General features: G+C 65.5%; 53 protein-coding genes (2 of these 53 only partly in view). 15 read left to right on the forward strand and 38 right to left on the reverse strand.

Features of this window, described 5'->3' with window-relative positions:
- Positions 1-1843 carry the 3' portion of a methyl-accepting chemotaxis protein gene (locus M2320_RS00515; protein WP_264595621.1) on the forward strand. It extends 464 nt beyond the left edge of the window, so 1843 of the gene's 2307 nt are visible here — the last part of the coding sequence; its start codon lies beyond the left edge, outside the window; it ends in the stop codon at positions 1841-1843.
- A gap of 147 nt (positions 1844-1990) precedes the next feature.
- Here M2320_RS00515 and rpmE read toward each other — a convergent pair whose 3' ends face one another.
- Positions 1991-2221, reverse strand: a complete 231-nt coding sequence (gene rpmE, locus M2320_RS00520) for a 50S ribosomal protein L31 (protein ID WP_155444670.1) — start codon at positions 2219-2221, stop codon at positions 1991-1993.
- A 197-nt stretch (positions 2222-2418) separates the two neighbouring features.
- Between rpmE and M2320_RS00525 the strand changes: the two genes are divergently transcribed.
- The gene (locus tag M2320_RS00525; protein ID WP_264595622.1) at positions 2419-4212 is read left to right on the forward strand and encodes an ABC transporter transmembrane domain-containing protein; all 1794 of its coding nucleotides are present in this window, start codon (positions 2419-2421) and stop codon (positions 4210-4212) included.
- Here M2320_RS00525 and M2320_RS00530 read toward each other — a convergent pair.
- The 11 genes from M2320_RS00530 to gap form a co-directional block, all read right to left on the reverse strand.
- Entirely contained in the window at positions 4178-4639 is a 462-nt protein-coding gene (locus M2320_RS00530) for a GNAT family N-acetyltransferase (RefSeq protein WP_264595623.1), read from the reverse strand. The two genes, M2320_RS00525 and M2320_RS00530, sit on opposite strands and share 35 nt — an antisense overlap.
- Positions 4636-5625: a peptidoglycan -binding protein gene (locus M2320_RS00535; RefSeq protein WP_184426016.1), complete on the reverse strand. Its 990-nt coding sequence runs from the start codon at positions 5623-5625 to the stop codon at positions 4636-4638. Before M2320_RS00535 ends, M2320_RS00530 begins: the two co-directional genes overlap by 4 nt.
- Complete coding sequence (locus M2320_RS00540) at positions 5625-6503, reverse strand: flagellar motor protein MotA (protein ID WP_184426363.1); 879 nt, start codon at positions 6501-6503, stop codon at positions 5625-5627. Before M2320_RS00540 ends, M2320_RS00535 begins: the two co-directional genes overlap by 1 nt.
- Before the next feature lie 126 nt (positions 6504-6629).
- Complete coding sequence (locus M2320_RS00545; protein WP_184426018.1) at positions 6630-7421, reverse strand: inositol monophosphatase family protein; 792 nt, start codon at positions 7419-7421, stop codon at positions 6630-6632.
- Between the two features lie 72 nt (positions 7422-7493).
- Entirely contained in the window at positions 7494-8102 is a 609-nt protein-coding gene (locus tag M2320_RS00550) for a methyltransferase domain-containing protein (RefSeq protein ID WP_264595624.1), read from the reverse strand.
- A gap of 3 nt (positions 8103-8105) precedes the next feature.
- Entirely contained in the window at positions 8106-8999 is an 894-nt protein-coding gene (locus tag M2320_RS00555; protein ID WP_264595625.1) for a tetratricopeptide repeat protein, read from the reverse strand.
- The gene (locus tag M2320_RS00560; RefSeq protein ID WP_264595626.1) at positions 8996-9619 is read right to left on the reverse strand and encodes a thiamine phosphate synthase; all 624 of its coding nucleotides are present in this window, start codon (positions 9617-9619) and stop codon (positions 8996-8998) included. Before M2320_RS00560 ends, M2320_RS00555 begins: the two co-directional genes overlap by 4 nt.
- Positions 9620-9840: 221 nt before the next feature.
- Positions 9841-10908, reverse strand: coding sequence for a class II fructose-bisphosphate aldolase (fba, locus tag M2320_RS00565; protein WP_264595627.1), 1068 nt, complete (start codon positions 10906-10908; stop codon positions 9841-9843).
- A gap of 27 nt (positions 10909-10935) precedes the next feature.
- On the reverse strand, positions 10936-11442 hold the full coding sequence (locus tag M2320_RS00570) for a hypothetical protein (RefSeq protein ID WP_264595628.1): 507 nt from the start codon (positions 11440-11442) through the stop codon (positions 10936-10938).
- Between the two features lie 43 nt (positions 11443-11485).
- Positions 11486-12679 (reverse strand): phosphoglycerate kinase, encoded by a 1194-nt coding sequence (locus M2320_RS00575; protein WP_264595629.1) that lies wholly within the window; start codon positions 12677-12679, stop codon positions 11486-11488.
- A 73-nt stretch (positions 12680-12752) separates the two neighbouring features.
- Positions 12753-13760 carry a type I glyceraldehyde-3-phosphate dehydrogenase gene (gene gap, locus M2320_RS00580; RefSeq protein ID WP_264595630.1) on the reverse strand — a complete coding sequence of 336 codons (1008 nt, stop codon included), beginning with the start codon at positions 13758-13760 and terminating at the stop codon, positions 12753-12755.
- Positions 13761-14191: 431 nt separating this feature from the next.
- Between gap and M2320_RS00585 the strand changes: the two genes are divergently transcribed.
- Together M2320_RS00585 and M2320_RS00590 are read left to right on the forward strand one after the other, a co-directional pair.
- Entirely contained in the window at positions 14192-14569 is a 378-nt protein-coding gene (locus M2320_RS00585; protein ID WP_264595631.1) for a DUF4164 family protein, read from the forward strand.
- Positions 14569-14907, forward strand: coding sequence for a cell division protein ZapA (locus M2320_RS00590; RefSeq protein ID WP_264595632.1), 339 nt, complete (start codon positions 14569-14571; stop codon positions 14905-14907). The genes M2320_RS00585 and M2320_RS00590 overlap by 1 nt, the downstream gene beginning before the upstream one ends.
- A 78-nt stretch (positions 14908-14985) precedes the next feature.
- Here M2320_RS00590 and M2320_RS00595 read toward each other — a convergent pair whose 3' ends face one another.
- The 3 genes from M2320_RS00595 to M2320_RS00605 are packed head-to-tail and all read right to left on the reverse strand — an operon-like array spanning position 14986 to position 17245.
- Positions 14986-15810 (reverse strand): hypothetical protein, encoded by an 825-nt coding sequence (locus M2320_RS00595; protein ID WP_264595633.1) that lies wholly within the window; start codon positions 15808-15810, stop codon positions 14986-14988.
- Between the two features lie 44 nt (positions 15811-15854).
- On the reverse strand, positions 15855-16928 hold the full coding sequence (locus M2320_RS00600) for a quinone-dependent dihydroorotate dehydrogenase (protein WP_264595634.1): 1074 nt from the start codon (positions 16926-16928) through the stop codon (positions 15855-15857).
- Positions 16925-17245 (reverse strand): DUF952 domain-containing protein, encoded by a 321-nt coding sequence (locus tag M2320_RS00605; protein WP_184426366.1) that lies wholly within the window; start codon positions 17243-17245, stop codon positions 16925-16927. Before M2320_RS00605 ends, M2320_RS00600 begins: the two co-directional genes overlap by 4 nt.
- A gap of 150 nt (positions 17246-17395) precedes the next feature.
- Between M2320_RS00605 and M2320_RS00610 the strand changes: the two genes are divergently transcribed.
- Positions 17396-19069 (forward strand): lysine--tRNA ligase, encoded by a 1674-nt coding sequence (locus tag M2320_RS00610; RefSeq protein WP_264595635.1) that lies wholly within the window; start codon positions 17396-17398, stop codon positions 19067-19069.
- Here M2320_RS00610 and M2320_RS00615 read toward each other — a convergent pair whose 3' ends face one another.
- The 4 genes from M2320_RS00615 to M2320_RS00630 all read right to left on the reverse strand — a co-directional run bounded on the left by M2320_RS00615 (position 19070) and on the right by M2320_RS00630 (position 21724).
- Entirely contained in the window at positions 19070-19261 is a 192-nt protein-coding gene (locus M2320_RS00615; protein ID WP_184426044.1) for a hypothetical protein, read from the reverse strand.
- A 145-nt stretch (positions 19262-19406) separates the two neighbouring features.
- Positions 19407-19862 (reverse strand): DMT family transporter, encoded by a 456-nt coding sequence (locus M2320_RS00620; RefSeq protein ID WP_264595636.1) that lies wholly within the window; start codon positions 19860-19862, stop codon positions 19407-19409.
- Positions 19863-19879: 17 nt separating this feature from the next.
- The gene (locus tag M2320_RS00625) at positions 19880-21109 is read right to left on the reverse strand and encodes an arsenic transporter (protein ID WP_264595637.1); all 1230 of its coding nucleotides are present in this window, start codon (positions 21107-21109) and stop codon (positions 19880-19882) included.
- Between the two features lie 96 nt (positions 21110-21205).
- A complete protein-coding gene (locus M2320_RS00630; RefSeq protein ID WP_264595638.1) occupies positions 21206-21724 on the reverse strand; it encodes a methylated-DNA--[protein]-cysteine S-methyltransferase in 519 nt (172 codons plus the stop codon).
- 117 nt (positions 21725-21841) lie between these two features.
- Between M2320_RS00630 and M2320_RS23235 the strand changes: the two genes are divergently transcribed.
- On the forward strand, positions 21842-23314 hold the full coding sequence (locus tag M2320_RS23235) for an AlkA N-terminal domain-containing protein (RefSeq protein WP_319801399.1): 1473 nt from the start codon (positions 21842-21844) through the stop codon (positions 23312-23314).
- Here the strand turns inward: M2320_RS23235 and M2320_RS00645 are convergent.
- Together M2320_RS00645 and M2320_RS00650 are read right to left on the reverse strand one after the other, a co-directional pair.
- On the reverse strand, positions 23292-24914 hold the full coding sequence (locus M2320_RS00645) for a GMC family oxidoreductase (RefSeq protein ID WP_264595639.1): 1623 nt from the start codon (positions 24912-24914) through the stop codon (positions 23292-23294). The two genes, M2320_RS23235 and M2320_RS00645, sit on opposite strands and share 23 nt — an antisense overlap.
- Before the next feature lie 11 nt (positions 24915-24925).
- Positions 24926-25633 carry an FFLEELY motif protein gene (locus M2320_RS00650; RefSeq protein WP_264595640.1) on the reverse strand — a complete coding sequence of 236 codons (708 nt, stop codon included), beginning with the start codon at positions 25631-25633 and terminating at the stop codon, positions 24926-24928.
- Between the two features lie 101 nt (positions 25634-25734).
- On the opposite strand from M2320_RS00650, the gene M2320_RS00655 reads away from it, so the two are divergent.
- Both M2320_RS00655 and M2320_RS00660 read left to right on the forward strand, forming a co-directional pair.
- Complete coding sequence (locus tag M2320_RS00655; protein ID WP_264595641.1) at positions 25735-27303, forward strand: wax ester/triacylglycerol synthase family O-acyltransferase; 1569 nt, start codon at positions 25735-25737, stop codon at positions 27301-27303.
- A 287-nt stretch (positions 27304-27590) separates the two neighbouring features.
- On the forward strand, positions 27591-27893 hold the full coding sequence (locus M2320_RS00660; RefSeq protein WP_264595642.1) for a high potential iron sulfur protein: 303 nt from the start codon (positions 27591-27593) through the stop codon (positions 27891-27893).
- A gap of 31 nt (positions 27894-27924) precedes the next feature.
- Here M2320_RS00660 and M2320_RS00665 read toward each other — a convergent pair whose 3' ends face one another.
- The 4 genes from M2320_RS00665 to M2320_RS00680 form a co-directional block, all read right to left on the reverse strand.
- Complete coding sequence (locus tag M2320_RS00665; RefSeq protein WP_264595643.1) at positions 27925-28701, reverse strand: hypothetical protein; 777 nt, start codon at positions 28699-28701, stop codon at positions 27925-27927.
- Between the two features lie 8 nt (positions 28702-28709).
- Positions 28710-29372 (reverse strand): TetR/AcrR family transcriptional regulator, encoded by a 663-nt coding sequence (locus M2320_RS00670; RefSeq protein ID WP_184426062.1) that lies wholly within the window; start codon positions 29370-29372, stop codon positions 28710-28712.
- 32 nt (positions 29373-29404) lie between these two features.
- A complete protein-coding gene (locus M2320_RS00675) occupies positions 29405-30595 on the reverse strand; it encodes a patatin-like phospholipase family protein (RefSeq protein ID WP_264595644.1) in 1191 nt (396 codons plus the stop codon).
- A 65-nt stretch (positions 30596-30660) separates the two neighbouring features.
- Positions 30661-31086 carry a phasin family protein gene (locus tag M2320_RS00680; protein WP_184426066.1) on the reverse strand — a complete coding sequence of 142 codons (426 nt, stop codon included), beginning with the start codon at positions 31084-31086 and terminating at the stop codon, positions 30661-30663.
- Positions 31087-31322: 236 nt separating this feature from the next.
- Here M2320_RS00680 and M2320_RS00685 point away from each other — a divergent pair, with 236 nt between their 5' ends.
- Positions 31323-33299 (forward strand): SDR family oxidoreductase, encoded by a 1977-nt coding sequence (locus M2320_RS00685; protein WP_264595645.1) that lies wholly within the window; start codon positions 31323-31325, stop codon positions 33297-33299.
- Here the strand turns inward: M2320_RS00685 and M2320_RS00690 are convergent, their stop codons facing one another.
- Positions 33300-34445, reverse strand: a complete 1146-nt coding sequence (locus tag M2320_RS00690; protein ID WP_264595646.1) for an esterase/lipase family protein — start codon at positions 34443-34445, stop codon at positions 33300-33302.
- 116 nt (positions 34446-34561) lie between these two features.
- Between M2320_RS00690 and M2320_RS00695 the strand changes: the two genes are divergently transcribed.
- Complete coding sequence (locus M2320_RS00695) at positions 34562-36238, forward strand: AMP-binding protein (protein WP_319801402.1); 1677 nt, start codon at positions 34562-34564, stop codon at positions 36236-36238.
- A 21-nt stretch (positions 36239-36259) separates the two neighbouring features.
- On the opposite strand, the gene pdeM is transcribed toward M2320_RS00695, so the two are convergent.
- Together pdeM and M2320_RS00705 are read right to left on the reverse strand one after the other, a co-directional pair.
- On the reverse strand, positions 36260-36928 hold the full coding sequence (gene pdeM / locus M2320_RS00700; RefSeq protein WP_264595648.1) for a ligase-associated DNA damage response endonuclease PdeM: 669 nt from the start codon (positions 36926-36928) through the stop codon (positions 36260-36262).
- A complete protein-coding gene (locus M2320_RS00705; RefSeq protein WP_264595649.1) occupies positions 36925-39369 on the reverse strand; it encodes a ligase-associated DNA damage response DEXH box helicase in 2445 nt (814 codons plus the stop codon). Before M2320_RS00705 ends, pdeM begins: the two co-directional genes overlap by 4 nt.
- A gap of 39 nt (positions 39370-39408) precedes the next feature.
- Here M2320_RS00705 and M2320_RS00710 point away from each other — a divergent pair, with 39 nt between their 5' ends.
- Both M2320_RS00710 and M2320_RS00715 read left to right on the forward strand, forming a co-directional pair.
- The gene (locus M2320_RS00710) at positions 39409-40416 is read left to right on the forward strand and encodes a ligase-associated DNA damage response exonuclease (RefSeq protein ID WP_264595650.1); all 1008 of its coding nucleotides are present in this window, start codon (positions 39409-39411) and stop codon (positions 40414-40416) included.
- Positions 40413-42026 carry a cisplatin damage response ATP-dependent DNA ligase gene (locus M2320_RS00715; protein WP_264595651.1) on the forward strand — a complete coding sequence of 538 codons (1614 nt, stop codon included), beginning with the start codon at positions 40413-40415 and terminating at the stop codon, positions 42024-42026. Before M2320_RS00710 ends, M2320_RS00715 begins: the two co-directional genes overlap by 4 nt.
- On the opposite strand, the gene glmM is transcribed toward M2320_RS00715, so the two are convergent.
- The 10 genes from glmM to ybgC all read right to left on the reverse strand — a co-directional run bounded on the left by glmM (position 42027) and on the right by ybgC (position 52559).
- On the reverse strand, positions 42027-43370 hold the full coding sequence (gene glmM / locus M2320_RS00720; protein ID WP_264595652.1) for a phosphoglucosamine mutase: 1344 nt from the start codon (positions 43368-43370) through the stop codon (positions 42027-42029).
- 122 nt (positions 43371-43492) lie between these two features.
- Entirely contained in the window at positions 43493-45418 is a 1926-nt protein-coding gene (gene ftsH / locus M2320_RS00725) for an ATP-dependent zinc metalloprotease FtsH (RefSeq protein ID WP_184426082.1), read from the reverse strand.
- 107 nt (positions 45419-45525) lie between these two features.
- On the reverse strand, positions 45526-46515 hold the full coding sequence (tilS, locus tag M2320_RS00730; RefSeq protein ID WP_264595653.1) for a tRNA lysidine(34) synthetase TilS: 990 nt from the start codon (positions 46513-46515) through the stop codon (positions 45526-45528).
- Positions 46512-47309 (reverse strand): tol-pal system protein YbgF, encoded by a 798-nt coding sequence (gene ybgF, locus M2320_RS00735; RefSeq protein ID WP_342395046.1) that lies wholly within the window; start codon positions 47307-47309, stop codon positions 46512-46514. Before ybgF ends, tilS begins: the two co-directional genes overlap by 4 nt.
- Before the next feature lie 321 nt (positions 47310-47630).
- A complete protein-coding gene (gene pal / locus M2320_RS00740; RefSeq protein ID WP_264595655.1) occupies positions 47631-48155 on the reverse strand; it encodes a peptidoglycan-associated lipoprotein Pal in 525 nt (174 codons plus the stop codon).
- Between the two features lie 180 nt (positions 48156-48335).
- The gene (gene tolB / locus M2320_RS00745; RefSeq protein ID WP_264595656.1) at positions 48336-49631 is read right to left on the reverse strand and encodes a Tol-Pal system beta propeller repeat protein TolB; all 1296 of its coding nucleotides are present in this window, start codon (positions 49629-49631) and stop codon (positions 48336-48338) included.
- 40 nt (positions 49632-49671) lie between these two features.
- Positions 49672-50802: a cell envelope biogenesis protein TolA gene (locus M2320_RS00750; RefSeq protein ID WP_264595657.1), complete on the reverse strand. Its 1131-nt coding sequence runs from the start codon at positions 50800-50802 to the stop codon at positions 49672-49674.
- 20 nt (positions 50803-50822) lie between these two features.
- Positions 50823-51263, reverse strand: coding sequence for a protein TolR (gene tolR / locus M2320_RS00755; RefSeq protein ID WP_184426094.1), 441 nt, complete (start codon positions 51261-51263; stop codon positions 50823-50825).
- 15 nt (positions 51264-51278) lie between these two features.
- Positions 51279-51983, reverse strand: coding sequence for a protein TolQ (tolQ, locus tag M2320_RS00760; protein ID WP_184426096.1), 705 nt, complete (start codon positions 51981-51983; stop codon positions 51279-51281).
- A gap of 162 nt (positions 51984-52145) precedes the next feature.
- Positions 52146-52559, reverse strand: a complete 414-nt coding sequence (gene ybgC / locus M2320_RS00765; protein ID WP_264595658.1) for a tol-pal system-associated acyl-CoA thioesterase — start codon at positions 52557-52559, stop codon at positions 52146-52148.
- A gap of 162 nt (positions 52560-52721) precedes the next feature.
- Between ybgC and ahcY the strand changes: the two genes are divergently transcribed.
- The 3 genes from ahcY to tsaE all read left to right on the forward strand — a co-directional run.
- The gene (ahcY, locus tag M2320_RS00770) at positions 52722-54128 is read left to right on the forward strand and encodes an adenosylhomocysteinase (protein ID WP_184426100.1); all 1407 of its coding nucleotides are present in this window, start codon (positions 52722-52724) and stop codon (positions 54126-54128) included.
- Positions 54129-54271: 143 nt separating this feature from the next.
- A complete protein-coding gene (locus M2320_RS00775) occupies positions 54272-56761 on the forward strand; it encodes a sensor histidine kinase (protein ID WP_264595659.1) in 2490 nt (829 codons plus the stop codon).
- Positions 56758-56990, forward strand: partial view of a tRNA (adenosine(37)-N6)-threonylcarbamoyltransferase complex ATPase subunit type 1 TsaE gene (gene tsaE / locus M2320_RS00780; RefSeq protein ID WP_264595660.1) — the 5' end (the start) only. 1291 nt of this gene lie beyond the right edge of the window; 233 of the gene's 1524 nt are visible here — the first part of the coding sequence; its start codon is at positions 56758-56760; its stop codon lies beyond the right edge, outside the window. Before M2320_RS00775 ends, tsaE begins: the two co-directional genes overlap by 4 nt.

Here is a 56990-nt window from a genome sequence, read left to right on the forward strand (position 1 = left end):
CATGACCCAACAGGCCAATCTGAGTTCGACCACGCGCGCCATCATCACCTATGGCGCGCTGCTGCGCGCCAAGGAATATGCGGGTCAGGAGCGCGCCCAGGCCTCGCGCGCCTTCTCGCCCTCCGGTTTCGACCCCGACGTCTACCAGCGCTTCGCCGCGCTCGGCGCGGTGCAGGACCAGCAATTGCGCATGGTGCAGCGCTTCGGCGGCGAGACGGTCGCCGCGCCGCTAAAAACCTTCCTCGAGTCCGAGCAGAACCAGGCGGTCGCGGCGCTGCGCAAGACCGCGGAGGCCGCCGCGCTCCACGGCAAGCCCGGCGTCGCCAATCCCGTCTGGTTCGCCGCCGCCACGGCCCGCATCGAGGCGATGAAGGCTCTCGAGGACCGGCTGGCCGCCAACCTGACCCGCGATGTCGCCGCCCAGGCGGAGCGCGCGCGCAACGGCCTCATCATGGCGACGGCGCTGATCCTTGGCGTCGCCGTGACGGTCGCCCTGTTCAGCCGCGCCGTGGCGAAATCGATTTCCGCGCCGCTCGGCCGGATCACCGCGGCCATGTCGGCGCTGACGCTCGGCGACCTCAAGGCCAGCGAGACCGGCGTCGACCCCAACCGCCGCGACGAGATCGGCGTGCTCGCCCGCGCCATGCTGGTGTTCCGCGAAGCCGCCGGCGCGCGCGAACACCTGGAGGCGCAGGCCCGCGCCGAACGCCGCAAGGAGCTGGAGCGGCAGGGGGCGCTGAGCCGTTCGCTGGCGCAGTTCCAGGCCCGCATCGGCGAGGTCGTGGACACGCTCGGACGCGAAACCTCCGACATGAGCGGCGCCGCCGACCTGCTCAACCAGGCGGCGCAGAACGCCGAGCGCGCGGGCGCGCAGGCGCAGGGCGAAGCGACGGAGTCCTCGCAGAACGTCCAGACGGTTTCGGCGGCGGCCGAGGAATTGTCCGCCTCCCTCGTCGAGGTGAGCGGCCAGATCCGCGGCGCCAGCGCCCAGATCGGCCATGCCGCCGAGGCCGCGCGCGGCGCCGATGTCCGCGTCGGCGGCCTCGCCGAAATGGCGGAAAAAATCGGCGCCATCGTCGACGCCATCAGGGCGATCAGCGCGCAAACAAACCTGCTGGCGCTCAACGCCACCATCGAATCCGCACGCGCCGGCGAAGCCGGCCGGGGGTTCGCCGTGGTCGCCGCCGAGGTCAAGACCCTGGCGGGACAGGCGTCCCGCGCCACCGACGAAATCGCCGAGCAGATCGGCGGCATCCAGCGCGCGACGCAAGCCACCGTGGACGACATTCGCCGCATCGCCCGCTCGGTCGAGGAGGTCAATCAGCTCGCCAGCGCGGTGACCACTTCGGTGGAGCAGCAGACGGTGGCGACCGAGGAGATCGCGCATGCGATTTCCTCGGCCTCGGAGAGCACGATGCGCTCCAGCGCCTCGGTCGCGCAAATGTCCGGGATCGTCGCGGAAACCACCCGCGAGGCCTCGCGCGTGTCCAGCGCGACCGGACTGATCAACCAGTCCTCGCACAAGCTGAACGCGGCGCTCGACGAATTTTTGGCGGCCATGGCGCAGGACGTGAGGGACCGCCGGCTCGCGGTGCGCAAATCCTCCACCCAGGGCGTGCTCATCTCCGCCGCCGGGATCGCGGCGAAAACACGCCTGGTCGACATTTCCGACACGGGCGCCCGCGTGGTGGCTACGCCGGAGCTGCGCGACGGCGACCGGCTTGAACTTGAATTCGAGGACCGCGCCCGGATTGCGGCGCAGGTGGTGTGGCTGCGCGACGGTTTTGCCGGATTGCAGTTTGCGGCCCCGATCGCCGCCGCGATCGACCGCTACGCGGCGTAGAGGAAGGGGACTGGATCGAATTGCGTGGACGCGCTTTCTGCATGGGGCGATGCGTAGGGGCGCAATTCGTTCCTGTCCCCGTCACGCTCCACGAGCACAACAAAAAAGGCGGCCAACCGGCCGCCTTTCGCGTTCCTGAAGTCCGGCTTACTTCTTGCCGAAGGACAGGCCGCCGAAGCGCGAGTTGAAGCGCGACAGACGGCCGCCGCGGTCGAGCAGCTGCTGCGAGCCGCCGGTCCAGGCCGGATGGGTCGACGGATCGATGTCGAGGTTGAGGGTGTCGCCTTCCTTGCCGTAGGTCGAACGGGTGAGGAATTCGGTCCCATTGGTCATGACGACCTTGATCGTGTGGTAATCGGGATGAATGTCGGACTTCATGGCTAGACCCTGCGGCTTCGTCCCGTGACGGATCGCCGCCTTGGAACTTTGAGGGCGCGTCGCCGCGCCCAGAAATGAGAGCGCGTCTCCTATACCAGAACCGCCGCGGGAGCAAGCGCAAAGCGCGGTTTCTCGCGGATCGCGCGCCAAAACCTCGGGCGCTGTGTTTTGCCGCGGCCTCGCCTATATAGATTTTCATGACCGACGCACCCCGAAAAAGCTCGCCGCGCGATTCCCTCAAAAATCTTGCCCCCATCCTGCCCTATGCGCGACGGCGCTCCGGCCGCGCCATAGCCGCGCTCGCCGCGCTCATCGTCGCCTCCGCGGCGACGCTGGCGACGCCGCTGGCGGTGCGCGGCATGATCGACAAGGGCTTTGCCGTCGACCATCCCGAGACCATCAATTTCTACTTTCTCGCGCTGATCGCGGTGATCTCGGTGCTCGCGGTCGCCTCGGCCACCCGCTACTACCTTGTGATGACGCTCGGCGAGCGCGTGGTCGCCGACCTGCGCGCCGACGTGTTCGCCCATCTCACCAAGCTCGACCCGGCCTTCTACGACCAGGCGCAAACAGGGGAACTGGCCTCGCGGCTGTCCGCCGACACCACGCAGATCAAGTCCACGTTCGGCGCCACCGCCTCGATCGCCCTGCGCAGCGCGGTCATGCTGGTCGGCGCCATGGGGCTGATGATCTACACGAGCCCCAAATTGTCCATGCTGGTGCTGGTCGGCATTCCCGCCGTGATCCTGCCGCTGTTTGCCTCGGGCCGGGCGGTGCGCGCCCGCTCGCGCGCCGCGCAGGACACGCTCGCCGAAGCCAACGCGCTCGCCACCGAAAATCTTTCGGCGATCCGCATCATGCAGGCGTTCAACGCCGAGCCGACCACGCGCAGCCGTTTCGCCGCCGCCGCCGAGGGCGCGTATGAAGCCGCCCGCGACGCCACCAAAGCCCGCGCGCTGCTCACCGGCTTCGGCATTTTCCTGGCGACCGCGAGCGTCGTCGGCGTGCTCTGGCTCGGCGCCCATGACGTGCTGTCCGGCCGCATGAGCGCGGGGCAATTGTCGCAATTCCTGCTCTACGCCCTGTTCGGCGCTTCCTCGCTCGGCCAATTGTCGGAAGTCTGGAGCGAGGTCTCGGCGGCCGCCGGCGCCGCCGGCCGCATCGCCGAAATTTTAGCGACAAAGCCCGAAATCACCGCGCCCGCGCATCCCCGCGCCCTGCCGACGCCGCCGCGCGGCGAAATCGCCTTCGAAAATGTCAGCTTCGCTTATCCGGGTCGCGCCGACCGTCCCGTCCTTTACGACCTGAGTTTTACGGTCGCGCCGGGCGAAAAGGTCGCCATCGTCGGCCCCTCCGGCGCCGGCAAATCGACGATCTTCCAGCTGCTGATGCGCTTTTACGACCCCGTGGCGGGCGCGGTGCGCATCGACGGGGTGGCGGCGCGCGAGGCCGACCCCACGCAATGGCGCCGCCGCATGGCGCTGGTCCCGCAGGAGGCGGTGGTTTTCGCCTCCAGCGCCGCCGACAACATCGCCTATGGCGCGCCCGGCGCGACTCTCAAAGACATCGAGGCGGCGGCGGAACAAGCGGCGGCGCTCGATTTTTTACGCGCCTTGCCTGAAGGATTGGAGACGCGCCTGGGCGAGCGCGGCGTGACCCTGTCGGGCGGCCAGCGCCAGCGCCTCGCCATCGCCCGCGCCATCCTGAAGGACGCGCCGATCCTGCTCCTGGACGAAGCGACCTCCGCGCTTGACGCCGAGAATGAGGTTTTGGTGCAGGAAGCGCTCGACCATGTGATGCAGGGCCGCACGACGCTGGTGATCGCGCATCGCCTCGCCACGGTGCTGGCGGCGGACCGCATTCTGGTGATGGACGGCGGCCAGATCGTCGAGCAGGGCCGCCACGCGGAGCTGGTCGCCCGCGACGGCCTTTACGCAAGGCTGGCGCGGCTGCAGTTCAACGCGGGGATCGAGGCGCTGGCGGGGGCGTGAAGCGCAGGGTCAGCGTCGGCAAGCCCGACAGCGGGTTAATCCCCTCGCCCTCCCGCACAAATCCCTCGCGGTCGTAAAAAGCCAGAGCGGCAAAATTGTCGGCATTGACCGACAGCCCCAGCCCTCCAGGGCAAGCCGCCTTCGCCTCCGCCATCAGCGCCCGCGCCACGCCCCTGCCCTGTGCGCGCGGCGCCACCGCGATCTGCTCCAGCCATTGTCGAGCGGGATCGAACAGGACAAAGCCCAAAATCCCGTTGTCCTCAGCGACGACGATGCGCGCGCCCTCTTCCGCCGACCGCGCGAACAGCTCCTCCAACCAGGTCGCCCTCGCGGAAAAATCGATGTCGGCGCGGGCCTGCGTCCAAGCCGCGACCCACAAAGCCAAGACCTGCGGCCAGTCGGAGCTGCGAAACGGGCGAAGCCTCACCGCTCCGTGATCTTCAGCTCGATGCGGCGGTTTTTCCGCAGCGCCTCTTCGCTGTCGCCAGGATCGATCGGCTGCTGGTCGCCGAACGCGCCGGCGAGCAGATGGTTTGGCGAAAGGCCCTTGTCGATCAGATATTGCACCACGGCGATGCTGCGCGCCGAGGACAGCTCCCAATTGTTCTTGAAGGCCAGCCTGCGGATCGGGCTTTTGTCGGTGTGGCCATCCACACGAAGCACCCAGGGAATTTCCGACGGAATCTCTTTTTCCACCTCGGCCAGCGCCGTGGCGATCTTGTCGATCTCCGCCTTGCCTTCGGGCGAAAGGTCCGCGCGCCCCTTTTTGAACAGGACTTCGGAGGGCAGCAGAAAGCGGTCGCCAACCACTTTGATGTCGTCGCGATCCCCCAAAATTTCGCGCAGGCGGCCGAAGAAGTCGGAGCGGTACTGGCTCAGCTCCTGAACCTTTTGCGCCAAGGCGACATTGAGCCGCGCGCCGAGATCGGCGATGCGGGCCTGATTGTCCTTGTCCTTGGCCTCCGTGGCCGACAGCGCCTCCTGCACGGCGGCGAGCTGGCTGCGCAGCGCGGCGATCTGCTGGTTGAGCAGGTCGACGGTCGCCTGCGCCTTGGCGGAAAGCTGCTTTTGCGCATCGAGCGCATCGGGCGCGGGACCGGCCGCGGCGGCGGCCGCCAGCGCGTCGCGGTCACGCCGCACCGCGTCGAGCGTGGCGGTGAGCGAGGCGATCTTCTTGGCCGCCACGGCTTTGTCGCCCTTTTCCAGCGTCAGAAGGTCGGTCAATTCCTCGATCTGGCGGTTGAGCTTGGCCAGCGCCTTGTTCTTGCCGCCGACATCGCGCGACAGAAAATATTGCGCCATGACAAAGACGGCGAGCAGGAAGGTGAAGACCAGCAGCAAGGTCGAGAGCGCATCGACGAAGCCCGGCCAATAATTCATCGGCTCGCGCCGACGCGCACGCGACAGCGCCATCAGCGGAGCTCCCTCTCCCGCTTGGCGAACAATTTGTCGAGCGACGCCTGCAGCATTTCCTGCCGCTCGGCCTGCGCCTCCACCCAGTCGCGGATCAATTGCTGTTCCTGGCGCATATGCGCCACCATCGACTGCACGCCGGCAGCGAGATGCTGAATGGACTCGTGGCCATGGCCGGCGGCGGGCGCCTGCGCATCATTCTCCATCACCGCCGACAACCGGTCCTCGAGCTCGGTGAAAAAGCGATTTTGCGCCTGCCCGGCCTGAAGATCGAGGAAGCCCAGAACCAGCGAGCCCGCGAGACCGAACAGCGACGAGGTGAAGGCGAGGCTCATGCCGGACAGAGGCCGCGCCAGCCCGGCCTTCAGGTCGTTGAACAGCGCCGTCATCTCCTGGCCGCCCTGCAGCGAGGCGATCACGCCGCCGATCGAGCCCACCGTCTCCAACAGACCCCAGAACGTGCCGAGAAGGCCGAGGAAAACCATCAAGCCCGTGAGGTAACGCGACGTTTCGCGCGCCTCGTCCAGCCGTGTCGAGAGGGAATCGAGCACATGGCGCAGCAGGCTTTGCGTCACCTGCACATTGCCGCGCGCGGAAAAAATGCGCGCCATCGGGGCGAGCAGCCGGGGCTCGCGGTCGGGATCGCCGTTGACCCAGGCGATCTCGCGATAAAGCCGCGCCACCTGCGTGACCGCGAGAACGATGCCGAACAGCTCCAGACCGAGGATCAGCCCGTTGAGGCCGGGATTGGCGAAAAAGGCGGTGGTGACCTGCTTGTGCAAGATCAGGCCGACAAAGCCGACCAGAATAAGAAACACCGCCATCCTGACGAGGAAGATCGTCGGCGTTGACAGGCGGTAGGGGTCGCTCGACTGCATAAGCGCGCTCTCCACTCGAGTCTCCACGAAGCCAAGGTGGCCACCGCACAGCTCGAGATCAAGTTCAAACGTTATGGCGCCAAACGCATCTTCTCCGCTTATTCCGCGCCAGACTGATCCACAGCTTTACGCCTTCTTAAGGAGGTCAAGCAATTGCCGATGGATAAATTCGTTACCGGCGCACACACCGCCGGTTGTGAGCATGTTCGGGCCGCCATCGGCGTCGGAGACATAGCCGCCGGCCTCGCGGACCAGCAGCAGGCCCGCCGCCATGTCCCAGCTTTTCAGGCCGCGCTCCCAATAGCCGTCGAAACGTCCGGCGGCGACATAGGCGAGGTCGATGGAGGCCGCGCCGAACCGGCGCACGCCGCCCGCCCGGGTCATCACGCTGGACAGTTCAGCTTTGAATTTCGGGTGAATTTTGGCGTTGGCCAGCGGCGGAATGCCGGTGGCGATCAGCCCCTCGGCCATGTCGCGGCGCACGGCGACGCGGATGCGGCGGTTGTTGTAATAGGCGCCGGCGCCTTTTTCCGCGACGAACAGGTCGTCGGTCGCCGGATTATAGACCAGGGCGGCGACGATCTGCCCCTCGCGCTCCAGGCCGATGGAAATGGCGAAAATGGGCAGGCCGTGCAAAAAATTGGTGGTGCCGTCGAGCGGATCGATGTGCCAGACGTGGCTCTTGTCCGAGCCTTCGACCACGCCGCCCTCCTCGAGCACGAAGCCATAGCCCGGACGCGCCTTGGAAAGCTCCTCGAACAGGATTTTTTCCGATTTCTTGTCGGCCATGGTGACGAAATCGCCCGGGCCTTTCACGGAGACCTGGAGGTTCTCGACCTCGCCGAAATCGCGCTTCAACCCGCGCCCGGCCTTGATGGCGGCGGCGGTCATGACATTCATCAGGGCGGAGTTGATCATGGGGAGTCCGAGGGATTGAACGAAAGTTGGGGGTGTGTGCCAAGGGCGGGCGGCCGCGTCAAGGACATTGGCTCACGGCGCCCTTGCGACAACATAGATCCAGTCGGCATGGGCGCGGTTCATCCGCGCCTCCTCGATCGACCAATCGGCAAATCCGGCGGCGCGCAGCACGGGCGCGAGCTGTTCGGCGCGCCAGTAGCAGAAATAGCGGGGCGCGCCGAGTTTCGCGCTCGACCAGCCCTCGCCCTCGCCGCCCTTCAGGCTGAAGGCGAAGCGTCCGCCGGTGACGAGCGCGGCGCGGGCCTTGTCGAGCACGCGCGCAAATTGCGCCCGGTCGAAATGCAGCAGCACGGCATTGGCGAGGATCAGGTCATAGGCGCCGGCGAAGGCGTCGGTCAGCACATTGAACAGACGCGCGTCAAAACCGCGGGCAAAAAGCTCGGCGACAAAGCCCGGCGTCGCGTCAGTGCATTCGACAGCGAAGCCTTTCGAGGCGAGATAAGCGGCGTCGCGGCCGAAGGCGCTGCCGAGTTCGATGATCCGCGCCGAGGGCGACAGGCCGTCTAGGGCGCGATCCATCCATTCTTGCGGCGGGCCGCTCACCGCATGCGCGGTCCCCTCGACATAGGCGCGGACGTTTTCGTCATAGGCGCGCAAGGTTTGGTCGTTGGAGCCGGGCATGGGCTATTTTCCGAGATAGACTTTGAGCGCCTGTTCGACCTTCTTGCGCTCGTCGGGCGTCAGCTTGTTGGATTCGCCATCGAGCCGCGGGTCGCGCAGCCCGGCGGAGGCGGCCAGAATATTCCACTTGGCCGCCTCGACGCGATCCTGCTTGAGCCCGCGCCCGGCGAACAGAATGCGCGCCAGGCGGTTCTGCGCCACGGGATTGTCGCGATTGGCGGCGCGAACAAGCCATTTCGCCCCGCCTGGCTCGTCGGCGGGAACGCCGTCGCCGTTGAACAGCAGGATGCCATATTCGACCTGCGCCGCCAGAAAACCGCCCTCCGCCGCTTTCTTCAACCAGAACGCGGCCTGTTGCGGGTCCTTTTCGACGCCCCGCCCCTCGCGATAGAGCAGGCCCAGCGAATAGGCGGCCTCGGGATCGGCCAGCTCCGCCGCGCGGCGAAAATCATCGGCGGCCTTGGAAAAATCGGCGGCGACGCCATTGCCTTCGAGCGCCAGAATGCCGAGCTGCAGCCAGGCGCCGGCATGGTTCTGCACCGCCGCCTTTTCCAGCAGCGCGCGGGCGCCCGCGACATCGCGCGGAACGCCCTTGCCGGACAGTTTCGACAGGGCAAGCGCGACTTGCGCGTTCTTGTCGCCTTCCGCCGCCGCGAGCCGGTACCAGCGCAGCGCCTCCGGCATGTTCTGCGGCACGCCGAGCCCCTGCGCCTCCAATTCCGCAACCAGGGTCATGGCGGCGGCGTCGTGGGAATTTTTTTCGAGACGCTTCATCGCCTCGGCGAAGGCGGTCTGGTAATAGCCGCGCTGATAGGCCCCGAAGGCCAGATCCGGCGCGTCGGCGCGCGCGGGCGCGGCGGCGATCAGGAACAGCAGCGTCGCGGCCCAAAATCTCACGCGGTCGGCTCCATGGCGTCGATCACAGCCTGCGCCGCCGCGATTGTTTCGGGCGCGTCGAAAAAGCTTTCGCCGAGCCCCAAGAACTCGGCGCCGGATTTCGCCAGCGCCTCCACCTCTTCCGGCGCATGGGCGACGCCGACGCAGGGAACGTTGAAAACCTCCGCCCACCACGAGGTCCATTCGAGCGTGACGGCGGCGTCATTGTCCTGGGCGTCGAGCGCGCCGAACAGCAGGTAATCCACGTCGGTCTCGCCGGCGCCCATGGCGGCGTCGCGGGTGTCCAGTTCGCCCGCGCCGACGATGCGGTCGGGCTTCAGCCGCTCCAACGCGTCCTCAAAATTTTCGCCTGCGCCGGTGATATGGGCGCCGTCCAGCCCGGCGCGTCCCACCAGTTGCGCATCATCAAGCGCCAAAGCGGCGGCCTCCGCCTGCTGAATGATCGGCGCCAACAGCTTGGCGATTTTCTTCCGCGCCCCCTCGTCCGCCGTGCCGAAGCGCAGCAGTACGCAGGCGACATCGCCAGAGGCCAAGGCTTTCTCCAGCTTGGGAGCAAAATCCTCCGCCGAGGCGAGAAGCGGAGAGATGAGATAGAGACGCGGGCGGATGAAGTCAGTCATTGAGGCTCAAACTTGAGGCCGTCATTGCGAGCGGAGCGAAGCAATCCACGGTTCGCGCCAGCCGCAGGATGGATTGCTTCGCTCCGCTCGCAATGACGGTATGAAAAGCGATCCCTCGATCGCGGGGCGCGTTCCCACGGCGAGGCTTTACACCGGCAATTGACGGCAAAAATGGGGCCGCGGCAAGCCGCGACCCCATGCACAAAGTTTCAAAGCGAAGCTCAGGCCGATTTGGGGGCGAGTTCGCCGGAGGCGTAGCGCTTTGCCATTTCGCCGAGCGTGAACACTTTCTTGATCTTCGACGCCTGTCCCGCGGTGTTGAACTCCTGCATGCGCTGCTTGCAGATCTTCTGCATCGCGTCGCTCGCAGGCTTCAGATATTTGCGCGGGTCGAACTCGGCCGGGTTTTCCGTCAGAACTTTGCGGATCGCGCCGGTGATGGCCATGCGGTTGTCGGTGTCGATGTTGATCTTGCGCACGCCGTGCTTGATGCCGCGCTGGATTTCCTCGACCGGCACGCCCCAGGTCTGCGGCATCTTGCCGCCGAACTTGTTGATAATGTCCTGCAAATCCTGCGGCACCGAGGACGAGCCGTGCATGACCATGTGCAGGCCCGGCATTTTCTGGTGGATTTCCTCGATGACATGCATCGCCAGAATGGCGCCGTCGGGCTTGCGGGTGAATTTATAGGCGCCGTGCGAGGTGCCCATGGCGATCGCCAGCGCGTCAACGCCGGTGGCCTTCACAAACTTGATAGCCTCGTCGGGATTGGTGACAAGCTGGTCGTGCGACAGCTTGCCTTCAAAACCGTGGCCGTCTTCCTTCTCGCCCTCGCCGGTTTCCAGCGAGCCGAGCACGCCGAACTCGCCCTCGACGGAAATGCCGCCGAGATGGGCCATGTCGGTCACATATTTGGTGATGTTGACATTATAGTCCCAGTCGGCCGGGGTCTTGCCGTCTTCCTTGAGCGAGCCGTCCATCATCACCGAGGTGAAGCCGGCCTGCATGGCGGTAAAGCAGGTCGCCGGACCATTGCCATGGTCCTGGTGCACGCAGATCGGAATCTGCGGATAGATTTCGACGCAAGCGTCCATCATGTGCTTGAGCATGACGTCGTTGGCGTATTGGCGGGCGCCGCGCGACGCCTGGATGATCACGGGCGCGTCGAGTTCGGAGGCGGCGGCCATGATGGCGAGCGCCTGCTCCATATTGTTGATGTTGAAGGCGGGAACGCCATAGTCATGCTCGGCGGCGTGGTCGAGCAGTTGGCGCATTGTAATACGGGCCATAATCTTTCCTCCTTCGCGGATGTTCGTCTACCAGGCGGCGGCCTCGCGCAAGTCCGCGGGCGCCTCATCCCGGCCCTTGTATATGCTCTGCATCAGGGCGTCGCGCTCGCCGGCCTCAAAATCGCGCCCGAGCTCCTTGGGAATGTCGAGCTCCAGCCCGTCAAAACTTTCGAACTGTCCTGAACAAGACTGGCTGAAATTGAGGACAGCCAGATATTCTTTTCCCAATTTCGCGCTGCCCGCCCGGACGAGGATCGCGGGTTGCCATGCGTTCCTGCCGCGCGCGCGATGCGCGACGAACAGGATGGCGGCCAGACAGCGCGCCTTGGGCAGGCGCCGCGAAAATTCGGATTGCGCGATCAACATGCTCTGGCTCGCCGCGACTTCCGGGTTCGCGGCCTCGCGGACCATGATGCTGCGCGCGTTGTTTTTCGCGCCCGACAAAAAGCCCGTTTCGCGCTCGACCAGCATCGGCGGGCGGCTGCGGCCTTTGCTGGCGACCACATGCGATGCGGTCGCCAAACAAAAGCCCATGAACTCGCCAAGTTCCGATAAAGTCGGGCGCGAAACCAGCATTTTACGCCCGGATGGCTTCGACGCCCGGCAAAACCTTGCCTTCCAGCCATTCGAGGAAGGCGCCGCCGGCCGTCGAGACATAGGTGAATTTTTCGCCGACGCCAGCATGGTTGAGCGCCGCCACCGTGTCGCCGCCGCCGGCGACCGTCAGCAGCTTGCCCTCGCCCGTCAGGCGCGCCGCGAATTTCGCCACCGCATTGGTGGCCGCGTCGAACGGCTCCAGCTCGAAAGCGCCGAACGGCCCGTTCCACACCAGGGTTTTGGACTCCGCCAGAACCTTCTCGACTTCCGAAACCGACTTCGGCCCGGCGTCGAGGATCATGTCGGCGTCGCCGACGTGATCGACGCCGACCACGTGAGACGGCGCATGGGCCTTGAATTCCTGGGCGACCACGGCGTCGACGGGCAGCACGATGCGGCAATTGTTTTCAGCCGCGGTCTTCAGGATGTCGCGGGCGGTGTCGAGGAGGTCATGCTCGCACAAGGATTTGCCGACCTTCTTGCCCTGCGCGGCCAAAAAGGTATTGGCCATGCCGCCGCCGATGATCAGGAAATCGACTTTCTTGGTGAGATTGCCGAGCAGTTCGAGCTTGGTCGAAACCTTGGCGCCGCCGACCACCGCCGCGACGGGGCGAACCGGGTTTTCCAACGCCTTCGACAAAGCCTCGACTTCCGCCTGCATGGTGCGGCCCGCATAGGCCGGCAGTTTCTTCGCCAGACCTTCGGTGGACGCATGGGCGCGATGGGCGGCGGAAAAGGCGTCGTTGACATAGACGTCGCCGAGCGCGGCCAAGGCGTCGATCACGGCCGGATCGTTCTTTTCCTCGCCCTTGTGGAAACGGGTGTTTTCCAGCAGCAGGAATTCGCCGTCCTTCAGCGCGTTCACCGCTTCGGCCGCGACCGGGCCGATGCAGTCGGAAGCGAAAGCCACGGGCTTGCCGAGATGCTGGGCGACGGCGGCCGCCACGGGGCGCAGCGAATTGGCCTCATCCGGCCCGTTCTTCGGGCGGCCGAAATGGGCGAGCAGGACGACCTTGCCGCCTTTCTGGGAAATTTCGTTGAGCGTCGGCAGGATGCGCTCGATGCGGGTGGCGTCGGTCACCTTTCCGCCGTCCATCGGCAGGTTCAGGTCGACGCGGACAAGCACGCGCTTGCCCTTGAGATCGGCGGAATCGAGGGTGCGGAAAGCGGACATGGAAAACTCGTGGCGGGCTTGAGAACGGGTCAGCAAAAAGGCGCGCCCTAACGGACGCGCCCCATGGTCTGGCTCAGATCAGCTTGGCCATCGCGACGGCGGTGTCCGCCATGCGGTTCGAGAAACCCCATTCATTGTCGTACCAGGACAGGACCGACACCAGCGTGCCGTCCAACACCTTGGTCTGGTCCATGTGGAAGATCGAGGAATGGGAGTCGTGGTTGAAGTCGGAGGAGACGTTCTTCTCGGTGGTGTAGCCCAGAATGCCCTTGAGCGGGCCTTCCGCCGCCGCCTTGATGATGGAATTGACCTCATCCTTGGTGGTGGCGCGCTTGGCGATGAACTTCAGGTCGACGACCGAGACATTCGGGGTCGGCACGCGCAGCGCAAAACCGTCGAGCTTGCCGTTCAGCTCGGGCAGCACCAGGCCGACGGCCTTGGCGGCGCCGGTCGAGGTCGGGATCATCGACAGCGCGGCGGCGCGGCCGCGATACAGATCCTTGTGATAGGTGTCGAGCGTCGGCTGGTCGCCGGTGTAGGAATGGACCGTCGTCATGATGCCCTTCTCGATGCCGATGGCGTCATTGAGGGCCTTCGCCACCGGGGACAGGCAGTTGGTGGTGCAGGAAGCGTTGGAGACGACGATGTGGTCCTTGGTCAGTTTCTGGTGGTTGACGCCATAGACCACGGTGAGGTCGGCGCCGTCGGACGGGGCCGAAACCAGCACGCGCTTGGCGCCGCCCTGCAGATGGATCGCCGCCTTGTCGCGCGCGGTGAAAATGCCGGTGCACTCCATCACGATATCGACGTCGAGCGCGCCCCAGGGCAGTTCGGCCGGGTTGCGGACGGCCAGAACCTTGATCGGACCGGTTCCGACGTCGATCGCATCGCCCTCGACCTTGACCACGCCGGGGAAACGGCCGTGGACGGAATCGTAGCGCAGCAGATGGGCGTTGGTTTCGACGGAGCCGAGGTCGTTGAGCGCGACGACCTGAATGTCCTTGCGGCCGGATTCGACAATGGCGCGGAGCACGTTGCGGCCGATGCGTCCAAATCCGTTGATGGCAACTTTGACAGTCATATCGCTTCGCTCCTTGCGTTTCCCTCGGGAATGGGCCATTCGAGCGGCCCGCTTAGAAGCGCCAGCCGTGACTGCGCTTCGATTTGATCGCTTCTGATCTGCTGGCGCGCCCCCATGCGGCCTTGCGCATCGGTCCAGGGCGCGGACGTGCCGCCGGTTTCATCATATGGGGCGGATTGTGCTCGCTGCGAGATCATCGGCCTAAACGAAAGTACGAGCCGGTTGATAGCAGGTCGCCCCCCGCTGTCAACGGACCCTAGGGCATTTTTAGAGGAATTTACTCGGGTTTTAGCCCGTTTGAGTCCGGCGCGCGCGCTTGCACAAGAATAGGGCGCCTATTTCGGCTCCTTCGGCAACGGCGCCTTGGCGCGGCGCGCGACTTTGCTACATTGGCATTGACATCCTCTCCGGGGATTCGCGACGAAAGCTTGATGTTGTCCCCATTGCCCAGCGAACCGCTCAGTCCGCGCTCAGCCGCCTGCGGCGATGAGTCGCGCCAGACCTTGCCGGCGCTTCCGCCTTCCTCGGCGGAAGACGCAGCGATGGCGGCGGCGCGACGGCTGGAGGCGGCGCTGGAGGCGCTCGACCAGGCCATCGCCAGCCACACCGAGCGCCGGGGCGAGCTTTCCGATCAGCAAGCTGAATTTTTCGCCCTGCAGGAGGATCGCTCGCGGCTGGCCTGCGCGCTCGACGCCGCCAACACCCGCATCGAGACCTTGCAGGACAACCAGATCGAGGCGGCCCGACGGGTCGAGCGCGCCAGGGCCGCGGTGCGCGCCATTCTCGCGGCCTCCTCGGGAGACAGCTGATGGCGCAGGCGGTGGTCACCATTGCCGGGCGCGCCTATCGCATGGGTTGCGAAGAGGGCGAGCAGGCGCATATCGAAGAACTGGCGCGACTTCTCGACGCCCGGATCGCCGACCTGCGCGGCGTCTTCGGCGAAATCGGCGAGCAGCGCATCGTGGTGATGGCGGCGCTCACCCTTTCGGATGAACTTTTCGCGGCGAAGAAACAATTGGCGGAAACACAAGCCGAACTGGAAACCGCGCGGCTGCGCCAGCAGGAAGTTTCGGACTGGGCGGCCAAGGCGCTCGACAAGGCGACGGCCAAGGTCACCGCCGCAACCAAGGCGCTGAACGAGACTTGATTTAGCTCCTCATCCTGAGGAGCGCCTGCAAGGCGGTCTCGAAGGACGAGGGGCGGTCCACGGCTTGGAGCCGCCCGCTCACCTCTGCGTCTTCGGCGCGGTCGCGGGGCAAAGCGCCTGATAAAACCCGAGCATGACATCGTAGCCGGAGGCCGTGGAGCCATCGAGGATTTGCCCGCTGGCGAGATCGCGGATGGAATAATCCGCGAAGACTTCGCCGGAGCCCGGCTTCGTCCTGCCCAGAAAAACATATTTTCCGCCATTCAGATCAGAAAACGTCTTGTTCGGACAATCGCCGGTAATCGTGTTCCCGTGCGGGTCCTTCTCCTGCTCCGCAATGCATTTTTGTGAATAATCATGCGCATATTCACGACAAAACTGCACTGCGCCATCGTGGCTGGGCCTGGTCTTCACCAGTGCATGCGACGTATCCAGCCCCTCCCGCGCGGCGATCTCGTCATACATGCCGACCCGCGCCCCATAGAACAGCGTCGATTTCGGATCCGGGTCCGCCGGCGAGGGGCCGACATAGACCTTTTCGCCTGGCCCCCAAGCGCAAATCACGGAATCCTTGGCGTCGGGATCGGCGGCGGTCACCAGCCAGCAGCCGCCGCTGCGGTCGGCGTCGCCCAGTTTAACGCTGGCGACCTCTCCGCCCTGAGGTCCCGTCCAGAACGCCTTGCCCTCGTCTTTCTTGCCGACATTGACCTGCGCCATGACGCGGCCTTGCGCGTCGGTGATCCGGAACGACCCAGATTTTTCCAGCGGCGCAAAACTGCAGGCGCCGCCGATATAGTGAACGCCCTGCACCTCAAGCAGGCAAAGCGCTGGACGCGACTGCGCCCAAGCCTGCGGCGCCAGGACCGCCGCCACAACGGCGGCGCACAAGCCACGAAAAATCATTTCGTCCTCCTGAAATAAAAACGGCGCCGCGCGGCGCCGAAATTTTACAGCCAGTCGTTCACCGCCGTTCCCACGGCTTGCCCGATGGATTCAAGTTTTCGCGCCCGCAAATGTGCGGCGAGCCCGGTCTTGATCCGGCCGACCAGACCCAAACCCTCATAAACCAGCGACGAGTAAAGCTGGACCAGGGTCGCCCCGGCCTCGATCTTGGCCCAGGCGGCCTCCGGCGAATCCACGCCGCCGACGCCGATCAGCGGAAACTGGTTTTCGACGCGGACAAACGTCTGGGCGAGCATGCGGGTCGACAGCGCGAACAGCGGCGCGCCGGAGAGCCCGCCGGTTTCGCTGCGCAAGGCGTCGCGCAGGGTCTCGGGCCGCGCCAAAGTGGTGTTGGAGACGATCATGCCGTCGACGCCTCTCGCACGCGCGACTTTGACCACATCGTCGAGATCGGCGAGGGCGAGGTCCGGCGCGATTTTCAACAGCACCGGGCGGCGCGGCAGCTGCATCGCGGCCTGTTCCCGCGCCGCGATCACCCGCGCCAGGAGGTCGTCGAGCGCGCCGGCCTGCTGGAGATCGCGCAAGCCCGGCGTGTTGGGCGATGAAATGTTGACCGTAAAATAGCTGGCGACATCGGCGAAACATTTGATGCCGGCGACGTAATCGGCGGTGCGGTCGCTCGAATCCTTGTTCGCGCCGATATTGACGCCGACGACGCCGCCATTGGCCGCCCGCCGCAACAAACGCTCGCGCGCCCGCTCATGGCCGCCATTGTTGAAGCCGAAGCGGTTGATGACGCCGCGATCCTCGTGCAGCCGGAACAGGCGCGGCTTCGGGTTGCCGGGCTGCGGGCGCGGCGTCAGCGTGCCGACCTCGGTGAAGCCGAAGCCGAGTTTCAGCAACGCATCCGGAACCCGGGCCTCCTTATCAAAGCCCGCCGCCATGCCGATTGGGTTGGGGATATCGAGCCCGAACACATTCTGCGCCAGGATCGGATCGTCGTCGGCCGCAGTCGGCAGCGGCGCGCCCCAGAGCGCGAGAAGGGTGAGATTATGCGCGCGCTCGGCGTCCATGCTGTGCAGGAGCGGCAGGGCGAAGGAATCGAAAAAACCCGTCATGCCAAAAGTCCGGTGAAATCATGGGCGCCGTCGCGCCAGGGCAAGGGATGCGCCGACAGCGCCAGGGCCGTCGGCAGGGGCGCATAGAGATGGGGGAACAGCGCGCCCCCGCGCGAAGGCTCGAACAGCAGTTTTTCGCCCAAGGCCGCTTCATCGAAGGCGACCAGCACGAGGCCGTCCTGGCCGGCGAAATGTTTTGCCGCCGTCTCCTCGACCTGCCCCGCCGTGGAGAAATGGATGAACCCGTCAGTGCGGTCGACGGGCGACCCTTCGTAAACCCCGCATTCCTGCGCGGCGGCCCAGTCCGTCCCGGGCATGATTTTGTAGATAAGCGCCAAATTTGCATTCCACGGCTGCGATCAAGGCATTTTTTCGACCATCTTGCGACGCTCCGCAAGATGCGGGTTTTCACCGGCGCGCCGCCGTTCTAATAGACGTGCTTCTCTCCAGCCTGCTTCCGGAAAAAAATGACCGATTTCGCCGAACTCGCCCAATTCGCAAAAACTTCGAACGCCTGGCCGTTCGAGGAGGCGAAGAAACTGGTGGCCAGGGTCGAGCGCACCGGTCAGAAACAGGTTTTGTTCGAAACCGGCTACGGCCCCTCGGGCCTGCCGCACATCGGCACGTTCGGCGAGGTCGCGCGCACGACCATGGTCCGCCACGCCTTCGAGACCCTCACCGGCGGCCAGATCAAGACGCGCCTGCTGGCCTTTTCCGACGATCTCGACGGGTTGCGCAAAGTCCCGGACAATATTCCCAACAAGGACCTGGTCGCCGCCCATCTGGGAAAGCCGCTCACCCAGGTTCCCGACCCGTTCGGCGAATATCCGAGCTTTGGCGCCCACAATAACGCGCGGCTGCGGGCCTTCCTCGACCATTTCGGCTTCGACTACGAATTCGCCTCCTCGACCGAATATTACCAGTCCGGCCGCTTCGACGAGATGCTCCTCAAAATCCTGGCGCGGTTTGACACGGTCCAGGCGGTGATGATCCCGTCATTGCGCGAAGAGCGCGCCTCCACCTATTGCCCGTTCCTGCCGATCCACCCGCGCACCGGCGTCGTCATGCAGGTCCCGCTCGAGGAAATCGACCTGCCCGGCGGCATGATCGGCTGGCGCGACCCGGACACCGGCGAGCGCTTCATGACCAAGGTCACCGGCGGCCATTGCAAGCTGCAATGGAAGCCCGACTGGGCGATGCGCTGGTGCGCGCTCGGCGTCGACTATGAAATGGCCGGCAAGGATTTGATCGATTCGGTCAAACTTTCGGGCAATATCGCCCGGGCGCTCGGCCACACCCCTCCGGAAGGGTTCAATTACGAGCTGTTCCTCGACGAGAACGGCCAGAAAATTTCCAAGTCCAAGGGCAATGGCATCACCATCGAGCAATGGCTGACCTACGCCACGCCGGAAAGCCTCGCCTTCTTCATGTATTGGAAGCCGCGCGAGGCGAAAAAATTGCATTTCGACGTGATCCCGCGCGCCGTCGACGAATATCTGGCGTTTTTGGACGCCTATCCGCGCCAGGACGCCAAGAACCGGCTCGGCAATGCGGTCTGGCACATCCATTCGGGCAAGCCGCCGGCGCCGGAATTCATTTCGCATGAGGAGGGGCAGAAGGGGACGGCCATTTCCTTCGCCATGCTGCTCAACCTCGCCGCCGTCGCCAATAGCGAGGACCCCTCGGTGCTCTGGGGTTTTCTGAGACGCTACGCGCCGACCGCCACGCCGGAAAAATTTCCGCGCCTCGACCAGATGATCCGCTATGCGGTGCTGTATTTCCGCGATTTCGTGAAGCCGAAAAAGGTTTATCGCGCCGCCGACGAGGTGGAGCGCGACGCGCTGACAAAGCTTTCGGACGCCCTGGCGACGCTGCCGGCCGAGGCCAGCGCGGAGGACATCCAGACCCTGCTCTACGATGTCGCCCGCCCGATCCCCCGCTACCAGAATTTTGCGGCCAAGGGCGCCACGCCGGAGCGTCCGGGCGTGTCGAACGACTGGTTCAACATGCTCTATCAGGTTTTGTTGGGCGAGGATCGCGGTCCGCGCTTCGGCTCCTTCGCCGCGCTCTACGGCCTCGACAACACCCGCGCCCTGATCGCGGACGCGCTGGCCGGCAAGTTTTTGAAGGTCGAGGCCTGATTACAGCGCACTCGCGACCACGATCGCGAGCGCCCCACCGGCGACCATGAACGCGTCGTTGCGGAAATGCGGCTTGCGGTTGGCGAACACCAGCGCAAGCACGGTGAACAGCGCGACGCCGAGGTCGACGCCGGGCGACCAGATCGCGGCATAGGGAATGGTCGACAGGCTGAAGTACGGCAGGAAAGACATCGCGGCCCCCGCAAAGGTTGATGCATGAACGTTATTGCACCAACCGCGGCGCCAACCCGCAGTTCCCGCGCGCGTAATTGTACTGAATTTGCGTATTGCTCGACTTTATTACGCAAAGTCTTGCTCCGCTTGCGGAAAGCTCCGCTCAGGACCGCGTGATCAGCGCAATTCCGCCAACCATCAGCGCCGCCCCAAAAACCCGCCCGCTGGTCAATTCATGCACAGGCATGCCGAACCAGCCGAACCGGTCGATCGCCAGCGACATCAAAAAATTCGAGGTGATCAGCAGGCCGGCGAAGGCGCCGGCGCCCACCCTGTCCACGAACATCAGCCCCGCCACCACCGCAAAGGCGCCGATCACCCCGCCCAGCGGCGCCCACCACGGCATGTTTGCGATGTTATCCGCACCAGGCAGCGGATACGGCAGGCAGATGACGACGCAGGCGAGCAGAGCGACGATGGGCAGGAAGGAGACCAGGCTCGCGAGCCAGGGATTGACCAGCGCGACGCGCAGCGCCCCGTTCATCGGCGGTCCCCAGGCTTGCAGCACGCCGGAAACGATGATCAGCGCGTAAATCCAGAAAATGTCGGCGTCCCGCATGTCCGAACCTCCAGAAGTCAAACAAGCGCCAGCGCGGCGATCAGCGCCAGCGGCATCACCACAACGCCAAGAAGCAGGAAATCGCGGTCGCGGACGCGCTGCTGTTCGCGGCGCAACACCGCCAGCCACAAAATGGTGGCGAGCGAGCCCGTGACCGAAAGATTGGGGCCGAGATCGACGCCGATCAGGATCGCGGCGGTCACGTCGGGCGGCGCCGCGGCCTGATGCACGGCGCTGGCGGCGATCAGCCCCGCCGGAAGATTGTTGACGAGGTTCGAGCCGAAGGCGACGGCCGCGCCGCTCGCCGCCGCGCCCCAGACCGGCGGCGCCTGGCGCAACAGGCCGGCGAGCTGGGCGGTCACGCCGATCTGGTCCAGCGCCTCGACAAAGACGAACAGCCCGGCCACCAGCGGCAGCACGCCCCAGTGAATGTCGCGCACCAGCGGCCAGGGGTTTGAGCGACGCACCAGCAAGACCAGAATCGTCGTCCCCGCGCCGGCAAACAGCGTGGGCGCGCCGAGATCGAGGCCGCGCGCCGAAGCGACCAGCAGAACCAGCGCCGTGGCCGCGAGTCCGAAGGCCGCCACCTTGCCGCCGGCAGAGAGATGCGGCGACTCCTGCGGCTCGGCGATCGGCGCCGCGAGCTCCCGGCGCAGCATCAGCCGCAAGGCGGCATAGGTCACGACGATGGCCGCCAGCGACGGCAGGCCGAAGATTTTGAGCCAGTCGAGCAGCGGCGGCAGGCCGGCGCGTCCATAGACCACGAGATTGGCCGGATTGGAGATCGGCAGGACAAAACTCGCGGCATTGGCGACGAAAGCGCACAGATAGAGATAGGGCAGCGGCTTTTCGACCTTCGCGGCCTGGGTGGCGGCGAACACGGCGGGCGTCAGCACCACGGCGGTCGCATCGTTCGAGAGAAACACCGTGACCAGCACGCCCACCAGATAGACCAGCAGAAAAAGTCTGTTGGCCGAGCCCCGGGCGTGCTTGGCGGCCTCGGCCGCCAAAAAATCGAACAGGCCTTCGCGACGCGCGGCTTCCGACAGCAGCATCATGCCGGTCAGAAACATGTAGACGTCGGCGCCGCGCGCAACGCCCGCCCAGGCGGCGCCGGCGGGCAGAAGGTGTGTCAGCACCAGCAGCGCGGCGCCGGCGACCGCCCAGATCGCTTCGGGCCAGTGAAAGGGCCGCAGGATGACGCCCGCCGTCGCGAGCCCGGTGATGCCAAGGATTTGCCAGTTCATGATCCCAAGTCGCGGATTCGCGCGCGGCGATCAACCCGCATCTTGACCGTTCAATGCGGAGCGCCGGGCAATGTTCCCGGCCGCAAGCCGAAGCGGTCAAAACATTGCGCCCTCGTGGCGCAGGAGCCATAATTTGCGCTCGAGGCCGCCGCCATAGCCGACCAGCGCGCCGCTGGCGCCGATCACGCGATGACAGGGGATCACGAGCACGATGGGGTTGCGGTTGTTGGCGAGGCCGACGGCGCGGGCCGCGCCGGGCTGGCCGATGCGCCGGGCGATCTCGCCATAGCTCGCCGTCGCGCCGTCCGGGATCGTCCGCAGCGCCGCCCAGACCTGCTGCTGGAACGGCGTTCCGGCCGGCGCGACCGAAAGGGCGTCGAGCGCCGCCGCCTCGCCGCCGAAATAAGCGTCCAGAGCGACAAGGGCCGCCGAGGCGCGGGGCGGCGCGTCCAGCCGCACACGGCCCAGACCCAGCGACAATCTTTGGCGCAGGCCGGCGGCATCGCCAGCCTCGCCCCAGTCCAGCAGCCGAACGGCGCCGGCGCCATCGGTGACGAGGCGAAGCGCGCCGGTGGGCGTCGGCAGGGTTTCAAGGAACAGGCGCGTTTCCATCATGGCGCTGGTCATATCGCGAGACAGAAGCCGCGTCTGGCGGTTATCGGACCCGGACAAAGGCGCCGCCATGTCCGAAAACCGCGAGACTTTTCCAGCCCCGCAGCGCAGACTCCGGTCATGGACCTCGACCAAGACGCCTGCTACCGCGTCATTTGCGCGCGCGATCCCCGCTATGACGGGCGCCTGTTCACCGGCGTGAGGACGACGCGCATCTACTGCAGGCCGGTTTGCCCGGCGCGCACGCCGCGGCGCGAAAACGTCCTCTTCTACCCCACGGCGGCGGCCGCCCAGGAGGCGGGGTTCCGGCCGTGCCTGCGCTGCCGTCCGGAAACGGCCCCCGACCTCGGCGCCTGGCGCGGCGCGTCCAACACGGTGTCGCGCGCTTTGGCGCTGATCGAAATGGGCGCGCTCGACCAGCAAGGCGTGGCCGCGCTCGGCGAAAGATTGGGCGTGGGCGAGCGTCACCTGCGGCGCCTGTTCGCGCGTTACCTCGGCGCCTCGCCCGTCGCCGTGGCGCAAACGCGGCGCGTGCTGCTGGCCAAACAGCTCATCCAGGAAACCGCGCTGCCGATGACCGAGGTGGCGCTGGCCTCCGGCTTCGACAGCGTCCGCCGCTTCAACGAAACGTTTCTGGCGCTTTACCGTCGCCCGCCGACGGCTTTGCGCCGCGAAGGCGGCGTGGAGACCGCGGCTTCCGGCGAGATCGCCCTGGCGCTGCGCTTCAAGCCGCCCTACGACTGGCCGGCGATGCTGGCGTTTTTCGCCGCCCGCGCCATCACCGGCGTCGAAGCCGTCGAGGACCAGACCTATCATCGCGCCATCGCCATCGACGGCGCGCATGGAACCCTGGCGGTTCGCCCGGCCGGCGCGAACGCGCTGTCCGTCGCGCTGCGCCTACCCAAGCTCGCGGCGCTGCCCGGCATCATTGCGCGGCTGCGCGGCATGTTCGACCTCGCCTGCGATCCCGAGGTCGTCGCCGCGACCCTGGTCCAAGACGAAAAGCTCGCGCCGCTGGTCGCCGCGCGCCCGGGCCTGCGCCTGCCCGGCGGCTGGGACGGCTTTGAAACGGCGGCGCGCGCCATTCTCGGCCAACAGGTGACCGTCGCGGGCGCCGCGCGCTGCGCCGGCGCGCTCGTGGAAAAATTCGGCGAAGAGTTGCGCGCCTCCCACCCCCGGCTGACGCGGGTGTTTCCGACGCCGGCCGCGCTCGCCGGCGCCGATCTCACGTCGATCGGCCTGACCCGCGCCCGCGCGGCGAGCCTGCGCCGCCTCGCGGAAACCGTCGCCGCCGATCCTGATTTTTTGTCGCCTCGCCATTCCGCCGAGGAGATCATGGCGCGGTTGCGGGCGCTGCCGGGCGTCGGCGAATGGACGGCGCAATATTTCGCTTTGCGGCAGTTGCGCGATCCCGACGCCTTTCCCGCCTCCGACCTCGCCCTGTTGCGCGCCATGGCCGATGAGGCGGGCGCGCGCCCCTCGCCCAAGACCCTGCTGGCGCGAGCGGAACACTGGCGGCCCTGGCGCGCCTATGCCGCCCAGCACCTTTGGACAGCGGAGGCGCCGCGCCTCAGCGGCGCAAGCCGCGCCTGATCATATCCGCCGCCTTTTCCGCGATCATGATGGTCGGGGCGTTTGTATTGCCGCCGATCAGCGTCGGCATGATCGAGGCGTCGACCACCCGCAGGCCCTCCAGCCCGCGCACCCGCAGCTCCGGATCGACCACGGCCTCGGCGTCCGAGCCCATCCGGCAGGTCCCGACGGGATGATAGATGGTGTCGGCGCGGGCGCGGATATGCTGCTCCCATTCGGCGTCGCTCATACCGTCGCGGACGCCAAAAAGCTCTTTTTCGCAATAGGCCCGCATCGGCGGCGTCAGCATGATGTCGCGCGAAATTTTGGCCCCCCGGATCATGGTTTCGAGATCGCGGCGGTCGGACAGGAAAGCCGGATCGATCGCCGGCGGCGCCAAGGGGTCCGCGCTTTGCAGAAAGACGCGCCCGCGTGAAAACGGATGGAGCGCGCAGACATGCAGGCAAAATCCGTGGCCGGGATGCAGCCGCCGGGCGTGATTGTCGACGACGCCAATGACAAAATGCAGTTGCACATCGGGCCGGTCGAGATCGGGCGTGGTCTTGAGAAACCCCGCGCCCTCGGCGAAGGGGGTGGCGAGCAGCCCGCCGCCATCGCGCCGCCATGCGGGAATTTCTCGCAAAAGTTTGAAGAACGCGCCGAGACCGATGCCGAAATTGTCCTTGTCGGAGGTCTTCCAGGCCAGGATGAAATCGAGATGGTCCTGAAGGTTTTGGCCGACGCCCGGCGACTCGTGAACCAGCGCAATGCCGTGCGGACAAATGTCCTCGGGCCGCCCGACGCCGGACAATTGCAGCAGCTGCGGCGTGCCGAAGGCGCCGGCGCTCAAAATGATTTCGCGCGACGCATGCAAAACCTTTTCGACCCGGCCCTGCAGGCAGGCGACGCCCACGGCGCGCTTGCCCTCGAACACAATCTTGGTGGCTTGGGTCTTGGTCAGCACGGTCAGGTTCGGCCGCTGCTCCATGACCGGAAACAGATAGGCGGCGGCGGACGAGCAGCGTTCGCCCCGGCGGGAGGTCCCGTGGAACTGGGTCACCTGATAGAGGCCCACCCCTTCGGTGTCGCCCGTGTTGAAATCCTCGCGCACCCGATGCTGCCGCGCGCTCGCGGCCTCGACAAAAGCCTTGGTGATCGGCCGGGGCGCGCGCTGGTCGGAGACATGCAGCGGCCCGTCGCCGCCATGCGCGGCGTCGGCGCCCCATTCATTGTTCTCGGCCTTGCGAAAGTAAGGCAGCACCTCGTCCCAGGACCAGCCGGGGCAGCCGAGATCGGCCCATTGGTCGTAATCGGCGCGGTGGCCGCGCACATAAAGCATGGCGTTGATCGCCGAGGAGCCGCCGAGCGCTTTTCCGCGCGGCTGGTATCCCCTCCGGCCGTTCAGTCCAGGCTGCGGGACCGTCCAAAGCGCCCAGTTGTTGATCCGGGGCCGGCCAGGAATCATGGCCACCGCGCCCGCCGGGGTGCGGATCAAAAAATCGTCGCCCCGCCCGCCCGCCTCGAGCAGACAGACGGTGACATCAGAATCTTCGCTCAGCCGCGCCGCCAGCGCCGCGCCGCTGGAGCCGCCGCCCACGATCACATAGTCGAAACGGTCCATGGCGCGTCCTTTCATGCCAGAGGACTGTCGTCGCCCGAGAACAGCGCGACGCTGATCGCCTCCTCGCGATTGGCGACGATTTCAACGAAATCGCGAGCGTCGCCCATCTGGCGGAAGGCGGCGTAACCGCGTTCGAGAAAGGCCTGCAACGGGCCGAATCCGGCGAGCTCCGCCGGCTTGCGCATGGCCTTGAGCGCCAGGCCGATCAGCGGCGCCTTGACCAGATCCTCCAACCGATGGCCGAGGTGGCGGATCAGTTCAATCTGCCGGGCGCGGTCGTCGCGCCGTCCGGTGCGCCGATAGGCCTCGCCATAGGCGGGCGCGTCGTCCCCAGGCCCCAGCAGCCCCGCCATATCGGCGTCGAGAGACTCGGAGAGCGCATCGAGTTCGATGGCGTCGGCGACGGTCTCGATCCCCGAGGCCGGCAGCCCCTTTTTCATCAGCGGCAGCACGCGCCACACCGTCTCCGCGTCGACGCTATGGTCTTGCGGACCATAGAGGTCGGTGAGGAAGAACCGCGCGGCGGCGGCGTAGTGCGGATGGGCGAGCAGGTCGGCATGGGTGCGGGCGAGCCGCGCCGCCTGCCATGCGCGCAGCCGCAGGCGCGCCTCCTGCGCGGATGCGTTGCGCCGTGTCGCCGCCCGCACTTCGGTGGCGCGCGCCAGCTGCGCTTCAAGGCGTTTGGCGGCGATCTCTTTGGGGTCGAGGTCGTTTTCCATGTGCTCATTCTATCACGAGGGGCTAGGCGTCAACGCCTAATCGCGGGCCTTCCCCCGGCCTGAGAAACCGATAAGATCGGCAAAAAACAAGGGGAGTTGGCATGTCTCGAGACGCGCGCATGGCGCCGGTGGATGTCACCTGGCTGCGAATGGACAGGCCGAACAATCACATGGTGATCGTCGGGGTGATCGTCTTGCGCGACCCGGTCGAGCTCGATCGCCTCGAGCGGACGCTGGAGGCGCGGCTGCTCGCCCATGACCGCTTCCGCCGCAGAATCGAGGAACGCGCCGGGACCTATTATTGGCGCGAGGACCCGCGCTTCGACGCGCAGCGGCACCTGCGCCGCGCCCGCCTGCCCGGCGACGCCGGCAAGGCGGAATTGCAGCGGTTCGTCTCCGAACTCGCGGTGCGCCCGCTCGATCCCCGCCATCCCCTCTGGCAGATCCATATTGTCGAGGGCTATGAGGAGGGCGTGGCTCTGGTGCTGCGCATCCATCACGCCATTGGCGACGGCGCGGCCATGATGCGCGTGCTGCTCGACCTCACCGACGAAGACCCGGACGCCCCACTGCACGGGGTCGAGGGGAGCGGGAGCGAGGAGACGGAGCACCCGTTTCGGCCATCCTGGGACGTGCTGGCGCCGCTGCTCGAAAAGGTCGAGGGCGGATTCAAGGCGTCCACTGAGGCCGCGCGCACCGCCTTCGGCCTGGTGCGCAACCCCTCCGACACGAAAAAACTGTTGCGCGACGGCGCCAATGTCGCCGCCGAACTCGCCTGGCTGCTGATGATGCCGACGGATACGGAGACCCGGCTCAAGGGGGAATTGTGCGGCGAGAAAATGGTGGCCTGGAGCGCGCCGATCCCGCTACCCGAGGTGAAGGCCGTCGGCCATGCGCTGGGCTGCACGGTCAACGACATGCTGCTGTCCTCCTTCGCCGGCGCGCTGAAAACCTATCTGGATTCCAAGGGCGATCCCACCGAAGGCGTCGAGGTGCGGGCGCTGGCCCCCATCGACCTGCGTCCGCCCGGCCGGGCGAAAACGCTGGGCAACCAGTTCGGGATCATCGCCGTCGAATTGCCGGTTGGCATGGACAATCCGCTGGCGCGGCTGGAGGAGGTGCGCCGGCGCATGCTGGCGCTGAAACGCTCCTATGAGCCTGTGGTGACGCTCGGCCTGATCACCGCGCTCGGCTATGGCCCGAAAATGGTGCAGGACCGGCTGTTCGACCTGCTGCTCAGCCGCGCCACGGCGGTGATGACCAATGTTCCGGGGCCGCAGCGCCCGCTCTATCTCGGCGGCGCCGCCATCGACCAGATCATGTTCTGGGTGCCGCAATCCGGCGAGATCGGCATGGGCGTGTCGCTGCTGTCCTTCAACAATCGCGTGCAGCTCGGCCTGATCACCGATGCGGCGCTGGTTTGCAATCCCGACGAGATCATCCAGCATTTTCAGCCTGAATTCGAGCAATTGCTCTACCACGCCCTGCTGCACAGCGGCCTGGACGAGGCGGCGCCGGAGGCGCAGCAGCGCGCGCCCAAACCGAAAGCAAAACCCAAGCAAAAGCCGAAGCCGAAGCAAAAACCGGCCGTGTTGCGCGTCAACGGCGCGGCGATCGACCCGCCGCCGAAGCCGCGGCGCGCGCGGGCGAAGGCGCCCGAAGCAGTTTAGCCGGCGGAGCGAAGATCGGTTGATCTCATTCTGACGTCGATCAGAATGATTTTTCTCGCCTTAAGAAGACGGCGCAAAATCAATCCAAACACTCTGAGGTTCCCGCTCAGGAGAACAACGACAAACACACGGAACCAACTGGATAATTCATCGTCTTCGTGGATGAGATATCATTATTTTGGTATTCATTTGCGTCGGCACACGACGATTTGCTCATTCATTATTGATTCACGCTGAACCTTTATAACGCCCAGGCTTCCCGATGCGGCGGAGCCATGGAGCTTGTCATGAAAAATCTTGAGACGCCCGAGACGACTCAGGTTTCGCGCAGAAAGCTGCTGGTCGGCGCCATCGCGGTGAGCGCGGCGCCCTTGCTCGCCGTCCCCGGCGCCCATGCCAATGTCAAACTGTCCAAATCCGCGGTAAAATTCCTCGCCGTGGCGGGCAACGGCAAGACTTGCGGCTCCTGCAAACTGTTCCAGGCGCCCGCCAGTTGCGCCTTTGTCGAGGGCGTGACCGATCCGAACGGCACATGTTGGATCTGGCAGGGCAAGCCCGCCGATCCTGAGCACGTCGCATCCAACACCTGATCTGCATTGCATAGGGCGCGAGCCCCCGCCCCTATCCCGCGAGCTCCGCCTTGGCGGCTTCGACGTCCAGCCGCTCCATGGCGTCGGCGGGAACGCATTTCGCCGCCTCCTCGTAAAGCGCTGTCGCCTGTTTCAGTTTCGGCGCGCCGAACAGCATGGCGAGCGCATTGGCATATTCCATGCGGGCGATGGCGGAGGTCGGATTGAGCTTCAGCGCCTCTTCAAAATGTTTCACCGCCGCCTCCTTGCTCGCGCCATAGGTGAGGCTGGCGATCATGCCGCCGATCTTGTCCACGACTTCGGCGTGATAGGCGCCGAGCGCGATATGCGCGTCGGCATGGCGCTTTTCCAGACGCAGCGCGGTTTCGAGAGCGTGCTTGATCTTGCCGCCCAACCCCTGCGCAAGCGCCTTGGCCACGGAAATGCACTGGCTGTAGCGCCCGAGCGCCTGGGCGTGGAGATACCAGGCGTTGGCATTGTCGGATTGCTGCAGGCTTTCCGCGAGCGCGGCGGCGCGCTGGAACAGCGCGATCTTGTCCTCGCGATCCTCGACCAGATAGGAGGCGTAGATGTTGATCGCCTTGGCGGCGACATTGGCACCCAGCGCCCCCAAAACCTCGCCCTGGCGCGCCGCGGTTTCGAAATCGCCGCGATGGTAGGCGCGCCAGGCGTCCTGCACACGCTCATCCTCGGGAAAAGGCTCGCGGTCGCCGGCGTGCAGGCGCGGCCAGTTTTTTTCCAGCGCCGCGCCTTCATAGGAATAGGCGTCGTCGGAATAGGGAAAACGCTTCCATTTCAATTTCGACATGTTCGGCCTCAGTTCAAATAGCGTTTGGACAATTCATCGAACAGTTCGCGCTCGCGCGGCGCGAGATAAGGCGCAGCGAGCGAAATGACGTGAAAGGCGCCGCGCGCCAGCGCCCGGCTTTCCTCTTTTTCGTCGGCATCCTCGCCATTGCGCGGATTGCGCGCGAGTTCGTAGGAGAGCCAGTAGGTCGCGATCACGGTCATGTTGACGGCCAGCGCCTCGACGTCCTGCGGCGAGGCCCTGAGCTCGCCCGCCTTGACCAGGCCGGTGAGAATGGCGACCGCCGTGCGCCGCTTATGCGCGAGAATGCGCTTGAACTGCGCGCCCAGCACCCGGTAGCGCGAGGTGAGTTCGTTGATGTCACGATAGATGAAGCGATATTTGTGGATGGCCTCAAAGATCAGGTGCAGGAACAGCCAGGCGTCCTCGGCATGCGCCGGCCTCTGCTCCGGCGCGGCCAAAGTGTGCTCGATTTCCTCGCGAAACGCGGCGAACAGCGCTTCGACGATCTTGTCCTTGCAACGATAGTGATAATAGAGATTGCCCGGGCTGATGTTCATTTCATCGGCGATGGCCGTCGTGGTGACGCCCGGCTCGCCGTAGGTGTTGAACAATTTCAGCGCCGTATCGAGAATGCGTTCGGGCGTTCGCCTCTTTGGTTTTCTCTCCATGCCTGCTCCCCTCCCCGGAACGGGCGAAACAATTATCGCAATGCGCGCTCCAGTGAATCCAGGGCCGTTCCGAGCTGGCTCGCCGTCTGTTTGAGCCCGACGCGGCGCGGCGCGCGGCGCCGGCGCGACAGCGTGCGGGTCTCGTCGGCGAGACAGGCGCGGTCGAGCGACACGCAATGGCGGGCCAGCACGCGATCGAGCTCGTCGGCGCGGCGGCGCAATTCCTCGCGCGTCCTCTGATAGGCGTGTTCGGCCAGCCGGTGACGGCTGGAATAGGAAAACACATTGGTGAAGAACATTTCGGCGTCGTCGCGCGCGGGCTCGAACAGGATGACGTCGGCGTCGGGAAAGGTTTGCGCATAGCGCTCCATCCCCACCCGCATGCGCGAATGGATCAGCGCGCGAAAGGTCTGCGACATCACGGAGGGCAGGCCGCGCGCCGCGAGCGACAGGCGTCTGCGGTGACTTTTGCGCGCGACCGCGTCAGCGTCGATGGGGGTGAGCGGATTGACGCAGATCAGCAGTTTCGCGCCCTCGGCCAGCGCCACCGAGGCATGAAGGGTCTTCATCAGCGCGCCGTCGACATAATGGCGTCCGTTGATCTCCACTGGCGGGAAAAGCCCCGGCAGCGCCGAACTGGCCTGAACGGCGCGAGAGATGGGCACGTCGTCCAGCCCCGGGCCGCCGAACGGCGTCGCCGAACAGGAATCGAGATCGGTGGCGACAATGAACAGTTTTTTTGCAAGCCGCCGAAAATCGTTGACCCGGCCCCCCGCGGAAAACAGCCGCGCCAGATAGGCGCCCACGGGCTCATTATCGAACAGCCCGGCCGGCAGCGCGCGCCCCAATTGTTGCAGCGATTCGGCGAAGCCGTGCGGGGGCGCGCCATTGAGGTAGGACTGCATCGCCACCGCCAGAAGCCCCGGCAGACTGGCGAGGCGTTGCCCGAATTCCTGAAAGGCCGGCTGCAACAGGATTTCGGGTTCGAAGGGGTCGTCGGCCTCCTCGCTCTCGATGAACAGCCGGTGCATGTCGCGCGGGGTGACGCCATTGGCGAGGCCTGCGGCGACGAAGGCGCCCGAACTGACGCCGACAAAAATATCGCAGCCGGTGAGGTCGAGGCCGATCAGCGCCTCATCGAGCGCCGCCAGGGCGCCGACTTCATAAATGCCGCCGACGGGTCCGCCGCCAGCCAGAGCGACGCCCTTGAGATCGCGGTTCACGGCGCCCTCCATCGTCTCAGAACCCGGCGGGCGCGCCGGTTCAAGGCGCGCCCGTCAGCTCGCATTCATTTCGCCGCCGCAGGCGCCTTGGCCGGCGCCTTGCGCTGTTCCAGCTCGGCGGACAGGGTCTTCACCTCATGGGTGAGTTCCGACACCCGCCGGCCCAAGTGCTCGATATCCTTGCGGGTGGGCACATTCAGCGAATGCAGGGCGCGGGCGACGCGCTCTTCAAAAACCTGTTCGAGCTTGTCCCAGGATCCCGTCGCCTGTTTCCTGACTTCGGCGATCTTGTCGTCGGCGGTCTTCTTCGCCCGGTCCTGGACGGCCTCGCCTTCCTTGACCAAGGCTTCGAAGACTTTCGTGCCCTCCTCCTGCGCCTTGGCGAAGGCGCCGAGGCCGGCGAGCCAAATCTGGTTGGCGGAATTCTTGATCAGCGTCGCAAGTTCGTTCTCGCCCTTGCCTTCCGCAAGTTCGGTAAGCTTCTTGACCATGATCCTCTCCCGTGGATTGCCGGCGGTTGAGCCTGCCGGTTTCATTTTTATAATTTATCCGTCCAGACTAGAATCCTCGCCCTAGAATCCTCATTTCTTTTGGTCACATCTGCGAGATCGCAGTCATTCCCCTGTTCCACCGGTTTTTTAGCTTGGCTATTTGGCGTCTTGCGTTTTGAATAGGCGGCGGATTCTAATCGACACCATTATCTTGCAAAAGCTTTGGAGACCGAGCCATGATCTACGTCATCACCGGCGGCAGCGGCTTCATCGGCAAGCGTCTGATCCAAAAATTCTTGGCGCGGCCCGACGCCGAAGTCCATTTCCTGCTGCGCAATTCCTCGCCTGAACGCCTGAAAATTTTGGGCGATTTCTGGGGCGCCGAGGCCGCCCGCGCGCTTCCCCTGCCCGGCGACCTCACCGCGCCGCTGTGCGGCGTCGATCCCAAGACCATCGAAGCCCTACGCGGCAAAGTCGATCATTTCTTCCATCTCGGCGCCATCTATGATCTCGCCGCCGACCCCGCCCAAGAAATGCTGGTCAATATCGAGGGGACGCGCAACGCCCTGGCGCTGGCGGAAGCCCTTGGCGCACGGCGCTTTCACCACATGAGCTCCATCGCCGCCGCCGGCCTCTACGAGGGCGTGTTCCGCGAAGACATGTTTGATGAGGCGGAAAACCTTGAGCACCCCTATTTCGCCAGCAAGCACGAGTCGGAAAAAGTGGTGCGCGCGGAAGCGAAAATTCCCTATCGCATCTATCGTCCGGGGCTGGTGGTCGGCGATTCCCGCACCGGCGAAATGGATAAGATCGACGGCCCCTACTATTTCTTCAAGCTCATCCAGAAACTTCGCGGCCTGCTGCCGCCCTGGGCGCCGATGATCGGCCTGGAAGGCGGGCGCATTAATCTCGTCCCCGTCGACTTCGTCGTTGCGGCCACGGACGTCCTCGCGCACAAGGACGGCCTCGACGGGCGCTGCTTCCATCTCGTCGATCCCGACCCGCGCCGCGTCGGCGACATTTTCGCCCTGTTCGCCGGCGCCGCGCACGCGCCGCGCGTCACCATGCGGGTCAACACCGCCTTGTTCGGCCTGCTGCCGCGCACGCTCACCCAGGCGCTCAAGGCGCTGACGCCGGTGCGCCGCATCCGCAAGGCGCTGATGAAGGATCTGGGCCTGCCCGAGGGCATTCTCGCCTTCTTCAACTATCCCACGCGCTTCGACAGCCGCGAGGCCGGGCCGTTGCTGGCAAACGCCGGCATCAAAGTCCCCGCAATCGAGGATTACGCCTGGCGCCTGTGGGATTATTGGGAGCGCCATCTCGATCCCGACCTGTTCATCGACCGCTCGCTGCGCGGACGGGTCGCCGGCAAGGCGATTTTGGTGACCGGCGGCTCCGCCGGTATCGGCAAGGCGACGGCGCTACGCCTCGCCGAAGCCGGCGCGCGCGTGCTGATCGTCGGGCGCGACCAGATCAAGCTCGACGCCGCCTTGCAAGAGGCGAAGGCGCGGGGCCTGAAGCTCGAGGCTCATGCGGCGGATCTCGCCGATCCCGCGCAATGCGAAGCCCTGGTCGCCGCGCTCAACACGCAGGGCGGCGTCGAGATTCTGATCAACAACGCCGGCCGCTCGATGCGGCGCGGCATCGAACATTCCTACGACCGGCTGCATGATTTCGAACGCGCCATGCAGGTCAATTATTTCGGCGCGCTGCGGCTCACCCTCGGCCTGCTGCCGGGCATGGCGCAGCGCCACAGCGGCCATGTCATCAACATTTCGTCGATTGGCGTGCTGACCAATGCGCCGCGGTTTTCGGCCTATGTCGCGTCAAAGGCGGCGCTCGAAGCCTTTTCGCGATGCGCGGCCAGCGAATTTCTGGACCGCGGCGTGCATTTCACCACGATCAACATGCCGCTGGTGCGCACCGCCATGATCGCGCCGACAAAATTGTATGAGCACGCGCCGGCGCTTTCGCCGGAGGAGGCGGCGGAGCTGGTGGTCGAGGCGATCGTCAAACGCCCGTCGCGCATCGCCACGCCGCTCGGCGTGTTCGGCCAGATCGTCCACGCGTTCAGCCCGCGTCTGGCGCAGATCGTGATGAACACGGCGTTCCGCATGTTCCCCGACAGCGCCGCCGCGACCGGCGCCAAGCACGAGGCGCCGAACGCGGATCAGATCGTGTTCACGCAGATCATGCGCGGGCTGTATTTGTAATCACGCGCCCGCGACGGGTTGCTCCTGCGCGGCGGGCGCCGGCGGCGGCGCGACCGCCTCGACCGCCGCTTCCGCGACGCTCGGCGCAGGTTCAACAGCTTCCACCACGACAGGCGCTGGCGCGGCAGGCGGGGCCACGACGATGATGGGCGTTTCCTCCACCACCGGCGCAGCTTCGACCGCCGGCGCCGCTTCAACCGGCGCGACGACGACCAGCGGCGGCTCCGGCTGCGGGTTCAAAGCGACGGAGGGCGCGCGCTTCGCCGCGGGTTCGGAAAAGGCCAGAATCTTCTTCAGCACTTCCGGCTGATCGATCACCGACAAATGACCGGCGAGCGGCGCGCAGGTCTCCGGCGCCCCCTGCAGGCGCGCGGCGTCCGGCGGCGAGACGAATTCGTCGCGGCCGGCCCAGAAGGCGTGGACCGGAACCGAGGTCTCCTTGGCGTTAAGCGCCTGCAGCCAGGGGGAATCCGGCTCCATCTGGCGAGCGCTGCGGCCGAGGCCGAATTTGGCGAAGCTGGTGCCATGGTTCGGCGTGGCCAGCGTGATCAAGCCGGCGACATCGTCGCCGCCGCGCCGGGCGATGCGGGCGCGCGCCACCAGGCCGCCCTTGCTGTGACCGACCAGCAGAACTTTTTCCGCGCCGGTCTGTTGCTTCACGCGGGCGATGTGCTGGTCGAGTTCGTCGGCGAGTTCGTCGATATCAGCGAAGGTCCACCCGAGCGTCACCGGCGCGACCTTGCGGCCAGCCGCTTCGAGATCGCGCGCCAGATCGAACCACATGCCGCGATTGCAGCAATAGCCGGGAACGAGCACGATCGGGGTTTCGTCCGGCGCATGAGCCAGCACTTTCTCGTCGCCCATCCAGAACGTGTCGAACGGCATCAGCACGACAAAGGCGCGCCAGAAGGCGTAGATCTCGGAGGCGCTGGCCAGCCAGCGACGCTCGGGCGTTCCGATATTCAGGAAATTGGGCGCGTTCACGGCGATGGCGGCGGCGGGAATGGCCGCGGGCAGGCCGACGAAGACGAGGAGCAGGACGATCAGCCCGGCCTCGAAGCCAAACAGCAATCTTGTGAGGTGGCCGGCGATTGCGGCCACAATTAGGATCAGAACGACGGCGCTCCGCAACAAAAGGGTCCGCATCTCAGTCTCCGCGCTATCGGCGTATTGATCGGAATCATTGTCTGTGACTGCGGCGACCAGATTATGAATGGGCAAAGCGCGCAATGACAAAGATCAACAATCGGGAGGGGCGCATCGTGGAGCACATCTGGACGGCCCGCTATCCCGCCGGCGTCGACGCGAAAGTCGACGTCCACGTCTTTCCGTCGTTGCGCCACATGTTCGAGGACAGCGTCGCCCGCTTTCCCGACAACACCGTCTTCATCAGCATGGGCGCGCGGCTCAGCTACCGCCGCTTGCGCGAACTCGCCTGGAATTTCGGCTCCTGGCTGCAAAATGTCGTCAAACTGCCGCGCGGCGCGCGCGTCGCGCTGATGACGCCCAACCTGCTGCCCTATCCGGTCGCGCTCTTCGGCGCGCTCTCCGCCGGTTATGTCGTGGTCAATTGCAACCCGCTCTACACGGCCTTCGAGCTCGAGCGGCAATTGCAGGATTCCGGCGCCGAGGCTCTGGTCGTGCTGGAGAATTTCGCGGCGACCGCGGCCAAAGCGATCGAGCGCACCCAGGTGCGCGCCGTGGCGGTGGCGCGCATCGGCGATCTCCTCGGCTTTCCCAAGGGCGCGCTGACCAATTTCGTCGTCAAGCGCGTCAAACACCTGGTTCCCCCCTGGGAAATTCCCGGCGCGATCCCGTTCACCCAGGCGCTGCGCCTGGGCGCCGGCGCGCCGCTGGCTTTGCCGGACCTCGGCCCCGACGATCTCGCCTTCCTGCAATATACCGGCGGCACCACGGGCGTGCCGAAGGGCGCCGAACTCACCCATGGGAGCGTGATCGCCAACATCCAGCAGGGCTACGCCTGGGTGCGGCCCTTCGCCGAGGACGGGCGCGAAATCATCGTCACGCCGCTGCCGCTCTACCACATCTTCGCGCTCACGGTGAGCTGCCTGCTGTTCATGCGCTTCGGCGCGGCCAACCTGCTCATCGCCAATCCCCGCGACATCAAGGGCCTGGTGAAGGCGCTGTCGCGCACGAAATTCACCGCGATCAGCGGCGTGAACACGCTGTTCAGCGCGCTGCTCAAGAACGAGGATTTTCGCCGGCTCGATTTCAGCGCGATGAAGATTTCGGTGTCCGGCGGCATGGCTTTGCACAAGGCCGTCGCGGAAAAATGGAAGGCGGTCACCGGCCGGCCGCTGATCGAAGGCTACGGCCTGACCGAATGCTCGCCAGCCGCCCTGATCAATCCGCTCAACCTGGAAAATTTCAACGGCGCCGCCGGCCTGCCCATGCCGCAAACCGACGTCTCCATCCGCGACGATTCCGGCGCCGAAGTCGCGCTGGGCGAACGCGGCGAGCTCTGCATCAAGGGACCGCAATTGATGCGCGGCTACTGGAAACGGCCGGAGGAAACCGCCGACGTTTTCACCGCCGACGGTTTTCTGCGCACCGGCGACATCGCCACCATGGACCCGCAAGGTTTCGTCCACATCGTCGATCGCAAGAAGGACATGATCCTGGTGTCCGGCTTCAACGTCTATCCCGGCGAGATCGAGGACATCGTCGCCCTGCACCAGGGCGTGGAGGAGGTCGGCGCGGTCGGCGTCTGCGACGAACAGACCGGCGAAGCCGTGAAGATCGTCGTGGTCAAGCGCGACGAAGCCCTCTGCCCGGACGAATTGGTCGCCCATTGCCGCAAATATCTGGTCGGCTACAAGATCCCACGCCAGATCGAATTCCGCCGCGACCTGCCGAAAACCAATGTCGGCAAAATCTTGCGCCGCGCGCTGCGCGAGGAGAACGCGCCGCCGCATTGAAGCCCATCGACGCTGGCGCGTTCAAATCAGATAAAGCTCGGCGCCGAGCGCGAAGGGCGCGAGCGCGGCGCTGGTCACGCAGAGCCCGCCGGTGAGCGCGCCGAAAGCGGGCATGACGATGGTTTCGGCTCCTACCACAAAACAGGGGCGTCGCTGTTTTCCCGCGCGCGTCGCGACGCGCGCGCAAGGGTGCAGATGGCCAAAAATCTGCGGACCGGCGAGGGCGTCGGGTTCGTGACGCAGGCGAATGACGTCCACACGCCATTCCTCATGCAAGGCGCACGACAGTTTTTCAAGCGCCCGCGCCAGAGGCCGGTCATGGTTGCCGAGCACGAAGACGGGCGCGGCCCGGCGCGCCAGAAATTTTATCATGCGCGGCAGGAAATCGGGGTCGGCGGTCAGACGCGTGGAATGGAAGGCGTCGCCGAGCAGCAGGATTTTGGCGGCCCCCGTCGCCTGGGCCTCGGCGTCGAGTTTGTGCAGCGTCGCGTCGGACTCGTAGGGCGGCAGGAACATCCCGGCCGCCGAAAAATGCAGCGCCTTGCCGAGATGGAGGTCGGCGACCGCCAGGGCGGAAAAGTCCGGGAAAAAAAGCGCCCCGCTCGGGCGCAGTTCGATGCGGCAGCCATGGAAAGAAATTTCGCGCGCGGCCAGCAGCGGCTTGATGCTCAAAGGCGTCGGCTTGTTCATGTCGCCAAAAATTCGTCGCCGAGTTCTTCCAGAGCCAGGTCACGCGCGTCGCCCGGCGCCTTTTCGCGGCCGATCTCCAGCAGCAGCGGCACAGCCAGCGGGGTCGGGCGGTCGCGGCGCACCACATCGATTTTTCCGTCGAACATCACCAGCTTTCCCGCGAGGCGGTCGAGATCGAGCATTTCGCGAGACGCCTCCAGACGCGCCGCCTGCAACAGAATGTGGTCCGGCTCGTAACGCCGCAGCACGTCGTAAATGAGGTCGGAGGAGACGGTCAACGCCCGCCCCGCTTTCGCCTCGCCGAACACGCGCCGCTCCACCAGTCCCGCCACCTGCGCGCAATTGCGGAAGGCGCGTTTCATGATGCTGCTGTCGCCGAGCCATGCCTCGAGATCGTCGCCCAGCATGTCCGGCGACAGCAGCGTGGCAAAATCCTCCGTCTCGGGAAACGGCCGCAACTGCCAGACCAGGACGGCATAATCATTGGCGGCGAAACCGATCGGCGCGAGCCCGGCGCGGTTGAGCCGCCGCGTCAGCAGCACGCCGAGGGTTTGGTGCGCCAGCCGCCCGGCAAAGGGATAAAGAGCCAGATAGTGCCGCTTGGCGCGCGGAAAAATTTCGACCAGCAACCGGCCGGGGCGCGGCATCATGCTGACGTCGCCCTGGGCCGCAAGCCATTCCGCCACCTGCGGCGGGAACGGAATGTCGTGACGCGCCCCCGAAATCAGTTCGGCGACGCGGGCGGCGAGCGATTCGGACACGGGCAGCCGCCCGCCCATATAGGAAGGGATGATCGTCGAACTGTTGGCCCGCGCGCGGGAGACAAAAAGCTTTTCCTCACGCAACTCACGCGCTTCCCAGACCTCGCCGGAAAAGTAAAACGTGTCGCCCGGCGCCATGCCGGCCGCGACCAGCGAGTCGATCGTCCCCAGCTCCCTGCCGGCCTTGAGCGCGCGACCGGCGCCGACGGCCAGGACAACGCGGGCCATGGGATTGTCGACGATGGTCCCGATGTTCATGCGATGCGCCGCCAGCATTTTGGCGTTGGCGACCCGCAAAACCCCTTTGGAATCGACGCGGATTTTTTCGAAGCGCTCGTAGGCCTTGAGCGCATAGCCGCCATTGCGGGCGAAGGCGAGGACACGATTGAAGGTCTCGCGCGTGAGGCCGCAATAGGGGGCGGCGCTGACGATTTCGCCATAAAGCGCGTCGGCGGTCATCGGCTCGGCGCCGAGCCGGCTGACGACATGCTGGGCGAGCACGTCGAGCGCGCCCGCGCGCGCCGGTTCATTGTCCTGGGCGCCGGCCTCCACCGCCTCGACCGCAGCAACGCATTCCAGCCATTCGAAACGATTGGCCGGCGCGAGCAAGGCCTGAGAGGGCTCGTCCAGCCGGTGATTGGAGCGGCCGACGCGCTGGGTCAGACGGCTGGCGCTCTTCGGCGCGCCGACCTGGATGACCAGATCGACATCGCCCCAATCCAGGCCGAGATCGAGCGTGGAGGTCGCCACCACCGCATCCACCGCGCCCTCCGCCATGGCCGTTTCGACGCGGCGACGGTGCGCCCGGTCCAGCGAGCCGTGATGCAGGGCGATGCGCAGATTGTCCTCGTTGATGTCCCAGAGCAGCTGGAACATCAGCTCCGCTTGCAGCCGGGTGTTGACGAAGACGATGCTGAGCTTCGCGCCGCGCAGGCGCTGGTAAATGTCGCCAACGGCATAGCGCCCGGAATGGCCCGCCCAGGGCGTGCGGTTTTCGCTCTCCAGAATTTCGAAGCGCGGCGGCGGCGCCTGCGCGGCTCGCACGAGCGCCGGCGCCGCCGCGCCGCCCGAAGCCAGCCAGAGCGCCAGCGCCTCCGGGTCCTTCACCGTCGCGGACAGGCCAAAACGCTGCGCCTCCGGGGCGATCCGCGCGAGCTGCGCGAGGTTCAGCGCCAGGAGATCGCCGCGCTTCGACGGCGCGAGCGCATGGATTTCGTCGAGCACCAGATATTTGAGATTTGAAAAAGTTTTGGCGCCATCGGGCCGCGACAGCATCAAGGCAACCTGCTCCGGCGTGGTCAGCAAAATGTGCGGCGGGTTTTTCTGCTGGCGCGCCCGGCGGCCGGCGGGGGTGTCGCCGGTGCGCGCCTCGATGCGGGCGTCGAGCCCGATCTCCGCGACGGGAATTTCGAGATTGCGGCGCACATCCACCGCCAGCGCCTTGAGCGGCGAAACGTAAAGCGCGAACAGCGGCGCCGCCTCGCCGCGCGCCAGATCGCACAGCGCCGGCAAAAAGCCGGCGAGCGTCTTGCCCGCGCCGGTCGGCGCGATCACCAGCGCCGATTTTTTTGCCGCCGCGAGGTCCAGAACCTGCCTTTGGTACGCGCGCAAAACCCAGCCGCGCCGCTCGAACCAGCGGACGAGGTTTTGTGGCAAATCGGCAGGCGGCTTGGCGTTCATGGCGTCCTCGACCATATAGGAAGGGAATCCGGATTGGCGATGCGTCCACAGGACTTGGCTGTGCTGCGCCCGGAGGGTTTGTTTTGCCCGCCGGGCGATTTTTTCATCGACCCCCTGCGGCCCGCCGCGCGGGCTGTGATCACGCATGGCCATTCCGACCACGCCCGCGCCGGCCACGATGAGGTGATCTGCACCGAGCCCACCGCCGCCATCATGCAAGCGCGGCTCGGCGAGGGCGCGGCCGGGCGGTTTCACGCCCTGCGCTATGGCGAGAAAATCCGGATCGGCGAGGTCGAGGTCACCCTGGCGCCCGCCGGCCACGTGCTCGGTTCGGCGCAGGTCCTGTTGGAATGGCGCGGACTTCGAATCGTGTTCTCCGGCGACTACAAGCGCGATCCCGACCCGACCTGCGCAGCCTTCGAGCCGATCCGCTGCCATGTCTTCATCACCGAGGCGACATTTGGCTTGCCGGTGTTCCGCCACCCGCCGCCCGGCGACGAGGTGGACAAGCTCCGTCTCTCCATGGCGCGCGCGCCCGAGCGCTGGCATGTGATCGGCGCTTACGCGCTCGGAAAGGCCCAACGTCTGGTCGCCGAAATGCGCGCCACGGGCGACGAACGCGCCGTGCTGATGCATGGCGCGGCGATGAAGATCTGCGAGCTCTACAAAAACTTCGGCGTAAAGCTGGGCGCGTTGGAGCCGGCCAGCGCCGAAAGCACGAAATCCTCCGCGCCCGGCCTCGTGATCTGCCCGCCCTCGGCCTTGCAGGACCGCTGGTCGCAAAAATTCGGCGACGCCGTGCGCGGCATGGCCTCGGGCTGGATGCAGATCAAGGGCCGCGCCCGCCAGCGCAATGTCGAACTGCCGCTGATCCTCTCCGACCACGCCGACTGGCCCGACCTGCAGCAAACCATCCTCGACACCGGCGCGGAGGACATCTGGATCACCCATGGCCAGGAAGACGCGCTGATGCGCTGGTGCGAAACGCGCGGCCTTTGCGCCCGCCCACTCAATCTTCACGGTTATGAGGGGGAGGAGGCGGAGTGAAGAATTTTGCCGGACTACTCGAAAAGCTGCTCTACCAGCCGGCGCGCAATGGAAAATTGGCGCTGCTCGTCGACTATCTCAACGGCACGCCCGACCCCGACCGCGGCTATGCGCTGGCGGCGCTGTGCGGCGATCTGGTCCTCGATGAGGTCAAGCCGGGACTGTTGCGCGGACTGATTGAGGAGCGCGCCGACCCCATCCTGTTCCGGCTGTCCTACGATTTCGTCGGCGACCTCTCCGAAACCATCGCGCTGATGTGGGAGCCGGGCGAGCCGGCCGAGGCGCCCGAACTGGCGCAAGTGGTCGAAGCGATGCGCGCCATGTCCAAGGCGGAGGCGCGACGGCGCCTTCCCCACTGGCTCGACGCCCTCGACGGGACCGGCCGCTGGGCGCTGCTGAAACTGGTGACAGGCGCCTTGCGCGTCGGCGTCTCCACCGGCCTCGCCAAACAAGCCCTTTCGCAATGGAGCGGCGTGGCGCAGACGGAGATCGAGGAGGTCTGGCACGGTTTTGCGCCACCCTACCTGCCGCTGTTCGCCTGGCTGTCAGGGGCGGCGGCGCGCCCCTCCGCCAATGACGCGCTCTGCTTCCATTCGCCGATGCTGGCGCATCCCATCGACGATACAGATTTCGAAAAACTCGACCCGACAGAATTCGCCGCGGAATGGAAATGGGACGGAATTCGCGTGCAGACCAAGGCGCGGGCTGGCGCCGGGGCGCGCCTGTTCTCGCGCTCCGGCGACGAGATTTCCAACGCCTTCCCCGATCTCCTGGACCCGCCGCTGTTGATGGGCGGGCTCGACGGCGAGCTGGTCGCGCTGGAGCCGGGCAAGAGCGGCCTGGAGGCCGTGGCGAGTTTTTCCACGCTGCAGCAGCGGCTCAACAGAAAAACCGTTTCCGCCGCCATGCTGAAACGCATTCCCGTGGCGATCATCGCCTATGATCTGTTGTTCGCGGCCGACGCCAGCGGCGAAAACTGGACGGATGTGCGCCCGCTGAAGTTTCAGGAGCGCCGCCGCCTGCTCGAGGATGCGGTCGCGAAAGCCAGGGATCCGCGCCTGCTGCTGTCGCCGCTGCTCGATTTCGAAAGCTGGGACTCGCTCGCAGCCCAGCGCGCCTCATCCGCCGCGCACCCGAGCGTCGAGGGCGTGATGCTCAAGCGCAAGGCCAGCGCCTATGTTGCGGGACGCCCGAAGGGCGAGTGGTTCAAGTGGAAGCGCGACGCCCATCTGCTGGATTGCGTGGTCATGTATGCGCAACGCGGCCACGGCAAGCGCGCCTCGCTCTATTCGGACTACACGTTCGGCCTGTGGAGCGGCGAAGCGCTGCTGCCGGTCGGCAAGGCCTATTTCGGTTTTACCGACGCGGAACTGGCCCAGCTCGACCGTTTCGTCCGGCAGAACACGGTGCAAAAATTCGGTCCGGTGCGCGAAGTGGTTCACGCGCCGGACGACGGCCTGGTCCTGGAAATCGCCTTCGAGGGCGTGCAGGTTTCGGCGCGGCACAAATCCGGCTACGCCATGCGCTTCCCGCGCATCAACCGCATCCGGCGCGACAAAAGACCGGCCGAAGCCGATCAATTGGAGGCGCTGGCCAAACTGGCGCGGTGATCAGGCGGCGGCGGCGACCGCCTCGCAGACCTCATCGACAATGCTCTCGACGATCGCCCTGTCGTCGCCCTCGGCCATCACGCGAATGACCGGCTCGGTGCCGGAGGGACGGATGACCAGCCGCCCTTCATCGCCGAGCTTCTGCTTGGCGGCCTGGATCACTTTCGACACGGCCTCGGTCTCCAAGGGCTTGCCGCCTTTGAAGCGCACGTTTTTCAAAATCTGCGGCAGCGGATCAAAGGCGTGGCAGACTTCGGAAACCGGCTTGCCGCGGCGCTTGACCACCGCCATGACCTGCATGGCCGCCACCAGACCATCGCCGGTGGTGCAATAATCGGACAGGATCATGTGTCCCGACTGCTCGCCGCCGACATTATAGCCATGCTCGCGCATGTGCTCGAGCACATAGCGGTCGCCCACCGGCGTGCGCGCCAGCGACAGGCCGAGCGAACTCAGATAGCGCTCCAGCCCGAGATTGGACATGACGGTCGCGACAATGCCGGGCCGCGACAATTTTCCGTCGGCGCGCCAGTCCTGCGCCACCACCGCCATCAACTGATCGCCATCGACGAGACGGCCATGTTCATCGACGATGAGCACCCGGTCCGCATCGCCATCGAGCGCGATGCCAATGTCGGCGCGCAACTCCCGCACCCGCTGGGCCAGCGCCTGCGGCGCGGTCGAGCCGACATTGCGGTTGATGTTGAAACCGTCGGGCTCGACGCCAAGCGAAAACACTTCGGCGCCCAGTTCCCACAGGGCTTCCGGCGCCACCTTGTAGGACGCGCCATTGGCGCAATCGATCACCACCCGCATGCCCTCGAACGACATGTTGCGCGGCAGCGTGTGCTTGGCGAATTCGACATAACGCGCGCGCACGTCATCGACGCGGCGCGCCCGGCCCAGGGCCGCGGGACCGGACAGCCGCGCGCCGAGATCGCTTTCGATCAAGGCTTCGATCTGATGCTCGACCTCGTCGGAGAGCTTGAACCCCTGCGGGCCGAACAATTTGATGCCATTGTCCTCATAAGGATTGTGCGAGGCGGAGATCATCACGCCAAGATCGGCGCGCATGGAGCGGGTCAGCATGGCGACGGCCGGCGTCGGCATGGGGCCGAGCAGCAGCACGTCCATGCCCACCGAAGTAAAGCCGGCGACCAGAGCATATTCGATCATGTAACCGGAAAGACGCGTATCCTTGCCGATCACGACGCGGTGCCGATAGTCGCCGTTGTTCTGGAAGACGATGCCTGCGGCCTGCCCGACTTTCAGCGCCAGTTCCGGGGTGATGACCTTGTTGGCGAGGCCACGAATGCCGTCCGTGCCGAAAAACTTGCGGCTCATGTTACCGAATCTCCAATTCATGCGGCGAACCTATCGCGCAACGACAGCATTCTCCACAATTCATCAATGTTCAAACCGGCCAAAACGTCGACGGGCGGAAAGCCGCCCGTCGAACCACCAGATCAGGATTGCGGCGCGGGCGCGAGGCCCGGGTCGGCGTCAGGCGCGCCCCAGCTGCTCTTGCCCGCCGCGGGAACGGCGGAGCGGCGCGGGGGCGGCGGGTCGTCGTTCGTTTCGCGCACCGGAGGAATGCCCTCCAGCAGGTTGCGGATTTCATCGCCGGAGAGCGTTTCGTATTCGAGCAACCCTCTCGCCAGGTTTTCGAGATCGTCGCGCTTTTCGGTGATGATCCGGCGCGCCTCGGCCTGTCCGGCCTCGACCAGACGACGCACTTCGCTGTCGATCTTTTGCGAGGTCGACTCCGAAATATTCTGCTGGCGCCCCATGGAATAGCCCAAAAAGACTTCTTCCTGGTTCTCGCCATACATCACGGTGCCGAGCTCGTCCGAAAAGCCCCAGCGCGTGACCATGGCGCGCGCCAGTTTGGTGGCCTGCTCGATATCGCTTTGCGCGCCGGAGGTGACCTTGTCCTTGCCGAAGATGATTTCTTCGGAGACGCGGCCGCCCATGAGCACGGCGAGGCGCGAGGTCATCTGCTCGAAGCTCATCGACAGCTTGTCGCGCTCGGGCAGCTGCATGACCATGCCCAAAGCGCGACCGCGCGGGATGATCGTCGCCTTGTGCACCGGATCGGTGGCCGGCACATTCAGCGCGACGATGGCGTGGCCGCCCTCGTGATAGGCGGTGAGCAGCTTTTCCTGTTCGGTCATGACCATGGTGCGGCGCTCGGCGCCCATCATGATCTTGTCCTTGGAGTCTTCGAACTCCTCGCGGGTGACGACGCGCTTGCCGCGCCGCGCCGCCAGAAGCGCCGCCTCGTTGACGAGGTTCATCAGGTCCGCGCCGGAGAAGCCGGGCGTGCCGCGCGCCACCACCTTGAGATCGACATCCGGCGACAGCGGCACTTTGCGCGCATGGACGCGCAGGATTTTCTCGCGGCCGATGACATCGGGGTTGGGCACCACGATCTGGCGGTCGAAACGGCCCGGACGCAGCAAAGCGGGATCGAGAACGTCCGGACGGTTGGTCGCGGCGATAAGGATGATGCCCTCATTGGCCTCAAAGCCGTCCATCTCAACCAGAAGCTGGTTCAGCGTCTGCTCGCGCTCGTCATTGCCGCCGCCGAGGCCCGCGCCGCGATGACGGCCGACCGCGTCGATTTCGTCGATGAAGATGATGCAGGGCGCGTTCTTTTTGGCCTGTTCGAACATGTCGCGGACGCGGCTGGCGCCGACGCCGACGAACATTTCGACGAAGTCCGAACCCGAGATGGTGAAGAACGGCACATTGGCTTCACCTGCAATGGCGCGCGCCAAAAGGGTCTTGCCGGTGCCGGGCGGGCCGACCAGCAGCACGCCGCGCGGGATGCGGCCGCCGAGACGCTGGAATTTCTGCGGATCGCGCAGGAATTCCACGATCTCTTCAAGATCTTCCTTGGCCTCGTCGACGCCGGCGACGTCTTCAAAGGTGACGCGCCCGTGGGCCTCAGTCAAAAGCTTGGCTTTTGACTTGCCAAAGCCCATAGCCTTGCCGCCCGCCCCCTGCATCTGCCGGGAGAGGAAAATCCACATGCCGATAAAGGCGATCAACGGCAGACCGTTGACCAGCAGGGTCACCAGCCAGTTGTTGCCGTCGGAGGGCGGGCGCGCCGTAATCTGAACCCCCTTCTTGTTCAGGGTCTGAACAAGGTTCGGGTCGTTGGGCGCGTAAATCGAGAAGGACTTGCCATCCGTGTAATGCCCGGTGATTTCCGAGCCGGAAATGGTGACGTCCTTGATCCGACCCTGGTCCGCGTCGGTCAGAAGCTGGCTGTAGTTGATTTCCTGGGCGGGGACGCGCTCGCTGGGCTTCTGGAACAGCACCACCAGGGCCACAACCAGCAGAACGATGATCACCCAAAGGGCGAAATTGCGGAAATTTGGATTCATCTCTTCCTTGCGTAGCCTTTCCGACCGATGAAGCGCGCCGGTCGTATCGAAACTTGAATGTAGTTGCGCAGGTTCCACTTGCCAAGTGAAGGAAGCGGGCAAGAATTTCAACGGCCCCGCTTGCGCGGAGGCTCCAATGCGAATTTCAGACGCCTGTCACGGGTCAAACTGACGGCGCAACCCCCTAAGGTCGCGGAAAGCTCGGTTTCCGTGCGGAGCGCGGTTTTCAGGCGGGCGGCCAGACGTTCGACGCGCTCCAGCCGAGACGCCGGAGCGCCAGACATCCTGGTTAACGCCAATTGCAGAAAATATTCGATGATCGCCACCGGCGCATCCCGCGCCTGGGAAAAATCATAGACATCGCTTTCGGTCGGAATTTGGGCGTCTTCCAAAAAACGCGCCGCCGCCCATTCCAGGGCGCGGTCGGATTTTTCCGCCCGCTCGGACAATTTTGCGGCGCGCTCGCACGTCAAGCCGAGACGATGCAGGGGCGCGGCGAGTGCGCGCCATTGCGAACGCGCAAAGCGCGGGTCGGCATTGGAGGGATCGTCAAAAAATTTCTGGCCGCGCGCGCAGCAATGCTCCACCAAAACCGCTTTCGGCAGGTTCAGCAGCGGACGGACCAGCCGCCCGCCCGGAAACGGCTGATCTCGGGACATGCCCGCGAGCCCGGCGACGCCGCTGCCCCGCGCCAGCCGGATCATCATTGTTTCCCATTGGTCGTCGGCGTGATGCGCCGTGACGAGCGCCGTCGCCCCGATGTCCCGCATATGAGCGGCGAGCAAAGCGTAGCGCGCGTCGCGGGCGCGCGCCTGAAGGCCGGTGACCGGCTTTTCGCCCTTCCAAACCAGGGTTTTGTGGATTACGCCCAGGGCCTGAGACCATTCCGCGACCGTGGCGGCCTCGCTCGCCGCCTCGGGTCTCAGCCCATGATCGACAGTCGCGGCATGAAAAACCGGCGCGTTCGGATCGGCGTCGCGCCATTCCGCCGCCAGATGCAGCAGCGCCATGGAATCGGGTCCGCCGGAAACGGCGAGCAAAACGACCGCATGCGACGCCAGCGCCTCGCGCAGCCGGCGCGCCGACTCGTCGCTCAACAAGCGGTCTTTTTCGCCTCACGCGCGGCCGCCTGCTTTTCCGAAGCAGACGCATTGGGATATTTGCGCGGCAGTTCGGCGAAAAAGGCGCAGGCCTGCTCCTTGGCGCCCAGCGCGTTCAGGGACACGCCCAACTTGACCATCGCGCCGGGCGCGACGCTGCTCTTCGAATAATCCGTGGCGATCTTCAAGAATTGCTCGGCCGCTTCGCGGTGGCGATTCTGGAAATAATAGCTCTCGCCATAATGATAGATCGCGGGCGCATTGTAGCGGGTGCCCGGATGCTTTTGCAGGAAGGAGGCAAACGCCTGCTGCGCCGCGTCATAGCGCTGCGCCTTCAGCAAGTCGGCGGCGGCCTCGAAATCCGTCTTCACCGGATCAGCTGACGGCGTCGCAGCGGGCGGCGCCACAGCCACCGGCGTCGCATTCCCTTCGTTGCGCGCGCTCCGCGGGCTGATGTCGAGCGGCGCCAGCGGATCGGCGTCCGCGCGCAGCGGCTTGCTGGCGGAATTCGGCGATCCCAGCTCCCTGGGCGCGCCCGGCGCCGCGGCCTGGGCGGCGGGATCGAAGGCGTCGCGCCGCCGCCCCTCGCCCGGCGAAGGAACGGCCGGCGGCTGAACCTGAGCTTGCGGCGAGGCAGGCTGGTCGGGCAGTTCGGAGCGCCGCTGCGGCTGACGCGCCCCGCCCTGCTCCTGAAAACGCTGGTCAACGTCCAACTGGAACTTGCGCAGCATGTCTTCCATGCGCTTGACCTGGTACTGCAATTGCTCGACCTGGCCATTCAGGGTCCGCACCTGCGATTCCAGGCGGTCGACGCGCAACGATGCGCTGGGGTCCTCGCCAGGACCGCGGTCATCCACATCGGCCGGCGGCCGATCAAATCTCTGCGCGCGAACCTCGGCGGCGCCTCCCGCGATAAAAATCGCGCACGCCACTCCAATAGCGCGAAAATACGCGTTTTGAGTCAGGTTCATCATACCCTCGGAAGCGCTGTGAGTCGGCGCATTCTACACCAGGAGCGCCGCGATAGGCGGCAAAAGTGGCGAATGCGCGCCAACACCAAACGAAAATTCGACGCCGGAGCGTCGAATTTCGGCATGCCCGGAAAAACCGCGTCAGGACCCCGGCTTGAGCACGGTCACGGCGCGGCGGTTCTGCGACCAGCAGGAGATGTCGTCGCAAACGGCCACCGGACGCTCCTTGCCATAGGAGATCGTCTTGATGCGCGAGGCGGAGACGCCGCGCGAAACGAGATAGTTCTTGGTCGATTCAGCGCGGCGGGCGCCCAGCGCGAAATTATATTCGCGGGTGCCGCGCTCGTCCGCATGGCCCTCGATGGTGAAGGCATAGCTGCCGTACTGGTTCAGCCAGCGCGCCTGCTTGTCGAGCGTCGCCTGCCCGGCGCCGTTGATCTCCGAGGAATCGCTGTCGAAGAAGATGCGGTCGCCGACATTGACGACGAAATCCTGGGTCGAGCCGGGAGTCGCCGAGCCGGCGCCGCCGACGCCGCCAAGCCGCGAGCCGCTGGTCCCGGAGCCGTTGAGTCCGTCGAGATCGGTCGGATTCTTCGAGCAGGCGCCCAGGGCCACGGCCACGGCGATGACCCCGGCGAGTTTTAGTCGATGCATGGAAATATTCATCCGGCGCTCCTTTGGCTGGCGGATCAAGCTTTCCGCCAGTGGTAGCCTGCGAAACATTAAGCGAAGGTTTTCGTAACCTTGATAAGGGGTTACGAAATCCGGCGCTTTTGTGGCGTTTGGGCTCATGGTTAACAGGACGTTTCTGGCCAGAATGGGGCGAAAGCTTCGCCTTTTGTGTCGTCAGCCCAAAAGCGGGCTCCACGAGGGATCGGAGGCAAAGCCCGGCGTCGGCACCGGGAATTCGCCGCGGCCAAAAATATCGACCATGAACAGTTTCGGGCCGCCGCCGCCATTGCGGAAGAACATGACGAACAGGCCATTGGGCGCCCAGCTCGGGCCTTCGTTATGAAAACCTTCGGTGAGGATGCGCTCTCCGGACCCGTCGGGCTTCATCACGCCGATGGCGAAGCCGCCGCTGCCCTGGCGGGTGAAGGCGATGTAATCGCCCTTGGGCGACCAGACCGGCGTGGAATAACGGCCCTGGCCAAAGGAGATGCGGTTGGCCCCGCCCCCGCCCGCGCCCATGACGTAGATCTGCTGGGTGCCGCCGCGGTCGGATTCGAAGGTGATCTTCGATCCATCCGGCGAATAGGACGGCGATGTGTCGATGGCGCCGGAATCGGTCAGGCGCGTGGTGGCGCGGGTGCGCAGGTCCATGGAATAGAGGTTGGCGGCGCCGGCCTGCGACAGCGACATCACCACGCGCTGGCCGTCGGGCGAGAAACGCGGCGAAAAGGTCATGCCCGGAAAATTGCCGACGACCTCGCGCTGGCCCGTATCAATGTTGAGCAGGAAGACGCGCGGGTCCTCGGCGCCGAACGCCATATAGGTGAGTTCCTGCGAATTGGGCGAGAAACGCGGCGTCACCACCAGATCGTCGCCGCGGGTGAGATGGCGCAGGTTGGCGCCGTCGAGGTCCATGATCGTCAGGCGCTTGCGGCGGTTTTCGCGCGGGCCGCTCTCGTCGACGAAGGCGACGCGGGTGTCGAAAAAGCCCTTCTCGCCGGTGATCTTCGAAAAAATCGCATCGGAGACAATATGGGCGACGCGGCGGGCGTTGTTGGGGTCGGTGACATATTGCTGTCCCGCGGCCTGGGCGCCCGAGCCGACGTCCCAGAGCCGGAATTCGGTTTTCATCCGCCCCTCGCCGCGCCCCGACCGCCCTGTGACCACGAATTGCGCGTTCACGGCCCGCGCGGCGGCAAGGTTCGGCGCGGCGTCCGGATTGCCGCCGAGATCGCCGGCCTCGACCGGATTGAGAAAGACCGAGCGCTTGAAATTGTTGACGATGATCGTGCTCATCGCGGCGCCGCTGTCGCCGCCGAACGGGGCCACCGCGACATTGACCGGCTTGAAGTCGCCGCCGCCGCGCACGTCGATGTAGCGTTCGGCGAAACCGGCGCCGCGCAGCAAGGGAAGAGCCGCCAATCCGCCGAGCAAGGCGGCGGCGTGGCGGCGGGTCGGAGCAAAGGTCATTTCTGTCGTCCTGCGTCTAATGGGATCAGGTTGTCCGCAATCAGTCCTGCGGGTTGAAGGCGACGGTGGAATCCTTCCACTGCTCGAAATAGGGCGCGAATTGCGGGGGAATCTTCATGGGATTGCAGGACCTCACCGCGCGCAGGGCGCTTTCGGCCAAGGCGCGCGCGGTGGGGTCTGACGGCGGATTGATCAGGACCGGCGCCGCCGCCAGCGATCCATCTGCGCGGAAGGCGACACGCACCTTGGGCACGTAGCGCGGCGCCTCCGAAAAGGCGACATAGTTCCAGCACTGCTTGTAGCGCTCGCGCAAATAGCCATCGAGCGCGTCGGCCATGGACGGCGACATTTTCGCGGCATTGGCGTTGGGCGCGCCGGCCGCCGGGGCGTGGCTGACCTCGCGCCCGGCCGAGCCGCGCGATTGCGCCGCCTCACGGCTGAGCAGTTTTGAAACGTCCGCCAGATTGGGCGAAGGGCGCGCGTTGCTTTCCTCGCCGGATTTCGGCTTCGGCGGCTTGTCGCTCGGTTTATCCGTCGGTTTCGCATCCTTCGACGAAGACGCAGATGACGACGACGACAAAAGCTTGGCGACCTCGTCGAGCTTCGGCGGCTTGGGCGTCGGCTTTTCCGGTTTGGGCGGCTTGGGCGGTTGCGGCGGCTGCGGCTCCGGCTTGGTCTCGACCTTCTTTTCCGGCGGCTTGGGCCGCGGCGGCGGCTTCACCGGCTCGGCGTCGTCCTTCTCGTCCTCCTCCTCTTTCTCCTCGACCTTCTCAGGCTTCGGCGGAGGCTTGGGCGTCGGTTTCACCTCCGGCTTCGGCTCGACCGGGCGGACCGGCGGCGGCGGAGGCGGCTCTTCGGCGGGTTCGGGCTGGCGCTTGAGCGGCGGAGGCGGAGGCGCAACCTCCTTCTGCGCTTTGGGGGTGGGCGGCGTCGGCTTCTGGTCGTCCGCCTGCGCGACGCGGTCCACGCGCGGCTTGGGCGCGATCTCCTTGACCTTCTCGCCCTTCATGATCTGGCTGAATTGCGCGTCGGTGATGGTTTCGACCGGAACGGCTTCGTGAGCGTCCTCGAACTTGTGTTCGCTGGTGAAATGGATGAGCAGAAACGCCAGCACGCCCAGATGGACGGCCGCAGACACCAACAGGCCCGGTTCGGAGCGCGAAATCTTCACCGCCGCATCACCCGCAAAACCTATTTCTTCTCCTGCTGCGTCACGAGCGCGACCTTCTTGAAGCCCGCCGCGGTCAGATCGGACATGACCTCCGCCACCTTGCCGTAAGGCACGGCCTTGGCCGCGCGCACATAGACGCGCTCGTCCACGCCATCCTTGGCCTGGGCCTTCACGGCCTCGACCAGCTGGGAGATTTCGATCTTCTGGTCCATCAGAAAGATTTCGCCATTGTCGTTGATGGCGACGGCGACCGGCTTCTTTTCGATGTTCAGTTCGCCCGCCCGTGTGGAGGGCAGGTCGATGGGCACGCCCGACGACAGCAGCGGCGCCGCCACCATGAAGATGATGAGCAGCACCAGCATAACGTCGATGAACGGCGTCATGTTGATGTCGGCCATGGCGCGATAGCGCGGCACGCCGCGCCGCTTGCGCGCGCCCCCGGATGAGACGGACATGCCCATAGTCGAAAAAACTCCTCAGGCGTTGCGCGACGCGTGCTGGTCGATCTGGCGCGACAGGATGGCGGAGAATTCGTCGGCGAAGGCCTCCATTTTGGCCTGGGTCTTGGCGACGTCGCCGGACAGCTTGTTATAGGCGATCAGCGCGGGAATGGCGGCGAACAGGCCGATGGCCGTGGCGAACAAGGCCTCGGCGATGCCCGGCGCCACCACCGCCAGTGAGGTGTTCTTGGACGCCGCGATCGAGCGGAACGAGGTCATGATGCCCCAGACCGTGCCGAACAGGCCGACAAAGGGGCCGGCGGAGGCGACCGTCGCCAGCACCAGCAGGTTCGCCTCGAGCTTTTCGACCTCGCGCGCGATGGAGACATCCAGAACCTTTTCGATGCGCGTCTGCAGCCCGACGAAGGAGGCGGCGGCGGTCTGGAACGAGCGCTTCCACTCGCGCATGGCGGCGACGAACAGCGAAGCGGTGGCCATGGTCGGATGGGCGGTCAGCGATTGATACAGGTCTTCCAGCGAATTGCCGGACCAGAACACCGCCTCGAATTCCTCCATGGCGGCGCGGGCGCGCCGGATCAGGATGGTCTTGTTGATGATGATCGCCCAGCACCAGACCGAGGCGGACAGAAGACCGATCATCACCAATTTCACAACGATCGAGGCGTTGAGGAACATGGCGAAAACCGATGTTTCGCTCCCGGCTGCGACGACTTCATTCATCAGGGCGATCCTCATCCTTCCCGCGGCGCTTGTGCTGCGCTGCACATGCAGGGGAAATCCGTCATTTCTGCGGCTGTGCGCGCGAAAAGGCGCGCTCGACGCCCCAGTAAAGCGGCCGGGACGGTTAATGTTTGGTTAAATTGTCGATTTTAGCCGCCTGGTTCACGCTTGCGGCGACAGCCTCTCCCGGACCTCGCGGGGGATGCGGCAGGCGCGCCCGCCTGAGACAGCGGCGATCAGGACCTTGGCCGTGAACAGGGTTTCTTCCCCCTTCTTCACGCGCTGGTCGAGCTCCAGCGTCGCGGCGGTGAGCCTGAGCACCCGCGTCTCGACCGACAGCAAATCGTCCATCCGCGCCGGGCGCAGGAATTCGATGGCCATGCGCGCCACGACGAAAAAAACCTGCTCCCCCGCATGGATTTCGCGCTGGTGGAGATCGGCGTCGCGCAGCATTTCGGTCCGCGCGCGCTCGATGAAGCGCAGATAGTTGGCGTGATAGACGATGCCGGAAAAATCGGTGTCCTCATAATAGACACGAATGGAAAAGAGATGTGGCGGGGTCTCGTGCGCGCTCATTCCGGTCGTCCCTTGAAAGTGCCAGCGAGCACCTGGACCATGCGCGCCGCGGAATCAATCCGCGCCAAGCTCTCGTTCACCACATAAACAGTTCTTTATATCTTTATTGCCAATCCCCCTCCCCGCTGCTATAGGCGTGCAACAGCCCGGAGGATTGTTTTCATGACCCACCCGACCCACGATTACGTTGTTCGCGACATCGCCCTTGCCGATTGGGGCCGCAAGGAGATCGCGATCGCCGAGACCGAAATGCCAGGCCTGATGGCCACGCGCGCGGAATATGGCCCGAGCCAGCCGCTCAAGGGCGCCCGCATCGCCGGCTCGCTGCACATGACGATCCAGACCGCCGTGCTGATCGAGACGCTGCAGGCTTTGGGCGCGGACGTGCGCTGGGCCTCCTGCAACATCTATTCGACCCAGGACCACGCCGCCGCCGCCATTGCGGCGAAGGGCACGCCGGTCTTCGCCATCAAGGGCGAGAGCCTCGAGGAATATTGGGAATACACCCACAAGATCTTTGAATGGGCCGACGGCGGCCAGCCCAACATGATCCTCGACGACGGCGGCGACGCCACGCTGCTGATCCACCTCGGCCTGCGCGCCGAGCAGGGCGACGTCGCCTTCCTCGACACCGCGTCCAATGAGGAAGAAGAAGTTCTCTACGCCGCCATCAAGAAGCGCCTCAAGGGCAATCCGGGCTTCTATGGCCGCAACGCCGCCGCGATCAAGGGCGTGACCGAAGAGACCACCACGGGCGTGCATCGTCTCTACATCATGCACAAGGAAGGCCGCCTGCTGTGGCCGGCGATAAACGTCAACGATTCCGTCACCAAGTCGAAGTTCGACAATCTCTACGGCTGCCGTGAATCGCTCGTCGACGGCATCCGTCGCGGCACCGACGTGATGATGGCCGGCAAGGTCGCCATGGTCGCCGGCTTCGGCGACGTGGGCAAGGGTTCGGCCGCTTCGCTGCGCAACGCCGGCTGCCGCGTGCTCGTGTCGGAAATCGACCCGATCTGCGCGCTCCAGGCCGCCATGGAAGGCTATGAAGTCACCACCATGGAAGACGCCGCGCCGCGCGCCGACATTTTCGTCACCTCGACCGGCAATGTGGACGTGATCACCGTCGACCACATGCGCGCCATGAAGGACCGCGCCATCGTCTGCAACATCGGCCATTTCGATTCCGAAATCCAGGTCGCCGGCCTGCGCAATTACACCTGGCACAATGTGAAGCCGCAGGTGGACGAGATCGAGTTCCCCGACGGCAAGCGCATCATCCTGCTGTCCGAAGGCCGTCTCGTGAACCTTGGCAATGCGACGGGCCATCCGTCCTTTGTCATGTCGGCGAGCTTCACCAACCAGACGCTGGCGCAGATCGAGCTCTACACCAAGCAGGGCCAGTACAACCGGCAGGTCTACACCCTGCCCAAGCGCCTCGACGAAAAGGTCGCCAAGCTGCATCTCGAAAAGATCGGCGTGAAGCTCACCGAAATGACCCAGGCCCAGTCCGACTACCTGTCGGTGCCGGTCGAAGGTCCGTTCAAGCCCGAGCATTACCGCTACTGATCGTCGCAGACGGCGATACGAAACGAAACTTGGCCTCCGCGTTGCAGCGCGGAGGCTTTTTCATGGCGCCCGAACGCAGTAAATTGGATTGATTCGTCAGGGGCGGGACCCTGCGATTTGCTCGTTGGAAAGACTCAGGGTCCATGTCGAAGCGGAAAAGACGTCCGGCTCCGCTGAAAGGCGCACTCGCGCAGGCGCTTGGAATCGCCGCCCTCCTCCCCTGCTCGACCGCGCGGGCGGAGTCCCTGCTGAATTTCGCGCAAGCGGAGGAGGCGCATGGCGTGATCCGCATCACCGCCGGCGTCGGCCTGGTGATTTTCTCCGCCATCACCATCCTCTTCCATCTCACGGGCCGGCAAGCCTGGCGCAAACGCGAGCTGGAGCTGGAGGCCGAGGTCGAAGCCCTGCGCCAGCAGGCCGACCGCGCCCGCTCCTTCAGCGCCTCGGACACGCAATTCGTCATCGTCTGGGGCGGACCGTCCAACGATCCCGAGATCGAGGGCGACATCGGGCTGGCGCTCGAAGCGCCGCTGCCGCGCCGCATTCTGGGCTTCAACACCTGGCTCTCCCCCGACCAGGCGAGCGTCATGGAAGCTCATGTCGCGCGCCTGCGCGAACGCGGCCAGGGTTTCAGGCTCGATCTCGTCAGCAACAACGGGCGCCATCTCGAAGCCGAGGGCCGGGCGATCGGCAGCCGCGCGGTCTTGCGCGTCCGCGACGTGTCCGGCGACCGCCTGGAGCTGATGCGCCTGCGCGCCGTCCATGCGGAGCAATCCGGCCAGCTCGAAGCCGTGCACGCGCTGCTCGACGCCTCCCCGCAGCCGGTCTGGACCCGAAGCGCCGACGGCGCGATCGCCTGGGTCAACGAGGCCTATGTCCGCGCCGTCGAAGCCAGGGACCGGCAGGATGTCCTTGCGCGAAACGTCGAGCTCCTCGACAGCCAGTCGCGCGAACACTCGGCGCGCGCCCGCGCCTCCGGCGAGGTTTTTCGCGCCCGCAGGAACATCGTGGTCGCCGGCGAGCGCAAGCTCATGGAGGTCTTCGACGCGGACGCCGGCGGCATCGCCCACGACCTCTCGGAACTGGAAGCGCTGCGCGCCGATCACGCGCGGCAAATGGACTCCCACATCCGCACGCTCGACCAGATCGCCACCGCCGTCGCCATTTTCGACCGCAGCAAGACCCTGGTGTTCGCCAATGCCGCCTACCGGCAATTGTGGAGTCTCGACCAGAGTTTCCTCGACCAGAAGCCCAGCGATTCCGAAATCCTCGAGCGTCTGCGCGCGGCGCGGCGGCTGCCGGAACAACCGGATTTCCGCAGCTGGCGCAACAGCCTGCACGCGCTCTATCACAGCCTCGACCCGGCGCCGCAGACCTGGCATCTGCCGGACGGACGCACGATCCGCGTCGGCTTCGACCCCAATCCCCAGGGCGGCCTGACCTATCTGTTCGACGACGTGACCGAGCGGTTCACGCTGGAATCCCAGTACAACGCCCTCGCCCGGGTGCAGACCGAAACCCTGGACGCGCTCCAGGAAGGCGTGGCCGTGTTCGGAGCGGACGGCCGGCTGAAACTTTATAATCCGGCGTTCGGGCGCATGTGGCGCCTGCCGCTCAGCCAGTTGAGCGAAAAGCCGCATATCGACGTGATCGCGGAAGGCTGTCGCGCGCTCGGACCGGATGACGCGGCCTGGAGCGATCTGCGCTCCATCGTCACCGGGCTTCACGCCGCGCGGATGGGCTTTGGCCGGCGGATGCCGCGCGCCGACGGCTCCATCGTCGATTGCGCCGCCGCGCCCCTGCCCGACGGCGGCACGCTGCTCACCTTCATCGACGTCACCGACGGCGTGAATGTCGAGCGCGCCCTCACCGAACGCAACCAGGCGCTGGTCGCCGCCGAACGGCTGCGCGACGATTTCGTCCACCACGTGTCCTACGAGTTGCGCTCGCCGCTGACCAATATCATCGGCTTCATCCAGCTGCTCGGCGATTCCTCGGTCGGTCCGCTGAACGAGAAGCAGCGCGAATACACGGACTATGTGCTCAAATCCTCGGCGGCGCTGCTGGCGATCATCAACGACATTCTCGACCTCGCGACCATCGACCGCGATTCCATGGAATTGCGCATCGAGGACGTCGACATCGCCAAGACCATTCGCGAAGCCGCCGAGGGCGTGCAGGATCGCCTGCTCGAATCGCAGGTCGAGCTGTCCCTGGTGATCCCGAGCGACATCGGGACGTTCCGCGCCGACGGAAAGCGCGTGCGCCAGATCCTGTTCAACCTGCTGTCCAACGCCATCGGCTTTTCCGAGCCCGGCCAGACCGTGACGCTGGCGGCGTTCCGCCGCGCCGAGGATCTGGTGTTCAAGGTCTCGGACAGCGGGCGCGGCATCCCGCCCGAAATCCTCGACAAGGTCTTCAATCGCTTCGAAAGCCACACGCTGAATTCGCGCCATCGCGGCGTCGGCCTCGGACTGTCCATCGTGCGCGCCTTTGTGGAATTGCATGGCGGCCGGGTCCTGATCGTTTCGGCTCCAGGAGAAGGGACGGTCGTGACCTGTATTTTCCCTACGAAGGGCGTCCGTGAACCCGGATGCCCTGAAACGAACGTCAAGGCAGAGGCGCAGGCATGATGGATCGGGTTTGGCGTATTGAATTGGCGGATGAAGCCGCGACCCGCGCGCTCGCCGACGACATCGCCGAATTTTTGCGGGCCGGCGATCTCGTCACCCTCTCCGGCGATCTCGGCGCGGGCAAGACGACTTTCGCCCGGGCGCTGCTGCGCCGGCTTGCGGACGATCCCGAACTGGAGACTCCCAGTCCCACTTTCACCTTGATGCAGGTCTACGACACCCCGCGTTT

The organism is Rhodoblastus acidophilus (genome assembly GCF_025961575.1).
Lineage (GTDB): Bacteria > Pseudomonadota > Alphaproteobacteria > Rhizobiales > Beijerinckiaceae > Rhodoblastus > Rhodoblastus acidophilus_C.

Coding starts and splice junctions, on each gene's coding strand:
- tolB (WP_264595656.1), bottom strand. CDS start 49,631: ATGACCTTTGCTCCGACCCGCCGCCACGCCGCCGCCTTGCTCGGCGGA.
- M2320_RS00630 (WP_264595638.1), bottom strand. CDS start 21,724: ATGATGGAAACGCGCCTGTTCCTTGAAACCCTGCCGACGCCCACCGGC.
- pal (WP_264595655.1), bottom strand. CDS start 48,155: ATGAATATTTCCATGCATCGACTAAAACTCGCCGGGGTCATCGCCGTG.
- M2320_RS00545 (WP_184426018.1), bottom strand. CDS start 7,421: ATGATCAACTCCGCCCTGATGAATGTCATGACCGCCGCCGCCATCAAG.
- M2320_RS00570 (WP_264595628.1), bottom strand. CDS start 11,442: ATGGGCTTTTGTTTGGCGACCGCATCGCATGTGGTCGCCAGCAAAGGC.
- M2320_RS00665 (WP_264595643.1), bottom strand. CDS start 28,701: ATGTCGAAATTGAAATGGAAGCGTTTTCCCTATTCCGACGACGCCTAT.
- M2320_RS00560 (WP_264595626.1), bottom strand. CDS start 9,619: ATGACTGACTTCATCCGCCCGCGTCTCTATCTCATCTCTCCGCTTCTC.
- M2320_RS00705 (WP_264595649.1), bottom strand. CDS start 39,369: ATGAACGCCAAGCCGCCTGCCGATTTGCCACAAAACCTCGTCCGCTGG.
- M2320_RS23235 (WP_319801399.1), top strand. CDS start 21,842: ATGGACCTCGACCAAGACGCCTGCTACCGCGTCATTTGCGCGCGCGAT.
- M2320_RS00670 (WP_184426062.1), bottom strand. CDS start 29,372: ATGGAGAGAAAACCAAAGAGGCGAACGCCCGAACGCATTCTCGATACG.
- M2320_RS00625 (WP_264595637.1), bottom strand. CDS start 21,109: ATGAACTGGCAAATCCTTGGCATCACCGGGCTCGCGACGGCGGGCGTC.
- M2320_RS00610 (WP_264595635.1), top strand. CDS start 17,396: ATGACCGATTTCGCCGAACTCGCCCAATTCGCAAAAACTTCGAACGCC.
- M2320_RS00620 (WP_264595636.1), bottom strand. CDS start 19,862: ATGCGGGACGCCGACATTTTCTGGATTTACGCGCTGATCATCGTTTCC.
- pdeM (WP_264595648.1), bottom strand. CDS start 36,928: ATGAACAAGCCGACGCCTTTGAGCATCAAGCCGCTGCTGGCCGCGCGC.
- M2320_RS00535 (WP_184426016.1), bottom strand. CDS start 5,625: ATGGCGCTGTCGCGTGCGCGTCGGCGCGAGCCGATGAATTATTGGCCG.
- tolQ (WP_184426096.1), bottom strand. CDS start 51,983: ATGAATGAAGTCGTCGCAGCCGGGAGCGAAACATCGGTTTTCGCCATG.
- rpmE (WP_155444670.1), bottom strand. CDS start 2,221: ATGAAGTCCGACATTCATCCCGATTACCACACGATCAAGGTCGTCATG.
- M2320_RS00685 (WP_264595645.1), top strand. CDS start 31,323: ATGATCTACGTCATCACCGGCGGCAGCGGCTTCATCGGCAAGCGTCTG.
- M2320_RS00540 (WP_184426363.1), bottom strand. CDS start 6,503: ATGCAGTCGAGCGACCCCTACCGCCTGTCAACGCCGACGATCTTCCTC.
- M2320_RS00655 (WP_264595641.1), top strand. CDS start 25,735: ATGTCTCGAGACGCGCGCATGGCGCCGGTGGATGTCACCTGGCTGCGA.
- M2320_RS00650 (WP_264595640.1), bottom strand. CDS start 25,633: ATGGAAAACGACCTCGACCCCAAAGAGATCGCCGCCAAACGCCTTGAA.
- ftsH (WP_184426082.1), bottom strand. CDS start 45,418: ATGAATCCAAATTTCCGCAATTTCGCCCTTTGGGTGATCATCGTTCTG.
- glmM (WP_264595652.1), bottom strand. CDS start 43,370: ATGAGCCGCAAGTTTTTCGGCACGGACGGCATTCGTGGCCTCGCCAAC.
- M2320_RS00680 (WP_184426066.1), bottom strand. CDS start 31,086: ATGGTCAAGAAGCTTACCGAACTTGCGGAAGGCAAGGGCGAGAACGAA.
- ahcY (WP_184426100.1), top strand. CDS start 52,722: ATGACCCACCCGACCCACGATTACGTTGTTCGCGACATCGCCCTTGCC.
- M2320_RS00590 (WP_264595632.1), top strand. CDS start 14,569: ATGGCGCAGGCGGTGGTCACCATTGCCGGGCGCGCCTATCGCATGGGT.
- fba (WP_264595627.1), bottom strand. CDS start 10,908: ATGGCCCGTATTACAATGCGCCAACTGCTCGACCACGCCGCCGAGCAT.
- M2320_RS00690 (WP_264595646.1), bottom strand. CDS start 34,445: ATGCGGACCCTTTTGTTGCGGAGCGCCGTCGTTCTGATCCTAATTGTG.
- M2320_RS00525 (WP_264595622.1), top strand. CDS start 2,419: ATGACCGACGCACCCCGAAAAAGCTCGCCGCGCGATTCCCTCAAAAAT.
- M2320_RS00600 (WP_264595634.1), bottom strand. CDS start 16,928: ATGACGGGTTTTTTCGATTCCTTCGCCCTGCCGCTCCTGCACAGCATG.
- tolR (WP_184426094.1), bottom strand. CDS start 51,263: ATGGGCATGTCCGTCTCATCCGGGGGCGCGCGCAAGCGGCGCGGCGTG.
- ybgC (WP_264595658.1), bottom strand. CDS start 52,559: ATGAGCGCGCACGAGACCCCGCCACATCTCTTTTCCATTCGTGTCTAT.
- M2320_RS00775 (WP_264595659.1), top strand. CDS start 54,272: ATGTCGAAGCGGAAAAGACGTCCGGCTCCGCTGAAAGGCGCACTCGCG.
- M2320_RS00605 (WP_184426366.1), bottom strand. CDS start 17,245: ATGCCCGGGACGGACTGGGCCGCCGCGCAGGAATGCGGGGTTTACGAA.
- M2320_RS00595 (WP_264595633.1), bottom strand. CDS start 15,810: ATGATTTTTCGTGGCTTGTGCGCCGCCGTTGTGGCGGCGGTCCTGGCG.
- M2320_RS00585 (WP_264595631.1), top strand. CDS start 14,192: ATGTTGTCCCCATTGCCCAGCGAACCGCTCAGTCCGCGCTCAGCCGCC.
- M2320_RS00710 (WP_264595650.1), top strand. CDS start 39,409: ATGCGTCCACAGGACTTGGCTGTGCTGCGCCCGGAGGGTTTGTTTTGC.
- M2320_RS00550 (WP_264595624.1), bottom strand. CDS start 8,102: ATGCCCGGCTCCAACGACCAAACCTTGCGCGCCTATGACGAAAACGTC.
- M2320_RS00615 (WP_184426044.1), bottom strand. CDS start 19,261: ATGTCTTTCCTGCCGTACTTCAGCCTGTCGACCATTCCCTATGCCGCG.
- M2320_RS00660 (WP_264595642.1), top strand. CDS start 27,591: ATGAAAAATCTTGAGACGCCCGAGACGACTCAGGTTTCGCGCAGAAAG.
- M2320_RS00575 (WP_264595629.1), bottom strand. CDS start 12,679: ATGTCCGCTTTCCGCACCCTCGATTCCGCCGATCTCAAGGGCAAGCGC.
- M2320_RS00645 (WP_264595639.1), bottom strand. CDS start 24,914: ATGGACCGTTTCGACTATGTGATCGTGGGCGGCGGCTCCAGCGGCGCG.
- gap (WP_264595630.1), bottom strand. CDS start 13,760: ATGACTGTCAAAGTTGCCATCAACGGATTTGGACGCATCGGCCGCAAC.